This window comes from Curtobacterium sp. MCPF17_001, assembly GCF_003234615.1.
Taxonomy (GTDB): Bacteria; Actinomycetota; Actinomycetes; order Actinomycetales; family Microbacteriaceae; genus Curtobacterium.
Map to the genome: position 1 here is coordinate 165,487 of NZ_QKSL01000001.1, position 55,869 is coordinate 221,355.

At 72.1% G+C, this 55,869-nt stretch carries 53 protein-coding genes and 3 tRNA genes (2 of these 56 cut by a window edge); 20 read left to right on the plus strand and 36 right to left on the minus strand.

Features of this window, described 5'->3' with window-relative positions:
- The 20 genes from DEJ24_RS00865 to tilS form a co-directional block, all read right to left on the minus strand.
- Positions 1-797: the 5' portion of an ABC transporter permease gene (locus DEJ24_RS00865; protein WP_111076879.1), read on the minus strand. Its footprint begins 58 nt before the window's first position; the window shows 797 of its 855 coding nt (coding positions 1-797); its start codon is at positions 795-797; the stop codon falls past the left edge of the window.
- Positions 794-2,632, minus strand: coding sequence for an ABC transporter ATP-binding protein (locus tag DEJ24_RS00870; RefSeq protein WP_111076880.1), 1,839 nt, complete (start codon positions 2,630-2,632; stop codon positions 794-796). Before DEJ24_RS00870 ends, DEJ24_RS00865 begins: the two co-directional genes overlap by 4 nt.
- Complete coding sequence (locus tag DEJ24_RS00875) at positions 2,629-3,570, minus strand: polysaccharide deacetylase family protein (protein ID WP_111076881.1); 942 nt, start codon at positions 3,568-3,570, stop codon at positions 2,629-2,631. The genes DEJ24_RS00870 and DEJ24_RS00875 overlap by 4 nt, the downstream gene beginning before the upstream one ends.
- Positions 3,567-5,156, minus strand: coding sequence for an amidohydrolase family protein (locus tag DEJ24_RS00880; RefSeq protein WP_111076882.1), 1,590 nt, complete (start codon positions 5,154-5,156; stop codon positions 3,567-3,569). Before DEJ24_RS00880 ends, DEJ24_RS00875 begins: the two co-directional genes overlap by 4 nt.
- Positions 5,153-5,875, minus strand: coding sequence for an aspartate/glutamate racemase family protein (locus tag DEJ24_RS00885; RefSeq protein WP_220034015.1), 723 nt, complete (start codon positions 5,873-5,875; stop codon positions 5,153-5,155). Before DEJ24_RS00885 ends, DEJ24_RS00880 begins: the two co-directional genes overlap by 4 nt.
- Complete coding sequence (locus DEJ24_RS00890; protein ID WP_111076883.1) at positions 5,872-6,813, minus strand: carbohydrate kinase family protein; 942 nt, start codon at positions 6,811-6,813, stop codon at positions 5,872-5,874. The genes DEJ24_RS00885 and DEJ24_RS00890 overlap by 4 nt, the downstream gene beginning before the upstream one ends.
- On the minus strand, positions 6,806-7,984 hold the full coding sequence (locus tag DEJ24_RS00895; protein ID WP_111076884.1) for an SIS domain-containing protein: 1,179 nt from the start codon (positions 7,982-7,984) through the stop codon (positions 6,806-6,808). Before DEJ24_RS00895 ends, DEJ24_RS00890 begins: the two co-directional genes overlap by 8 nt.
- A complete protein-coding gene (locus tag DEJ24_RS00900) occupies positions 7,981-8,766 on the minus strand; it encodes a BtpA/SgcQ family protein (RefSeq protein WP_181432848.1) in 786 nt (261 codons plus the stop codon). The genes DEJ24_RS00895 and DEJ24_RS00900 overlap by 4 nt, the downstream gene beginning before the upstream one ends.
- A gap of 177 nt (positions 8,767-8,943) precedes the next feature.
- Positions 8,944-9,147, minus strand: coding sequence for a hypothetical protein (locus DEJ24_RS00905; protein WP_111075251.1), 204 nt, complete (start codon positions 9,145-9,147; stop codon positions 8,944-8,946).
- Positions 9,148-9,256: 109 nt separating this feature from the next.
- Complete coding sequence (lysS, locus tag DEJ24_RS00910) at positions 9,257-10,789, minus strand: lysine--tRNA ligase (RefSeq protein WP_111076886.1); 1,533 nt, start codon at positions 10,787-10,789, stop codon at positions 9,257-9,259.
- A gap of 113 nt (positions 10,790-10,902) precedes the next feature.
- The gene (locus DEJ24_RS00915) at positions 10,903-11,595 is read right to left on the minus strand and encodes a Rossmann-like and DUF2520 domain-containing protein (protein WP_258374557.1); all 693 of its coding nucleotides are present in this window, start codon (positions 11,593-11,595) and stop codon (positions 10,903-10,905) included.
- Complete coding sequence (locus DEJ24_RS00920) at positions 11,592-13,376, minus strand: PH domain-containing protein (protein WP_111076887.1); 1,785 nt, start codon at positions 13,374-13,376, stop codon at positions 11,592-11,594. Before DEJ24_RS00920 ends, DEJ24_RS00915 begins: the two co-directional genes overlap by 4 nt.
- A gap of 7 nt (positions 13,377-13,383) precedes the next feature.
- Positions 13,384-13,908, minus strand: a complete 525-nt coding sequence (locus DEJ24_RS00925) for a PH domain-containing protein (RefSeq protein WP_181432849.1) — start codon at positions 13,906-13,908, stop codon at positions 13,384-13,386.
- A gap of 80 nt (positions 13,909-13,988) precedes the next feature.
- Positions 13,989-14,468, minus strand: a complete 480-nt coding sequence (locus tag DEJ24_RS00930; protein WP_111076888.1) for a DUF3180 domain-containing protein — start codon at positions 14,466-14,468, stop codon at positions 13,989-13,991.
- Entirely contained in the window at positions 14,465-14,995 is a 531-nt protein-coding gene (folK, locus tag DEJ24_RS00935) for a 2-amino-4-hydroxy-6-hydroxymethyldihydropteridine diphosphokinase (protein WP_111076889.1), read from the minus strand. Before folK ends, DEJ24_RS00930 begins: the two co-directional genes overlap by 4 nt.
- Positions 14,992-15,408, minus strand: a complete 417-nt coding sequence (gene folB, locus DEJ24_RS00940) for a dihydroneopterin aldolase (protein WP_111076890.1) — start codon at positions 15,406-15,408, stop codon at positions 14,992-14,994. Before folB ends, folK begins: the two co-directional genes overlap by 4 nt.
- Positions 15,405-16,367 carry a dihydropteroate synthase gene (folP, locus tag DEJ24_RS00945; protein WP_111076891.1) on the minus strand — a complete coding sequence of 321 codons (963 nt, stop codon included), beginning with the start codon at positions 16,365-16,367 and terminating at the stop codon, positions 15,405-15,407. Before folP ends, folB begins: the two co-directional genes overlap by 4 nt.
- Before the next feature lie 6 nt (positions 16,368-16,373).
- Complete coding sequence (gene ftsH, locus DEJ24_RS00950) at positions 16,374-18,362, minus strand: ATP-dependent zinc metalloprotease FtsH (protein ID WP_110904451.1); 1,989 nt, start codon at positions 18,360-18,362, stop codon at positions 16,374-16,376.
- Positions 18,363-18,591: 229 nt separating this feature from the next.
- Entirely contained in the window at positions 18,592-19,143 is a 552-nt protein-coding gene (gene hpt, locus DEJ24_RS00955; protein ID WP_110904452.1) for a hypoxanthine phosphoribosyltransferase, read from the minus strand.
- A 9-nt stretch (positions 19,144-19,152) separates the two neighbouring features.
- Positions 19,153-20,193, minus strand: coding sequence for a tRNA lysidine(34) synthetase TilS (gene tilS / locus DEJ24_RS00960; protein WP_111076892.1), 1,041 nt, complete (start codon positions 20,191-20,193; stop codon positions 19,153-19,155).
- A gap of 66 nt (positions 20,194-20,259) precedes the next feature.
- On the opposite strand from tilS, the gene DEJ24_RS00965 reads away from it, so the two are divergent.
- Positions 20,260-20,751 carry an inorganic diphosphatase gene (locus tag DEJ24_RS00965; RefSeq protein ID WP_111076893.1) on the plus strand — a complete coding sequence of 164 codons (492 nt, stop codon included), beginning with the start codon at positions 20,260-20,262 and terminating at the stop codon, positions 20,749-20,751.
- A gap of 68 nt (positions 20,752-20,819) precedes the next feature.
- Here the strand turns inward: DEJ24_RS00965 and DEJ24_RS00970 are convergent, their stop codons facing one another.
- Both DEJ24_RS00970 and DEJ24_RS00975 read right to left on the minus strand, forming a co-directional pair.
- Positions 20,820-22,313: an NlpC/P60 family protein gene (locus DEJ24_RS00970; RefSeq protein WP_111076894.1), complete on the minus strand. Its 1,494-nt coding sequence runs from the start codon at positions 22,311-22,313 to the stop codon at positions 20,820-20,822.
- A gap of 31 nt (positions 22,314-22,344) precedes the next feature.
- The gene (locus tag DEJ24_RS00975; RefSeq protein WP_111076895.1) at positions 22,345-23,658 is read right to left on the minus strand and encodes a M23 family metallopeptidase; all 1,314 of its coding nucleotides are present in this window, start codon (positions 23,656-23,658) and stop codon (positions 22,345-22,347) included.
- Between the two features lie 281 nt (positions 23,659-23,939).
- Between DEJ24_RS00975 and DEJ24_RS00980 the strand changes: the two genes are divergently transcribed.
- The 3 genes from DEJ24_RS00980 (at position 23,940) to DEJ24_RS00990 (ending at position 24,235) form a co-directional block, all read left to right on the plus strand.
- Positions 23,940-24,012 (plus strand) — tRNA-Glu (locus DEJ24_RS00980).
- A gap of 72 nt (positions 24,013-24,084) precedes the next feature.
- Positions 24,085-24,161 (plus strand) — tRNA-Asp (locus tag DEJ24_RS00985).
- A 1-nt stretch (position 24,162) separates the two neighbouring features.
- A tRNA-Phe gene (locus tag DEJ24_RS00990) sits at positions 24,163-24,235 on the plus strand.
- A gap of 218 nt (positions 24,236-24,453) precedes the next feature.
- Here the strand turns inward: DEJ24_RS00990 and DEJ24_RS00995 are convergent.
- A complete protein-coding gene (locus tag DEJ24_RS00995) occupies positions 24,454-25,464 on the minus strand; it encodes an aldo/keto reductase family protein (protein WP_111076896.1) in 1,011 nt (336 codons plus the stop codon).
- A 239-nt stretch (positions 25,465-25,703) separates the two neighbouring features.
- Between DEJ24_RS00995 and DEJ24_RS01000 the strand changes: the two genes are divergently transcribed.
- A complete protein-coding gene (locus tag DEJ24_RS01000; RefSeq protein ID WP_111076897.1) occupies positions 25,704-26,354 on the plus strand; it encodes a hypothetical protein in 651 nt (216 codons plus the stop codon).
- A 59-nt stretch (positions 26,355-26,413) separates the two neighbouring features.
- Complete coding sequence (locus tag DEJ24_RS01005; RefSeq protein WP_111077087.1) at positions 26,414-27,415, plus strand: SDR family oxidoreductase; 1,002 nt, start codon at positions 26,414-26,416, stop codon at positions 27,413-27,415.
- Between the two features lie 247 nt (positions 27,416-27,662).
- On the opposite strand, the gene rocD is transcribed toward DEJ24_RS01005, so the two are convergent.
- Complete coding sequence (gene rocD, locus DEJ24_RS01010) at positions 27,663-28,898, minus strand: ornithine--oxo-acid transaminase (RefSeq protein WP_111076898.1); 1,236 nt, start codon at positions 28,896-28,898, stop codon at positions 27,663-27,665.
- Positions 28,898-29,791: a dimethylargininase gene (gene ddaH, locus DEJ24_RS01015; protein ID WP_220036685.1), complete on the minus strand. Its 894-nt coding sequence runs from the start codon at positions 29,789-29,791 to the stop codon at positions 28,898-28,900. Before ddaH ends, rocD begins: the two co-directional genes overlap by 1 nt.
- 207 nt (positions 29,792-29,998) lie before the next feature.
- Between ddaH and DEJ24_RS01020 the strand changes: the two genes are divergently transcribed.
- From DEJ24_RS01020 to DEJ24_RS01045, 6 genes are all read left to right on the plus strand, one after another.
- The gene (locus tag DEJ24_RS01020) at positions 29,999-30,436 is read left to right on the plus strand and encodes an Lrp/AsnC family transcriptional regulator (RefSeq protein ID WP_111076413.1); all 438 of its coding nucleotides are present in this window, start codon (positions 29,999-30,001) and stop codon (positions 30,434-30,436) included.
- Between the two features lie 100 nt (positions 30,437-30,536).
- Entirely contained in the window at positions 30,537-30,905 is a 369-nt protein-coding gene (locus tag DEJ24_RS01025) for a hypothetical protein (RefSeq protein WP_258374597.1), read from the plus strand.
- A 28-nt stretch (positions 30,906-30,933) separates the two neighbouring features.
- A complete protein-coding gene (locus DEJ24_RS01030) occupies positions 30,934-31,857 on the plus strand; it encodes a nitroreductase family protein (protein WP_111076900.1) in 924 nt (307 codons plus the stop codon).
- A complete protein-coding gene (locus tag DEJ24_RS01035; protein WP_111076901.1) occupies positions 31,857-32,630 on the plus strand; it encodes a YqjF family protein in 774 nt (257 codons plus the stop codon). The genes DEJ24_RS01030 and DEJ24_RS01035 overlap by 1 nt, the downstream gene beginning before the upstream one ends.
- 157 nt (positions 32,631-32,787) lie before the next feature.
- Positions 32,788-33,786, plus strand: a complete 999-nt coding sequence (locus DEJ24_RS01040) for an SDR family oxidoreductase (RefSeq protein ID WP_111076902.1) — start codon at positions 32,788-32,790, stop codon at positions 33,784-33,786.
- Entirely contained in the window at positions 33,783-34,145 is a 363-nt protein-coding gene (locus DEJ24_RS01045) for a hypothetical protein (protein ID WP_111076903.1), read from the plus strand. The genes DEJ24_RS01040 and DEJ24_RS01045 overlap by 4 nt, the downstream gene beginning before the upstream one ends.
- A gap of 70 nt (positions 34,146-34,215) precedes the next feature.
- Here DEJ24_RS01045 and DEJ24_RS01050 read toward each other — a convergent pair whose 3' ends face one another.
- Together DEJ24_RS01050 and DEJ24_RS01055 are read right to left on the minus strand one after the other, a co-directional pair.
- Entirely contained in the window at positions 34,216-34,428 is a 213-nt protein-coding gene (locus tag DEJ24_RS01050) for a hypothetical protein (RefSeq protein WP_111076904.1), read from the minus strand.
- Positions 34,429-34,566: 138 nt separating this feature from the next.
- Positions 34,567-38,124: a proline dehydrogenase family protein gene (locus DEJ24_RS01055; protein ID WP_111076905.1), complete on the minus strand. Its 3,558-nt coding sequence runs from the start codon at positions 38,122-38,124 to the stop codon at positions 34,567-34,569.
- Between the two features lie 118 nt (positions 38,125-38,242).
- Between DEJ24_RS01055 and DEJ24_RS01060 the strand changes: the two genes are divergently transcribed.
- A complete protein-coding gene (locus tag DEJ24_RS01060) occupies positions 38,243-38,728 on the plus strand; it encodes a MarR family winged helix-turn-helix transcriptional regulator (protein ID WP_181427330.1) in 486 nt (161 codons plus the stop codon).
- Between the two features lie 62 nt (positions 38,729-38,790).
- Positions 38,791-39,954 (plus strand): PP2C family protein-serine/threonine phosphatase, encoded by a 1,164-nt coding sequence (locus DEJ24_RS01065; RefSeq protein ID WP_111076907.1) that lies wholly within the window; start codon positions 38,791-38,793, stop codon positions 39,952-39,954.
- Between the two features lie 268 nt (positions 39,955-40,222).
- On the opposite strand, the gene DEJ24_RS01070 is transcribed toward DEJ24_RS01065, so the two are convergent.
- The 7 genes from DEJ24_RS01070 to DEJ24_RS01100 form a co-directional block, all read right to left on the minus strand.
- Positions 40,223-45,709, minus strand: a complete 5,487-nt coding sequence (locus DEJ24_RS01070) for a discoidin domain-containing protein (protein WP_146245918.1) — start codon at positions 45,707-45,709, stop codon at positions 40,223-40,225.
- Positions 45,710-45,804: 95 nt separating this feature from the next.
- A complete protein-coding gene (locus DEJ24_RS01075) occupies positions 45,805-46,125 on the minus strand; it encodes a transcriptional regulator (RefSeq protein ID WP_111076909.1) in 321 nt (106 codons plus the stop codon).
- Positions 46,122-46,622: a hypothetical protein gene (locus DEJ24_RS01080; protein ID WP_111076910.1), complete on the minus strand. Its 501-nt coding sequence runs from the start codon at positions 46,620-46,622 to the stop codon at positions 46,122-46,124. The genes DEJ24_RS01075 and DEJ24_RS01080 overlap by 4 nt, the downstream gene beginning before the upstream one ends.
- Before the next feature lie 129 nt (positions 46,623-46,751).
- Positions 46,752-47,630 (minus strand): serine hydrolase, encoded by an 879-nt coding sequence (locus DEJ24_RS01085; RefSeq protein WP_111076911.1) that lies wholly within the window; start codon positions 47,628-47,630, stop codon positions 46,752-46,754.
- A gap of 49 nt (positions 47,631-47,679) precedes the next feature.
- Complete coding sequence (locus tag DEJ24_RS01090; RefSeq protein ID WP_111076912.1) at positions 47,680-48,399, minus strand: anti-sigma factor; 720 nt, start codon at positions 48,397-48,399, stop codon at positions 47,680-47,682.
- A complete protein-coding gene (locus tag DEJ24_RS01095) occupies positions 48,396-48,905 on the minus strand; it encodes a sigma-70 family RNA polymerase sigma factor (protein ID WP_111076913.1) in 510 nt (169 codons plus the stop codon). Before DEJ24_RS01095 ends, DEJ24_RS01090 begins: the two co-directional genes overlap by 4 nt.
- A 2-nt stretch (positions 48,906-48,907) precedes the next feature.
- Positions 48,908-49,591, minus strand: a complete 684-nt coding sequence (locus tag DEJ24_RS01100) for a YceI family protein (protein WP_111076914.1) — start codon at positions 49,589-49,591, stop codon at positions 48,908-48,910.
- A 130-nt stretch (positions 49,592-49,721) separates the two neighbouring features.
- Here DEJ24_RS01100 and DEJ24_RS01105 point away from each other — a divergent pair, with 130 nt between their 5' ends.
- Together DEJ24_RS01105 and DEJ24_RS01110 are read left to right on the plus strand one after the other, a co-directional pair.
- Positions 49,722-50,597, plus strand: a complete 876-nt coding sequence (locus tag DEJ24_RS01105; protein ID WP_111076915.1) for a DUF808 domain-containing protein — start codon at positions 49,722-49,724, stop codon at positions 50,595-50,597.
- 86 nt (positions 50,598-50,683) lie between these two features.
- Positions 50,684-51,184 (plus strand): ATP-binding protein, encoded by a 501-nt coding sequence (locus DEJ24_RS01110; protein ID WP_111076916.1) that lies wholly within the window; start codon positions 50,684-50,686, stop codon positions 51,182-51,184.
- A gap of 68 nt (positions 51,185-51,252) precedes the next feature.
- Here the strand turns inward: DEJ24_RS01110 and DEJ24_RS01115 are convergent, their stop codons facing one another.
- Positions 51,253-52,146 (minus strand): helix-turn-helix domain-containing protein, encoded by an 894-nt coding sequence (locus DEJ24_RS01115; RefSeq protein ID WP_111076917.1) that lies wholly within the window; start codon positions 52,144-52,146, stop codon positions 51,253-51,255.
- Between the two features lie 123 nt (positions 52,147-52,269).
- Here DEJ24_RS01115 and DEJ24_RS01120 point away from each other — a divergent pair, with 123 nt between their 5' ends.
- Both DEJ24_RS01120 and DEJ24_RS17345 read left to right on the plus strand, forming a co-directional pair.
- Positions 52,270-53,112, plus strand: coding sequence for an SDR family NAD(P)-dependent oxidoreductase (locus DEJ24_RS01120; protein WP_111076918.1), 843 nt, complete (start codon positions 52,270-52,272; stop codon positions 53,110-53,112).
- 41 nt (positions 53,113-53,153) lie between these two features.
- Positions 53,154-53,441, plus strand: a complete 288-nt coding sequence (locus tag DEJ24_RS17345; RefSeq protein ID WP_111076919.1) for a MarR family transcriptional regulator — start codon at positions 53,154-53,156, stop codon at positions 53,439-53,441.
- Positions 53,442-53,529: 88 nt separating this feature from the next.
- On the opposite strand, the gene DEJ24_RS01130 is transcribed toward DEJ24_RS17345, so the two are convergent.
- Complete coding sequence (locus tag DEJ24_RS01130; RefSeq protein ID WP_111076920.1) at positions 53,530-53,823, minus strand: hypothetical protein; 294 nt, start codon at positions 53,821-53,823, stop codon at positions 53,530-53,532.
- Between the two features lie 339 nt (positions 53,824-54,162).
- On the opposite strand from DEJ24_RS01130, the gene DEJ24_RS01135 reads away from it, so the two are divergent.
- Positions 54,163-55,158, plus strand: a complete 996-nt coding sequence (locus tag DEJ24_RS01135; protein ID WP_111076921.1) for a helix-turn-helix domain-containing protein — start codon at positions 54,163-54,165, stop codon at positions 55,156-55,158.
- 139 nt (positions 55,159-55,297) lie between these two features.
- Positions 55,298-55,869: the 5' portion of an alpha/beta hydrolase gene (locus DEJ24_RS01140; protein WP_111076922.1), read on the plus strand. It continues 376 nt past the right edge of the window; the window shows 572 of its 948 coding nt (coding positions 1-572); its start codon is at positions 55,298-55,300; its stop codon lies beyond the right edge, outside the window.

The window sequence follows — 55,869 nt, forward strand, 5'->3', positions numbered from 1 at the left end:
AGGAGGAGCACGGCGGCGCCCGGCACGACCGGGACCCACCAGGCGCTGAGCAGCAGCTGCGTGTTGGCGGCCGTGTCCGCACCGAGCTCCGCGGCCGGTGCGGGCTGCCCGAGGCCCAGGAAGGACAGCCCGGCGAGCAGCAGCACGACGTTGCCGATGTCGAGGCTCGCCGTCACGATCGCGGTCGGGACCGCGCCGGGCAGCACGTGCCGGAGGACGAGCCGGGCACGACCGACACCGGCGAGCCGGGCTGCCTCGACGTGCGGGCGGGTGACGGTGGCGCGGACCTCGGACCGGATGATCCGGGCGTAGTACGGCCACCAGACGACCGAGATGCCGACGAGGGTGTTCGTCAGGCCCGGTCCGAGGGCTGCGACGATCGCGATCACCACGAGGGTCGAGGGCAGTGCGAGGAACAGGTCGGTGACCCGCATGAGCACGCTGTCCACCCAGCCGCCGGCCACGCCCGCGGTGGCGCCGACGACCCCGCCGACGACGAGTCCGACGGCCACCACGGCGAGCGCCGACAGCCACGACGTCTGCAGGCCGAAGAGCGTGCGGGAGAGCACGTCCCGCCCGATCGAGTCGGTGCCGAACAGGTGCCCCGGGGTGCCGATCGGCAGCTGGGCCACGGCGACGGGCTGGATCGGGTCGTCGGGTGCGATGAGCCGGGCGACGAGGGCCAGGACGGTGAGCGCGACGAGGAGCCCGACGAGCACCTGGGCCGTGCGGCGTCCGGCGTGCACCCCGGAGGTCGGCCGGAGCGTCCAGCGTGGTGCGACGACGGCGGCGCTCATGCGGGCACCGCGATCTCCGGCACGGACGCCACGAGCGTGCGGGTGTACTGCTCCTGTGGGTCGTGGATCACCGCGTCGGCGGGTCCGGTCTCGATGACCCGGCCGCGTTCGACGACGGCGATGTGGTCGCCCATCAGCCGGGCGACGGCCAGGTCGTGGGTCACGAACAGCACGGTCATGGCGAGCTCCCGACGCATGTCGCGGATGGTGTTGAGGGTCACGGCGGCCAGCGAGGCGTCGAGGGCGCTCGTCGGTTCGTCGCAGAGCAGGACCGCGGGCCGGACGATGGTGGCGCGGGCGAGGGCCACACGCTGCCGCTGGCCGCCGGACAGGTCGGCGGGCCGGAGGCGGGCGACGCTGGTGGGCAGACCGATCGCGTCGAGCGCCTCGGCGACGCGGCGGTCGGTCTCGGTGCGGCCCAGACGCGCGGGGACGAGTCGTTCGCGGAGGGTCTCGCCGACCGTCATCCACGGGGTGAGCGAGGACCCGGCGTCCTGGAACACCATCTGGGCGCCGCCCTCGGCGACGGTGATGCGTCCGGACCGGGCGGGGACGAGTCCGGCGACGGCGCGGAGGACGGTGGACTTGCCCGATCCGCTCTCGCCGACGATCGCGAGGGACCGTCCGGCCGGCACCCGGAAGCTGACGCCGCGGACGGCCTCCACGGTCCGGGCGCGGCGTCCGCGGCCGGACGTGTAGGTGCAGACCAGGTCCTCGACGACGACCGCGTCCGCCGGGGTGGTGGCGCCGGTGGTGGGCAGGTCTGGCTGTGCAGGCCGGGCCTCCCGTGTGTGCGCGTCCGCTGTCGGTCGGGAGGCACGTCCCGCGTCGCCCGCGTCGGTCACCGCGGTCGGGTCGGTCGCGGTCCGGCCGCCGGTCGCGCGGACCGTGTCAGCGTCCCGCCAGCACGCGGCGGCGTGGCCAGCGGCCGGGACGGAGGCGTCGAGGCCGGGCATCTCGGTGGCGCACGGGGCGACAGCGAGCGGACAGCGGGCGCGGTAGGGGCAGCCGACGAGCCGCTCGGCGGCGTCGAGCGTGTCTGCCGGCAGCGCGGGGAGCCGGGCCTCGCGGTCGAGCGCGAGCGACAGGCGTGAGCGGAGGAGTCCCGCCGTGTACGGGTGTGCCGGGGTGCTGAGGACCGCGGCAGTGGGTCCGACCTCGGCGAGCCGTCCGGCGTACATGACGGCGATCCGGTCGGCGATGCGGGACGCGACGCCGAGGTCGTGGGTGATGAGCAGGACGCTGCAGCCGTGGTCGTCGCGGAGTTCCTGCAGGAGGTCGAGCAGCTGCGCCTGCACGGTGACGTCGAGCGCGGTGGTGGGCTCGTCGGCGACGATCAGGGCGGGGCGACCGGCCATCGCGATGGCGGCCATCACGCGCTGCCGGAGTCCGCCGGAGAGTTCGTGCGGGTAGACGCTGAACCGCAGGTCGGGGTCGGGGACGCCCATGCTGTCGAGGAGCGCCACGGCTCCGGCCCGGTCGGGTCCGGCCTCGGTGATCTGCCGGCCGATCCGCATCGTCGGGTTGAGGGACGTCATCGGGTCCTGGAAGACGGCACCGAGCGAGGACCGTCGCGCTGCGCGGCGTTCGGCGTCGGTGCCGTGCACCATGTCGGTGCCCTGCACGGTGACCGTGCCGGTGACCTCGGGTCGCGCGTTGTCCGGCAGCAGGCCGAGCAGGCTCATCGCGAGCATGCTCTTGCCGGAGCCGGACTCCCCCACGAGCCCGACGATCTCGCCCGGCGCGATGTCGAGGTCGATGCCGCGGAGCACCTCGGACCGTGCCCCGTCCCGCTCGAGGGAGACGTGCAGGTCGCGGATCGTCGCGGTCGTCATGCGCTCGGCTCCCTGGTCTGTGCGGCAGTGGTCCCGGCTGCCGTCCCGGCTGCGGCGAGGTGGGCGGCGATCGCCCGCGGCTGGGTGAACCAGACGCGGTCGCGGTGCGCCGTCATGTGCCGGAGTGCCCGGTCGAGGGCGCGCAGGCGGAACGGGGCGCCGGAGATGAAGGAGTGCACGACGACGCTCATCACGAGCGGCTGGTCGGCGGAGCGGTCGAGCAGCTCGTCGAACTCGTCGACCACCATGTCGGCGAACTCGGCGGCCGACGCGCCACGGCCGATGACGGTCGTGCTGTCGTTCACCTCGAGGGCGTAGGGCAGCACGAGCAGGTCCCCGTTGCCCGTCGGGACGGTGACGGGTCGGTCGTCGAGCCGGAGGTCGAGCAGGTACCGGTACCCGCTGCCGACCAGGCTGTCGAGCGTGGACGTGGTGTGGCTGAGCCAGGGGCTCGACCACCCGCCCGGGGCGGTGCCCTCCTCCGCGGTGATGCGGGCGGCGACCCCGGCGACGTACGCGGCCTCGCCGGCGGCGGACATGCCGACCAGGGAGTCCGAGTTCGACGTGCCGTGGCCGACGAACTCGGCGCCGACCTCCCGCGCGGCCCGGATGAGTTCGGGCGCGGTGTCGTAGACGGCCGTGTTGAGGAGCACGGTCGGCGGGATGCCCGCGCGGTCGAGTCGCTCGAGCAGCCGGAACGCCCCGACGCGGTTGCCGTAGTCCCGCCATGAGGTGTTGACGAGGTCCGGGGCGGCGACGTCGGGCACGATGTCCTCGGTCCGGCCGACGCCGAAGCGGTACTCCTCGAGCCCGACGGCGACGTAGACGGCCAGGCGCTTGCCGTCCGGCCAGGCGGGGCCACCGGGAGCGGTGATCGGCCGGTAGGGCCAGAGGTCGTGCCCCGGTGCGGTGGCCCGGAGGGTGTCGTCGGCGGTCATGCGGTGATCCCGTTCGTGGTGGTCCGGTGTGCGGGTGCGATGCCGCGGTCGGGCAGGCCGAGGTCGGTCGCGGCGGCGCGGCGGACGACGGCGGCGTAGGCGGGCCGGAGCCGGTCGGCGTCGGCCCAGGTGCGCTCGAGGGCGGGGCGACGGGCGGCGTGCAGTTCGCGGGCCTCGGCGAGCAGGGCGTCCTCGTCGACCGAGGTGACCCGGCCGGCCTCGGCGACGACCGTCCCGGCGACGACCGTCATCCGCACGCTGGTGCCGGACTCGCAGTAGACGAGCTGGCCCCGCAGGTCGTTGAACGGGGTGAAGGCGGACGCGTGCAGGTCGAGGAGCGCGAGGTCGGCCTCCGCCCCGACCGCGATGCGTCCGACCGTGCCGAGCGTTGTCCGGCCGTCACGACGCATGGCCGCGGCCCCGCCCGCCCAGAGCGCGTCGAGCACCTCCGCCGGTCGCGGCCAGCGGTCCGGGTCGTCGCCGGTGACCGTGTGGATGAGGCCGGCCTGCTTGACGACGCCCCAGGTGTTCACGGTGTCGTCGCAGATCGCCTCGTCGACGCCGAGCGCCACCCGGATGCCGCGGTCCCGCATCGCGCGGAACGGCATCACGCCGCTGCCGAGCCGCAGGTTCGACACCGGGTTGTGCGCGACGACCGCGTCCGCCGCGGCGATCAGGTCGAGGTCGTCGTCGTCGACCCACACCGCGTGGATGACGTTCACCCGGTCGCTGAGCAGCCCGAGGTCGGCCGTGTAGCGGACCAGGCTCCGTCCGGCGAACCGCGGCTGGCCGCTCGACGGGTGCGAGAGGGCACGCTGCGTCCGCGTCTCGAGCATGTGGGCGAAGAGCGGCACGTCGTGGGTGCGGCTGAGGTCGTCGAGCGCGCCGAAGTACTCCGGCGAGACCCGCTGGGGTGCGGAGATCGACACGGCCGCGGTGAGCCGACCGTCGGCCGCCCCGTGCCAGTTCCGGAACAGGTGGTCGTAGGCGTCGAGCAGTTCCGCGGCGGTTGCGGGAGCGGGGGCGTGCAGTGCTCGGGTCGTCGCCTCGTCGAGCCCGTCGATGCTGATGTCACCGAGGAACGGCAGCTTCTCGACGTCGGGCAGCTCCGGCTGGTCGAGCGCGACCGAGGCCCGGATCCCGCTGTCCGCGTACGCCTGCATGACGGCGTCGATGACCTCGGGGTCGGGTGCTGGCATGAGGAACGCGTCGTCCTGCACGCTCGTCGTCCCGGTACGGAGCATCTCGAGGGCGCCCAGCATCGTCCGGAGGTACGCCTCACGCGGGGTCGGCGTGAGCGCGGGGTCCGACGGGGACTCGTAGAGCATGAAGGTCTCGAGCGGTCGGCTCGGGAACGCGCCCTTGAGGTGGTTCGCCGGCGAGTGGAAGTGCGCGTTGACGAGCCCCGGCAGCACGATGTGGTGCCCGCGGCCGTCGACGACCCGGACGTCGGCGGGCGCTGCGGCCCGCGCGCTCGGCCCGATGACGGCGATCGTCGTGCCGGTCACGAGCAGGTCGGTGGGACCGGTCATGCCCGAGGGTTCGTCGGGCGCCCACAGCAGGACGTCGGTGAACAGGACGCTCATCCCCACATCTCCCGGGTGGTGGCCGAGCCGACGGGCTCGGCGAAGGTGGAGGCGCGGGAGGTCGTGATGCCCTGCGCCAGGAGTCCCTCGACGGCGACGGTCGCCGCGGCCACGCCGTCGATCACCGGCACCCCGAGCGAGGTGCGGAGGGCGCCGACGAGTCCGGTGAGGCCGGCGCACCCGAGCACCACGGCCTCCGCGCCGTCCGTCGCCAGGGCGGTGCGGGCCTCCTCGGCGAACGCGGCGTAGGCCGGACCGGCACCGGACTCGATGTCGGCGACCGCGACGTCGACCGCCCGGACGGTGCACCGGTGGCCGAGCCCGAGGGCGCGGACGACACGGTCGGTCATCGCGATCGTCCGCGGCGGCATCGTGATCACGGTGAAGCGGTGGGCGACGAGCGCGGCGGCCTGCAGTGCGGCCTCCGTCATGCCGACGACGGGTCCGGCGGCGCGTTCGCGGGCCGCGTCGATGCCGGTGTCGCCGAAGCAGGCGATGACGTAACCGTCGACGCCGTCCGCCTCGCCACGCTCGACCTGGGCGAGGACGCCGGCGGCACCGAAGACCTCGTCGACGGCGGTCTCCACGGACACCGGGGCGGTGGACGAGCAGCTGGCCGTGACTGTGGTGCCCGGTCGGGCGACCGCGCGGGCCGCCGACGCGACGGCGTCCGTCATCAGCTGACTCGTGTTCGGGTTGAGGACGCGCACCTCGGTCACCGGACCGCTCCCGTCGTCGTCGTGGCTGTCGCTGTCGCTGTCGCTGTGGCTGTCGCTGGCGTCGTCTGTGCGTCCGCTCGCGCCGGTTCGGTGTCGGCGAGCAGCCCCGCCACCCCGTGTGCGCCGATCGCGACGCGCGCTGCGGCGGCACCCGCCCGCGCGGCCTCGACCGGGTCGCCCCCGCGGACGGTGGCGGCGGCGAAGGCCCCGCAGAACGCGTCCCCGGCTCCGGTGGAGTCGACGGGCTCGACGGCGACGGTCGGGACTGTGGTCACGCCTCCCGCGGTCGCGACCAGGCAGCCGCGCTCGGCGGTCTTCACGACGACGACGTCGGGGCCGGCGGCGAGGAACCGCCGAGCCGCGGCCTCCAGGTCGGTCGTCCCGGCGAGCCGGACGGCCTCCAGCTCGCTCGGCAGGAACACGTCACAGGTGGCGAGCAGCGCGAGCAGTTGGTCCTCGTGCCCGAGCACGTAGTCCTCCTGCAGGTCGAGCAGGACGGTGGCGTCGGTCCGCTCACGGAGCCACGGCCCCAGGGCCAGCTGCGCACCGAGCGACATCGCGGACACCAGGACCGCGCTCGCGGTCAGGGCGTCGGGACCGACGTCCGCCGGGTACACCGACATGGCGTCGAACGCGGCCTCGCCGTCCAGCAGGTCCCACGTCCGGCTGCCGTCGGGTGCGTAGGTCACGCGGTTGCGGATGGTGCGACCGGTTCGCGGACGCGTCGGCTCGACGCGGATGCCGCGGTCCACGACGGCCTGGAGGAGCGTGGCCGGCAGGTCGGTCCCCACCGGGGCGAGCATGCGGACGTCCGCCAGCTCGCGACGGGCGGCGAGGGCGGCGAAGAGCGCGTCGCCACCGAGCGCCGTGGTCGTCGCCTCGTCGACCACGAGGTCGTCGATCGTCAGGTTCCCGATGCACAGGAGCGAGTCAGCCATGCCGGGCCTCCGCGGTGGTGAACTGCGCCATCGCCAGCAGGTACCCGGTGAGCTGCGCGGGCAGGACGGTGAGCAGCGGGCTGAGGGGCTCGGCGATCGCCGGCACGACGACGACCTCGTCCGCGATCGCGTCGAAGGCGTCGACGCCCTCGGTCGTGACGACGTACACCGCGCCGCCGAACCGCTTCGCCTCGCTGGCGGTGTGCACGGCCCGCGGCACGGACGGCCCGGCCGGCGCGATGACCCAGATCGGTTCGCCGCGCTTCAGCGAGTTGTAGTGGTGGAACTCCTCGACCTGGATCGCCTCGGCGTGGTCGGGCGTGCACTCCTTGACCTTCGCGGCGCCGATGATCGCGCTGCCCCAGCTCGGACCGGCACCGGAGAACAGGAACGTACCCGCTCCCTGCTCCCGCTCGGCGATCGCGCGGAGGCGGGGCTCCGTGGTCGCGATGACGTGCTCCATCAGCTCCGGGACCGCCGCGAGCTCCCGGCGGAGCCCCTCGGCCGCCGGCACCCCGGTGCGGACACCGACCCGGGTTGCGAGGTCGAGCAGCAGCGCGAGTGCGGTCGTCGAGGACTGGGTGGGCCAGCCGACCCGCGTGGCCCTGAGCCGCAGGGTGCGTGCGGACTCGACGTCGAGGGTGGAGCCCGCCGTGTTCGTGATGGCGACGACCAGGGCTCCGGCGTGCTGGGCCATCAGCGCGGCCTCGACGGTGCGGGTGGTCTCCCCCGAGCTCGACAGCGCGATCACGACGCTGCGCTCGGTGACGAGCGGGGCGCCGTAGTAGGCCAGCTCCAGGCTCTGCACCGGCTCGACGGGGACGCGGAGCATCTGCTCGAGCACCTGGCGGGCGGCGATCGCGACGGCGAGTGAGTCCCCGGCGCCGGTCACGAACACGCGGTCGACCTCGGACCGGGCGATCAGGGCGGCGAGTTCGTCCAGGTCCTCGTCGTTCGCGGCGAGGGTCTCGCGGATCCGGTCGGGCTGGGCGATCAGTTCCGGGAGGGTCGCCTCGTCCCGGGCACGGCGTTTCGGGTCGAGGGGGTGGTCGGTCGGCAGCGCGACGATCGAGGCGTGCTCGGCGGCGGAGACGCGTTCGACGACCTGCTGCTGACGGGCGTCGAGCGGGCTGTCGACACCGATGAACGGGCTCGGCGGGGTGCTGGTCATGCGCGGTGTCCTGTCGTGTCGAGGGTCCGGCCGAAGCGGGCGGCGGTCTCCGGGTCGATGCGGGCGTCCGGGGCGCTCGAGCGCTTGATCGCGCTGCCGAGGACCACGCCGTCGGACCGGCGGACGGCGTCGGCGATCGTGTCGAGCGACACCCGGCCCCCGACCACGAACGGCACGTCGGCGACGGCGCGCAGCCGTTCGATGTCGTCGAGGGCGTCGGCGACTCCGCTGTCACGGGTGACGACGAGCACGTCCGCGAGGCCGAAGTCGTGCGCCTCCTTGGCCGCCCACGCGGGGCTCCCGGCCAGCGCCAGGCTCGTGGCCTCGTGCACGTCCGCCCAGACCTCGACGTCGGCACCGAGTCGGCGGCGCATCGTCGCGACGTCGTGGGCGCACCCCTCGATCCAGCCGGTCGGGCCGACGGAGACGCCGGTGAGGACCTTGACCCGCACGAACCTCGCCCCGATGGCGTGGGCGATGGCGACCGCACTCGGGCCGTCGTTGTGACCGACGACCACGCCGACCGGGACGTCCACGGCCCGGGTGACGGCAGCGCCGACGACGGCGAGCGCGGCGACGGTGGGGGCGTCGACGCGGACGGCCTGGGGCATGTCACTGGCGTCCTGCACCATCACGTGCGTGAAGCCCGCGGCGACCAGCGCGGCGGCGTCCTCAGCGGCCCGTTCGGCGATCGTCGAGACGGGCACGCCGGCGTAGTTCACGGCGCCGGGCAGGGGCGGGAGGTGGAGGACTCCGACGAGGCGGAACGGGGCGAGAGGCACGAGCGAAACGGTATACAGTTCCGCGTTTCGGTCGCATGAACGCGTGTTTCAGCCAGATGAAGCGCGTCGCTCGACATCACATTCTGACCGAGAACCCCAGATCAGGAGCTGTGCGCCCGGTTTCGACCCGCGGGCAGTCCGGATCGGATCAGCCCGGGCAGACGAATCTGTATACGGTCAGTCGGCGGTCGGGGGCGCGGTCGTCGTGACGCCGCGCTCACGCTCGAACCGCGCGCGCTCCTCGGCCTCGATCTTCGTGTACGCGGCACGCTCGGTCCGGTCGGCACGGATGATCGCGCGCATGATGAACCAGAAGATGACACCGAGCAGGATCGTCGGGGTCAGGGCGAAGACGACTCCGGAGACGATTCCATGCGGCATGGTCCCATCGTACGTCGTGCTGCCCGAGGGACCGAGCTCGCAGGCTCTCGCAGGCTCCCTCGGGGCTGGCGTCGCGCGCCGCTGGCGCGTCGCCCTGAGCTCCAGCGCCCTACTTGACCAGGGGGAAGAGGATCGTCTCGCGGATGCCCAGGCCGGTGATCGCCATCAGCAGCCGGTCGACGCCCATGCCCATGCCACCCGACGGGGGCATCGCGTGCTCGAGTGCCCGCAGGAACTCCTCGTCGACGCGCATCGCCTCCGGGTCACCGCCGGCGGCCAGACGGGCCTGCTCGACGAACCGCTCCCGCTGGACGACCGGGTCGACGAGCTCCGAGTACGCGGTGGCGAGCTCGAAGCCACGGACGTAGAGGTCCCACTTCTCGACGACGCCCGGGCGGGTGCGGTGCTGCCGGGTCAGGGGCGAGGTGTCGACCGGGAAGTTCATGACGAACGTCGGGGCGTACAGCTTGTCGCCGTTGAAGTGCTCCCAGAGCTCTTCGACGTACTTGCCGTGTGTGGCGTGTGCGACCTCGACACCCTCGGCGTCGGCGAGCGCCTGCAGCTCGGACAGCGGCGTCTCCGGGGTGATCTCGTGGCCGGACGCCTCGGACAGCGACTCGTACATGTCGAGTCGTGCCCACTCGCCGCCGAGGTCGTAGTCGCTGCCGTCCGGCAGGGTGACGACGAGCGGACCGCCGGTGACCGCACGGGCGGCGTTCTGCACCAGCTCCTGCGTCAGGTCGGCCATCTGCTCGTAGTTGCCGTACGCCTGGTACGCCTCGACCATCGCGAACTCGGGCGAGTGCGACGAGTCGGCGCCCTCGTTCCGGAAGTTCCGGTTGATCTCGAACACCCGGTCGATGCCACCGACGACGGCGCGCTTGAGGAACAGCTCGGGTGCGATGCGGAGGAACAGCTCGGTGTCGAAGGCGTTCGAGTGCGTGACGAAGGGCCGCGCGGAGGCGCCACCGTGCTGGGTCTGCAGCATCGGGGTCTCGACCTCGAGGTACTCGTGCGACGTGAAGGTCTGGCGGAGCGAGGACATCACGGCAGCGCGGGCCCGGACGGTCTTGCGGGCGTCCTCGCGCACGATGAGGTCGAGGTACCGCTGCCGGACCCGGGTCTCCTCGTTGAGCTCGTTGTGCAGGTTCGGCAGCGGCAGGATCGCCTTCGCCGCGATCGCCCAGTCGTCGACCATGATGCTCAGCTCGCCGCGGCGGGAGGAGATCACGCGGCCGTGCACGAACACGTGGTCGCCGAGGTCGACGAACTCCTTCCAGCGGGCCAGCGACTCGTCGCCGACCTCGGCCAGGGAGACCATCGCCTGGATGCGCGAGCCGTCGCCGGACTGCAGCGACGCGAAGCAGAGCTTGCCGGTGTTGCGGGAGAACACGATGCGGCCGGCCACGCCGACGACGTCCTGCGTCTCCTCGCCGGTCTCGAGGTGCGCGTACTGCTCGCGGACCGCGGGGATCGTCGTGGTGATCGGGAGTTCGGCCGGGTAGGCCTCGATCCCGGACTCCAGCAGGCGCGCGCGCTTGTCCAGCCGGACCTGACGCTGCTCGCTGGTCTCCTGCTCGGCCAGTGCGGCGGCGTCGGCGACCGCGGTCTCAGTGGTGGCGGGGGCGGTCTCGTCGGTCATGCTGGTGCGGCTCCGGAGGTCGTGGGGGATCGCGTCGATGCTACCCGCCCGGCCGCGCTCGGCCGGGACACCGGATGGACGGCGGACACGGCGGTCCGGGCTCGCGGCCGGGTTCAGATCGCGGACTGCCCGTCGGCCGCCGTCAGCGCGTTGTCGACCGCCGAGCGGACGAGTGCCCCGAGGACGCGCCCCGGGTGCTCGACACCGATGCCGGACAGGGTGCCGGCGGACTGGTCGACGATCGCCGTCGAGAAGCTCACGGCCGCCCGGACCGCGTCGGCGTAGGCGGGGCGGTCCCGCTCGGCCACGACGAACGGCTCGGCACCCATCTCGACCACCAGGGCCTGCGCGATCGGCAGCACCGGCGCGGGAGCGGTGACGGCGCAGTACGCGTCCCGCAGGCGGCTCAGGTCGACGCTCGTGCCGGTGAAGGCCATCGCGGGGTGGATCGCGAGCGGGATCGCCCCGGCGCGCATCGCCGGCGCGAGGACGTCGACCCCGTGGTCGGGGCTGGTGTGCACGACCAGCTGCCCGGGCTGCCAGATCCCCGCGTCCGACAGACCCTGCACGAGCGACGGCAGCTGGTCGTCCGGCACGGCCAGGAGCACGAGTTCGCTCCGCTCGACGAGCTCCGGCGTGCCGAGCACGGGTGCGCCGGGCAGCATCGCCTCGGCCCGGTCGCGACCGGCGTCGGAGACGGCGGTGATCCCGACGACGGCGTGCTCGGCGTTCGCGAGCGCGGCACCCAGCACGGGGCCGACGCGTCCGGCGCCGATGATCCCGATGCCGAGTCGTCCGGCCCTCACCGCACGGCTCCGGGTGCGGGGACGGCGGTCCAGACGGGAGGCCCGTCCTGCGTCAGCCACGCCGGTGCGGCGGGCGCGGCACCGGTCCACTGCCCGGGCCACTGCCCTGATGCGTGCGCGGGCTCCTGCGCGTGGCGACCCGGCGCACCGGAGGTGGGTCGAGCCTCCCGGCCGTCACGCCACCGGTGCGACGTGTCGGTCGCGGCGGCCTCGACGGCACGCTCGGTCGTGCCGGACCAGAGCCGCTGCGCGTCCCCGGCGTCGAGCGCGCCGACGCGGGCGGAGACCGGACCGCTGACGGTGTGCACGTGCACCGAGGCCAGGCGGAGTGCGCGCTCCAGCGGCCCCTGCGTGACCTTGACGCTCTGGACACGCGGCAGCGGCACGACCACGAGCGAGCGCCAGACCGCGCCGAGCCGGAGCAGCACCGCACCGGGCACGAAGCGGTAGCCGTTGCGGGACGCCGACAGCGGGCGCAGCCAGCGACCCCGTCGGGGCGAGTGCACGAAACCCCCGCGGTCGCCGCTCGTGGTGAGGCTGTCGTCGACGACACCCACGGCCTCGGCGGATCCCTCGCGCAGGCGTTCCATCGACGCTTCCGGACCGACGACGGCCGAGCCGACGAGCTCGGGCAGGATGATCTCGAGGACCTGCCGGACCTCGGCCGCGGTACCGACCGGCAGCACGATCGACGAGACCTGCTGGTTCGTGGACGCCCCGTTGCCGGCGTTCGTCGCCCGGTTGATGCGGATGTCCCACCAGCCGAACGGCCGCCACAGCAGCGGCTGCGCGACGCTCACGGCGTGGATGCGCCCGGGCGGCAGCGTCTCGTTCGAGGTCGAGAACAGGCCGAAGCCGATCCGGATGCCGTCCCTGGTGTCCGCGATCGTGTAGCGCAGCGACTTCGAGAACTTGCGGACGTAGTAGCCGCCGGCGCCGATGACGGCCGGGAACAGCGACACGAGGAGGAAGTACTGGCCGGTCAGGCTGATGCTCACGATGATCGCGACGACGAGCAGCAGGATCACCACGGTCGTGCCGGAGAGCAGCATCGACGCGATCAACCGACCCGGGTGGACGCGGACCACCCGGGTGGCGTGCACGGCCTCGGGGTCGAGCTCGGGTGCCAGGAACTCGTCCACCCGGCCCTGCAGGACGCCGCCGCCCGGACCGGCGGACCGGGGCTGGTCGGTGTCCTTCGCGCCCGAGGCGAGCACCAGGATGCGCTGCCGCAGGTCGTCAGCGGCCTTCGCACCGAGGTAGGCGAGCTGCACGTTCGCGTCGTTTCCGGCCTGCGCGACCTCGAGCTTGGCCGTGCCGAAGACCCGTGGGATCAGCGGCCGCGAGATGTTGATCCCCTGGATCCGGTCGAGCCGGGCCTTGCGGTGGGTCCGGAAGACCACGCCGGAGCGGACCTCGACGATCTCACCCGTGACCCGGAACTCGTGCATCCGCCAGGACAGGTAGAACAGGCCGATCAGCACCAGGAGCAGCACCGCCACCCCGAGCAGCACCCAGCCGACGACACCGTGCTCGTACACGTAGCGGACCGGGTCGCCGTCCTCCTGCGGCCCGCCTGCGCCGGGGATGAAGACCTCGACGATCTGGTCGCGGAGGTTGTTGAGCACGTAGCCCAGGATCACGACGAGGAAGATGCCGCCCTTGAGCAGCGGTGTGAGCGGGTGCAGCCGGTGCCACTCGCCGTCGGTCAGGGGCGCGGCCGCGGCAGGGTCGCCCTTGCGCGGTGGTGCGGGGATCGAGGCGTCCGGTCGGAACGACACGTGCGACCTACAGCCCGGCGCGACGGGACTCGGCGAGCTCGACGAGTCGGTCGCGGAGGTCGTCCGCCTGACCGGCCGGGATGCCGGGGATGCGGATGTTCGACGACGCGGCCGCGGTCACGAACTTCAGCTCGCTCATGCCGAGCACCCGGTCGAGCGGGCCCCGGTTGACGTCCACGAGCTGCAGTCGGCCGTACGGCACCGCGGTGAAGCGCTGCCACATCAGTCCGCGGCGCAGCACCAGGTCGTCGTCGCGCAGGGCGTACCCGATCGACCGGATGCGCCGCGGGGTGAGCGCTGCCGTGACGATCGCGATGGCCGCGACGACCGCACCGATGACGAACCAGACGAGTCCGGCCGTCCCGCCGGTCCCGCCGCTGGCGACGCCGATGAGCACCAGGCCCGCCGTGACGACGCCGCCGATGACGATCGTCGCGATGAGGTCGGTCCAGACGAGCTTCGCCGAGACCCGCGTCCAGGTGATGCCGTCGAGGCCCATGCCGGCGTCGTCGAGTCGGCGTGGTTCGTCCATCCGATGAGGTTCGTCGAGTTCGGGCGGCATCGGGGTCTCCTGGTCTGCGGTGGTCGGTCCGCGTCGACCGACCGGGCCGGTCACGCCGTGGTGCTGCCCCGCCCGTCGTGGTCGTCCTCGTCCGTCGGCGGCGCGATGCACATCCGCTCGGCGACGAGGGCGCACACGGTCAGCACGATCCCGCCGCCGAACGCCACCGCGTTCGGCAGGGTCGAGCCTAGCGAAGGCAGGACGGACCGGGACAGGAGGTACACGAGCAGCCCGAGGGCGAACGCGCCGAACAGCGCCCCGCAGATGCTCGACGCCTTCGCCAGGAACACCACCCGGGTCGCGTACATCGGGTCCACCCGGCGTCCGTCGTTCCGGCCCCGGGTCTGTCGACGGATCGGCGCGGCCATGAACAGCAGGGCGATGCCGATGAACAGCAGCGTCAGGCCGAGGGGGACCGACATCAGGAGCGTCGGCGACTGCCGGGCGGTCAGGGCGGTGTCGACCGCGAAGCCGGCGACGGCCGCGACGACGGCGACGCCGATCAGGGTGGAGGCCCGGGTCGGCTTCACGGGGTGACCTCCGGCGCGGCGCGGTCGAACAGGCGGGGTTCGTCGACCCGGTCAGTGTCGTCGCCCAGCGCCGCGAGCAGGGTCGTGACGGACCCGTGGCCCGGCAGCACCGCCTCCGGGTCGGCGTCCGCCCAGGGCGCGAGCACGAACGCCCGCTCGTGGGCGCGCGGGTGGGGCACGGTGAGCGTGTCGGTGTCGATCCGCAGGTCGTCGAGGGCGATCACGTCGAGGTCGAGCGTCCGGTCACCCCAGCGGACGTCGCGGGTGCGGCCGTGCGCGTCCTCGATGCCGTGCAGGGCGTCGAGCAGCTCCTGCGGCGCCAGGTCGGTCTCGACGACCACGACACCGTTCCGGTACCGCGGCTTCGTCGTGTCGAGGCCGTCCAGGGTGAGGGCGACGGACTCGACCTCACGACTCGAGGCCACCGGACGGACACCGGGCAGCGCGGCGACGGCGGCCGCAGCGGCACGGAGGGTGCTCCCTCGGTCGCCGAGGTTCGCACCGAGGGCGATGACGGCGCGCGTCACGCTCCTTCCTCGAGCGGGTCGCTCTCGGCGGCGGCCGCGTCGTCAGGGCGCACCGCGGACTCGCGCCGGATGGTGATCGACACGTCGGTGAACGGCACGGTGATCGGGGCCTGCGGCTTGTGCACCGTGACCTCGGTCGCCAGGGCGGCACGGTGCGTCAGGACGGCCGCGGCGATCCGCTCCGCCAGCGTCTCGATGAGGTCGACCGGGTCGCGTTCGATCTCGGCGACGACCTGCTCGGCGAGCACGCCGTAGTGCACGGTCTCGGCCAGGTCGTCCGAGTCGGAGGCGGCGGTCGCGTCGACCTCGACCGCGACGTCGACGACGAAGTCCTGTCCGTCGGCGCGTTCGTGGTCGAAGACCCCGTGGTGCCCGCGTGCGCGGACTCCGACGAGGCGGATGGTGTCCCTCATGATCGAGCTGCCCTCCAGGCGTCCCAGACGTCGAGTACGGCGCGGGTCGGCGCCGGGTCGTGCACACGGACGCCCCAGGCGCCGCGTTCGGCCGCCAGCAGGCTGATCGCCGCCGTGGCCAGGTCTCGTTCGACCGGGGGTGCCCCGGCCGCACTGCCGACGCCGTCCAGGAACCGCTTGCGGGACGCTGCGACCAGGACCGGCAGACCGATCGAGGCGAAGCGTTCGTAGCCCGCCAGGATCTCCCAGTTCTGCTGCCCGCGCTTGGCGAAGCCCAGGCCCGGGTCGATGACCACCTGCTCCTGGCGCACGCCGAGGACGATGAGTTCGGCGACCCGGAGTTCGACCTCGCGCCGCACTTCCTCCACGGCGTGGGTGTACTCGGCGTTCCGGTACATCCGGTCACTGTGGCCGCGCCAGTGCATGACGACGAAGCCCACGCCGGTCTCGGCGACGACCCGGGACATGTCCGGGTCGACGAGCCCACCGGAGACGTCGTTGACGATCACGGCACCGAGCTCGACCGCGCGTTCGGCGGTGCTGGCGTTCATCGTGTCGACACTCACCGCGATCCCCTCGGAGACCAGCTGCTGCACGACCGGCAGGACGCGCTCCTGCTCGACGTCCACCGGCACCCGTTCCGCCCCGGGCCGGGTGGACTCCCCGCCGACGTCGACCAGGTCGGCCCCGGTCGCGACCAGGTGTCGGGCGTGCGCGAGTGCCGCGTCGACGGCCAGGTGCAGGCCGCCGTCGCTGAACGAGTCGGGGGTGACGTTGAGGATCCCCATCACGCGGGTGCCCTCCGGGGTGGAGCGACCGCGGCGACGGCCGGTCACGATCTCCGGCACCGGTGCGGGTGCTCGGAGGTCGATCGCGACCGTCGCCGGCGCTGCTGCTGCTTCGCGGGCCCGGCTCACCTCGGCGAGCCGACGCGACCGTCTCGTCGGCAGGTCGGTCATGCCGGCCTACGCGGGGGCGATACCGGGGTTGCCGAACGGGCGGTGACGACGCGGCTTCGAGGCGTCGATCCCGACGGGCTCCTCGGCCATCGCGGCGGCCTTGCCCGGGACCTCGATCGCGGGCAGGTCGCTCACCGGACGCTTGTCGCTCGAGAGCCACTGCGGGCGCTCGGGCAGCTTGCGGACGTCCTTGAAGATCTCCACGAGCTCCGGAGCGTCGAGCGTCTCCTTCTCGAGGAGCTCACCGGCCAGGCGGTCGAGGATGTCGCGGTTGGCGTTGAGCACCTGGTAGGCCTCGTCGTGCGCGGCCTCGAGCAGGGCGCGGGTCTCGGCGTCGACGGTCTCGGCGATGTTCTCCGAGTAGTCGCGACCGGTGCCGCCGCTCATGTCACGGCCGACGAACGGCTCGCTGGACCCGGAGCCGAGCTTGACGGAACCGACCGCCTGGCTCATGCCGTACTCGGTCACCATCTTGCGGGCGGTGCCGGTGGCCTTCTCGATGTCGTTCGACGCACCCGTGGTCGGGTCGTGGAACACGATCTCCTCGGCGACACGGCCGCCCATGGCGTACGTCAGCTGGTCGAGCAGTTCGTTGCGCGTGACGGAGTACTTGTCCTCGAGCGGCAGGACCATCGTGTAGCCGAGGGCCCGACCACGCGGCAGGATCGTGATCTTCGTCACCGGGTCGGTGTGGCGCATCGCTGCGGCCGCCAGGGCGTGACCACCCTCGTGGTACGCGGTGATGAGGCGCTCCTGGTCGGACATGATCCGGGTGCGGCGCTGCGGGCCGGCCATCACGCGGTCGACGGCCTCGTCCAGGGCGCGGTTGTCGATGAGCTGCGCGTTCGACCGGGCGGTCAGCAGCGCGGCCTCGTTGAGGACGTTCGCCAGGTCGGCACCGGTGAAGCCCGGCGTCTTCCGGGCGAGCAGCTCGAGGTCGACGCTCGCGGCGAGCGGCTTGCCCTTCGCGTGCACCTCGAGGATCTGCTTGCGACCCTGCAGTCCGGGCGCGTCGACGCCGATCTGCCGGTCGAAGCGGCCCGGGCGGAGCAGCGCGGGGTCGAGCACGTCGGGACGGTTCGTCGCGGCGATGAGGATGACGTTCGTCTTGCCGTCGAAGCCGTCCATCTCGACGAGGAGCTGGTTCAGCGTCTGCTCGCGCTCGTCGTTGCCGCCGCCGATGCCGGCGCCACGGTGACGTCCCACGGCGTCGATCTCGTCGATGAAGACGATGGCGGGCGAGTTCTGCTTGGCCTGGTCGAAGAGGTCACGGACGCGGCTCGCGCCGACACCCACGAACATCTCGACGAAGTCCGAACCGGAGATCGAGTAGAACGGCACCCCGGCCTCGCCGGCGACGGCGCGGGCGAGCAGGGTCTTGCCGGTTCCGGGAGGGCCGTAGAGGAGCACGCCCTTCGGGATCCGGGCACCGACGGCCTGGAACTTCGCGGGCTCCTTGAGGAACTCCTTGATCTCGTGCAGTTCCTCGATGGCCTCGTCCGCACCGGCCACGTCGGCGAAGGAGACCTGCGGGTTCTCCTTGTTGTTCATCTTGGCCTTGGACTTGCCGAACTGCATGACCTTCGAGCCGCCGCCCTGGGCGCTCGAGAGCAGGAACCAGAACAGGGCGCCGATGAGCAGGAACGGCAGCAGCGTCAGCAGGAGCGACACCAGGACGTTCGACTGCTGGACGTGGTCGTTGTAGCCCTTGGGCAGGTCGGCCTGCGAGACCGCCTCGACGACCTCGGTGCCACGGGGGGTCGAGTAGTAGAACTGCTCGGTGCCGCCGTCGTTGCGGAGCGTGAGGTCGACCCGCTGCTCGGTGGAGTTCACGACGGCCGACGAGACCTTGCCGTCCGAGAGCTGCTCGAGGCCCTTCTGGGTGGAGATCTCCTGGGTGCCGGACTGGGCGATGAACGTCCATCCGACGAAGATCCCCACGACTGCGAGCAGTATCCAGATGTACGGCCCGCGGAGGATGCGCTTGAAGTCCATGTGATCCGGGCCCGACGGCCCGACACCTTTCTGCTGCCTGAAGTGCGTGCCGCTCAGCATACGGCCGTCACTCTGTGGCGAGAATGGGTGTCCTCTGCGGGCGAACTCCACGGATCAGGAGCATCGCCCTGCGGACGACGCCCTGCCACCCGCTTGCACCTGACGTCCCGGTCGCGCCTGACGTCCCGGTCGCGCCTGGCGCCCGGTCGCACCTGACGCCCGGGGCGGATCAGGAGTAGACGTGCGGCGCGAGGATGCCGATGCCGCGCAGGTTGCGGTAGCGCTCGTCGTAGTCCAGGCCGAACCCGACCACGAACGCGTCCGGGATCTCGAAGCCGGCGTACTTGACGTCCACCTCGACCTTGGCGGCCTCGGGCTTGCGGAGCAGGGCGACGATCTCGACGCTGGCGGCCCCGCGGGACTGCAGGTTCTGCTTGAGCCAGGACAGCGTCAGACCGGAGTCGATGATGTCCTCGACGATGATGACGTCGCGGTCGTGCAGGTCGGTGTCGAGGTCCTTGAGGATCCGCACCACGCCGGACGACTTCGTGCCGGAGCCGTAGGACGACACCGCCATCCAGTCCATCCGCGCCTGCATCTTGAGGTGGCGGGAGAAGTCGGCCATGACCATGACCGCGCCCTTCAGCACGCCGACGAGGAGCGGGTCGCGCCCGGCGTAGTCCCGGTCCACCGCAGCGGCGAGTTCGGCGATCTTGTCGTCGATCTGCTCGGGGGTGAAGAGCACTTCGGAGAGGTCGGCCTGCACGTCGGAGAGTTCCACCGGACCAGCCTAACCGCCTGCGCGCGGGTCCCTGGCGGCGAACGACACCCGTTCGCCCGTCCGCGTGGCACGGACACCGGGCAGGTCGATCGGTCCCTGGCCGTGCCAGTCGGTCACGAGCCGGCAGACCTCGAGCGTCTGCAGTCGGGACAGGGTCACGCCGAACTCGCTCTCGACCGCCAGTCGGACGAGTCGCTGCCGGAGTGCCGGTGGATTCGCGGCGAGCTGCGGCACGGACAGCGAGATGCCGGCCTCGGAGTGCTCGGCGAGGTCCTCCGCCATCTCCTCGGCGAAGTGGTCGAGGGCCGCGGAGTCCTCGCGCAGCTGGTCGGCGGTGCGGGCCAGGGCCTCCGGCACACCGGGTCCGAGCTCCCGCTCGAGGACCGGCATCAGCGCATTCCGCACCCGCACCCGCGCGTACGCCGGGTCATCGTTCTGGGGGTCGTCCCAGGGGTCGAGTCCGGAGGCGGCACAGGCCTGACGCGTGGTCGCCCGACGCAGCGCGAGCATCGGCCGCGCGAGCGAGGGCCCCGGCCGGTCCGGCCGCACCAGCGGCGCCATGCCGGTCAGGCTGTCCGGTCCGCTCCCCCGCAGCAGGCCGAGCAGGACCGTCTCGGCCTGGTCGTCGAGCGTGTGGCCGAGGAGCACGAGGGGTGACCACTCGGCGGCCGCGACCGACGTGATCGAGGCGTAGCGGGCCTCCCGGGCGGCGGCTTCCGGACCACCCGCGGTCCCGACGTCGACACGGTCCATGACGACCGGCGCCAGCCCGAGCGAGGCGGCCTGCCGGGAGGCCCGTGCCGCGACCGCCTCCGAACCCGCCTGCAGCGCGTGGTCGACCACGACCGCGCCGGCGCGCAGGCCCTGCTTCGGTGCCTCGAACGCGGTGGCCGCCGCGAGGGCGAGCGAGTCGGCTCCGCCGCTCAGCGCCACCAGGACGAGGTCGCCCGGTGCGACGACCTGTTCGTCGAGCGCCCGGGCCAGCGCGGTGCGGACCGCCAGACGGACGGCGGCGACGGCGGGATCCAGCCGGGGACGCTCGGTGTTCACCCGGTAACGTTAGCCGGGCCGTCCCGACGGCCGACAGACCACCACCGGAAGAACCAAGGAGTGCACATGGCCGCGTACGACGTCGTCGTCGAGATCCCCAAGGGCAGCCGCAACAAGTACGAGGTCGACCACGAGACCGGTCGCGTGTACCTGGACCGCGTGCTCTTCACCTCGTTCGTCTACCCGACGGACTACGGCTTCTTCGAGCAGACCCTGGCCGACGACGGCGACCCCGTCGACGCGCTGCTGCTCCTGGAGTACCCGACCTTCCCGGGCGTGGGCGTCAAGGTCCGCCCGGTCGGCGTCTTCAAGATGAGCGACGAGGCCGGCATCGACGCGAAGGTCCTCGTCGTCCCCGCGAAGGACCCGCGCTGGGCACACATCCAGGACATCTCGGACGTGGACGACCAGACGAAGGCCGAGATCGCGCACTTCTTCGAGCGCTACAAGGACCTCGAGCCGAACAAGTGGGTCAAGGCCGAGGGCTGGGGCGACGCCGCCGAGGCCGAGGCCATCGTGCAGGCCGGCCAGGCCGCGTACGTGCCCGCGGGTCACTGACCCTCGTCTGCTGACGCGCGAACGGCCCGGTCCCCTCGTGGGGCCGGGCCGTTCTGCGGTGTTCGGGGCTACAGGGCGCCGCTCGGACGGGCGACGTACGGCAGGAGCTGGCTCGGGGTCCACACCGCCCGCTCGACGACGCCGACACCCGGGCGGGCGGCCTCGACCATCCGCCCGTTGCCGGTGTAGATCGAGTCGTGGTAGCCGCCGGATGCCGCACCGTTGGTCGAGTAGAACAGGATGTCGCCCGGCTGGCGCTGCGACAGCGGCACCAGGCGGCCGATCGAGCCGAAGTAGTTGTACTGCCAGACGACGTTGTGCCCACCGGTCGTGATGCCCTGCGAGTTGTAGGCCATCATCACCAGGCCGGAGCAGTCCCAGACGTTCGGGCCGGCACCGCCCAGGACGTAGGCCTTGCCGAGCTGTCCGCGGGCGTACGCGATCGCGCCGGCGGCCTTGGACGGGCTGCTGACGACCGGGGCCGGCGCGGGTGCCGGGGCGGGGGCCGCCGGCTTCGGAGCCGCGGGCTTCGGGGCTGCGGGCTTCGGCGCGGGTGCGGCCGGCTGCGGCGCTGGCTGTGGGGCCGCCGGCTTCGGGGCGGCGGGCTTCGGGGCGGCCGGCTTCGGCGCTACCGCGGTACCACCCGAGGGCGCGGACGACGCGGGGTTCGACGTCGACGGGTTCGAGGTGACGGGCTTCGACGCGGGCGGGACGCCGGTCGACGATCCGCTGGGACCGTCTGCACCGCCGTTCGCCGCCGCGGGACGCGCCGCGTCGCGCTTCGCCTGGGCGGCGAGCTGGATCTCGGCCTGCTTCGCCTGCTGCGCCGACCAGTACGCCTGCTCGGTGGCCACCGAGGTGCCCTTGATGAACGCGAGCTGCTCGAGGACCTCGTCCTGCTTCGCCTGCCCGGACGCCAGCGCGGACTGTGCGTTCGCGGCGACGTCGTTCGCGCTGTCGAGCGCGTCCTTCGTCTTCTCGGTCGCGGCGGTCAGGGCCTTCGTCGCCTGCCGCTGTTGCGCGGCGAGGGCATCCACGGTGCGCTGGTCCGACTGCGCCTTGTCGAGCACGGTCGCGGACCGCTCGGACAGGTGCGTCATCGTGCCGACCTGGTACAGCAGGTCCTTCGCGTCACGGGAGTCGACGAGCATCGACGTGGACAGGTCACCGCCACCCGAGCGCGAGAGTTCGACGACGAGGGCCGCGACCTGGCCGGCGGACCGCTTCGCCGCCGCCTTGGCACGCTTCGCCTGACCGGTGAGACCGTCCAGCGTGTCCTTGGCCTCCTGCTGCTGCGACGCTGCGAGGGAGTACCGCTGCCCCGCCTCCTGCACGGTGGCACCGGTGCGGTCCACGGTGGCCTGGAGGCTCGACATGCGTGCCGTCAGGGCGTCGACCGTCCGCTGCTTCGCGGCCTGGTCGTCCTTCGCCGCCTGCACGTCCTTCCACGACGGAGCGGACGGGGCCGCCTGCGCCGGGACGGCCACCACGAGCGAGAGCCCGAAGCTGAGCATCGAGACGGTGGCGAGGCCGCAGACGAGGGAACGTGCAGGCTTCTTCATGCGGGTCAGTGCCTCCTGGCAGTGCTCGTGCTCATACCGAGATCCCCCGCGCTGCCATGAAGGGGACGGGATCGACGGCTGCGCCGTTCACCCGGGTCTCGAAGTGCAGGTGGCAGCCGGTCGACCAGCCGGTCGAACCGACCTGCGCGATCTGCTGTCCTGCGGTGACGTGCTGGCCGGCGGCGACCATGATGCCGCCGTTCACGATGTGCCCGTAGGCCGTCGAGATGCCGCCACCGTTGTCGAGGATGACCTCGTTGCCGTAGCCGCCGCCGTTGCCCGCGAAGGTCACGGTGCCGGACGCTGCAGCGTAGATCGGCGAGTAGCAGGCCGGGGCGAGGTCGACGCCCGCGTGCAGTGTGTAGACGTGCGTGTACGGGTCGACGCGGAGGCCGTAGGGGCTCGACTGGAAGCCGGCGGCCGGGCGTACCCATCCGGACGAGTTCGCGGCGCCGCCGCCGGTCGCGCCGCCACCGGACGCCGGGACACCCGCGGTCGCTGCGGCCGGGAGTGCCCGGGCGGCTGCGGCAGCCGCGGCGGCACGCTCCCGGGCGAGACGCGCCTGGCGCTCCTTCTCGATCTTCACGCCCTTCTCGTACCCGGCCTGCGTCGTCTTCGTCTTCGACGTCAGGAGGGCGAGTTGGGCCTCCAGGCGGTCCTGGTTGGCGGCCTGGGCGGCCACGGCGGCCTGCGCCTGGTCCGCGGCGCTCTGCGCGGCGCGCATCTTCACCTGGGCCTGGGCGGCGAGCTCGCCGAGCGCGTCCTCGGCGACCTTCGACTTGTCGGCGAGGGCCTGGGCCGTCCCGCGGTCCTGGCTCGCCTCGGAGTAGATCCCGTCCGCCTGCTCGGTGAGCTTCGACATGGCGCCGAGCTCGTAGAGCAGGTCACCCGAGGCGGAGGGCTTGGTGAGGAGGTCCGTGGTGACGTCCTGTGAACTGGAGCGGCCGAGCTGGGCGGCGAGCTGGCCGGCCTGCGCCTCGGAGGCTGCCGCGGTCTTCTCGGCGTCGTCCGCCTGCGACTGGAGCTTCCGCTGCTCGAGCGCCTTGCGGTCGTAGTCCGTCTGCGCGTCCTGGTACGCCGTACCGGCTGCGGCGGCGGCCTTCTCCTTCGCGGCGGACTGCGACTGCAGTTGCGCGATGAGGCCCCTGATCTCGGTGACCTTGGCGGCCTGGTCCGACTGCGACTGCTTGGCGGCCTGCACGTCGTCCCAGCTCGGGTACGTCGCGGCCGAGGCAGCACCCGACGGCACGAGGGCGACGAGGGCCCCGGCGGCGAGCACGACTGCGACCCCGGCGGCCATCAGACGGCGGCGGGGGCGAGCGGGGAGGAGGGAGGGAGTCGACATGGGTCTCGTTTTCGTCACAGTCCGGCGTGGCGCACGTCACACTGTCAACAGACGCAACAGTAACAACATGGGTCAGCCCAGGAACACCCCGTTCGAGGGTGAGAGGTCAGCATCGATGCTCGCACCGGGTCGGCCCGCTCCTCGGGAGCCCGCTCCGGCGACTCCCTGAGGGTCCGTCGAGGTGGCGCGACACGCCCAAGCGGACCGTTCGCCGGGCTCGATTTGGCAAGAGGGCCGACCGTCCGTATGCTTGTCCATCGGTAGCGCGATGCACTGCTTGCGGCCCCATCGTTTAGTGGCCTAGGACACCGCCCTTTCACGGCGGCAGCACGGGTTCGAATCCCGTTGGGGTCACTCCTCACCGGGGGACAGCAAGCAGAACAGAACGACACCGAAGCAAGAACAGCAACACAAGCAATTCCACATGGCCCTGTAGCGCAGTTGGTTAGCGTGCCGCCCTGTCACGGCGGAGGTCGCGGGTTCAAGTCCCGTCAGGGTCGCCACGGCTGGGTAGCTCAGTTGGTAGAGCGTTCGACTGAAAATCGAAAGGTCCGCGGATCGACGCCGCGTCCAGCCACAGTGAAGAGCCCCCTACTTCGGTAGGGGGCTCTTTTGCGTTGCGCGGGCGTGCGTTGCGCGGGCGGTCGAACTGCCTCGACGGTCGCATCCGACAGGAAGTGGTTCGGATCGTCCACGCACAACAGAAGGCGGCTCGAACCGCGGATTGCCGTGGTTCGAGCCGCCTTCTGTTGTGCGCAGCCGGCCGGGAGGCTCGTACCGGCCGGGCAGCGCGGCCTACGCCTCGCGGGTCTTCGGGCTGCTGTCGTTCGTCCTCGACGGGTCGCGCTCGACGACGGCACCGAGGGCGTCGTCGATGCGGGACATCAGCTCGGCCGGGATCTGCACACCGGCAGCGCCGGCGTTGTCGTGCACCTGCTCCGGACGCGAGGCTCCGATGATCGCCGACGCCACGTTCTCGTTCTGCAGCACCCACGCCACGGCGAGCTGCGCCATCGACAGGCTGAGCTCGTTCGCGACCGGCTTGAGCTCCTGCACGGCGGTGAGCACCTGGTCGTTCATGAAGCGCTCGATCATCTTCGCGCCGCCCTTGTCGTCGGTCGCGCGGGAGCCCTCGGGCAGCGGCTGACCCGGCTGGTACTTCCCCGTCAGGACGCCCTGGGCGATCGGGGACCAGACGATCTGCGAGATGCCGAGTTCCTTCGAGGTGGGGACGACCTCCTCCTCGATGACCCGCCAGAGCGCGGAGTACTGCGGCTGGTTCGAGATGAGCTGGAAGCCCAGGTCCTTCGCCAGTGCGGCACCGGCACGGAGCTGGTCGGCGGTCCACTCGGAGACGCCGACGTACAGGACCTTGCCCTGGCGGACGATGTCGGCGAACGCCTGCATGGTCTCTTCGAGCGGGGTCTCGTGGTCGAAGCGGTGCGCCTGGTACAGGTCGACGTAGTCGGTTTGCAGGCGGCCGAGCGAGCCGTCGATCGACTCGAGGATGTGCTTCCGCGAGAGCCCGGTGTCGTTGTGGCCCTTGGGACCGGTCGGGCCGAAGACCTTCGTGGCGATCTCGAGGGACTGGCGACGCTCGCCCTTCAGCGCTTCACCGAGGACCGTCTCGGCGCCGGTGTTGGCGTACACGTCGGCGGTGTCGAACGTCGAGATGCCGACCTCGAGGGCGGCCTTCACGCAGGCGATCGCCGCGTCGTTCTCGACCTGGGAGGCGTGGGTGAGCCAGTTGCCGTAGGTGATCTCGGAGACCTTGAGGCCCGAGTTGCCGAGGTAGCGGTACTCCATGTGTCTGTCACTCCTGTCGTGGCCGCGTCGATGCGGCACGCCCGTGACGGTAGTCCCCCGGCCGCCCCGGCCGGTCCATCGGGACCCGCCCCGGCCGCCCTGCCACCTGTAGGGTGATGTATCACTGCCCGTCGGGAGGGGAAAGACGAAACCCCGGCGATGTGGCCGTGGCCAGTGATCGTTCCGGGGTCTTCGGCATTGATGTTACACGACTGTCCGACGCGACGGAAGGAAGCGGGATGCACGGCAAGGAAGACGACGTCGTGGTCTTGCTGACGCCGGAGCGGCTGTCCTCCTACGACCGAGTGACCGGGAGCCGGAGCCGAGCGCTGCGCCTCTACGAATGGAACATGCGAGCGAGTTCCAGCGTCTTGGAGCTCACCGGCATCGTCGAGGTCGTGGCACGCAATGCAATGGACAGGGAGTTGTGCCGCTGGTCGGAACGCCGCCACTCGTCGCGCTCGTGGTTTGACCACGTCCCGCTCGACCGTCAGGGCAGCGCTGACCTGGCGAAGGCCCGCTCGAGGGCGGCGCGACATGGTGGAGCAGAGGTCCACGGGCGCGTGCTGGCCGAGCTGAGTTTCGGCTTCTGGCGGTACCTCGTGGAGAGCCGGTACCTCACCGCCTTCTGGACGCCGGCCCTCCATCGGGCGTTCCCGGCAGGGCCCGCCGACATCCTGACCCGTCAGCGCAAGGTTCGAGCACGGATGCAGCAGCTGCACTTCGTGCGCAACCGCGCCGCCCACCACGAGCCGATCCACCAGCGCGACCTGCACCGCGACCACTCCGACGCGATCGAACTGCTCGGCTGGATCAACCCCGTTGCCGCGGAGTGGGCGACGGAGGTGGCGAGCCTCCCGGCGGTCCTGGACGCCCGCCCCAGTCCGTGAGGTGCAGGATCGCAAGAGGCGCGGTGCGCGGACGCACCGCCGGGAGCAAGGGAGCATCCATGACCGGATCCAGCGTGCTGTTCATCGGCGGGAGCGGCATCATCAGTGCCGCCTGCGTGCGCGAGGCGGTGGACCAGGGCTTCGACGTCTCGGTGCTCAACCGGGGCACCACGGAGAAGCGGACCCTGCCGGATTCGGTGACGCGCCTCCAGGCCGACGTGGCGGACCGGGACGCGCTGGCGGCGGCGATCGGCGACCGCACCTTCGACGTCGTCATCGACTTCGTCGCGTTCACCCCTGACCAGGTGCAGGCCGACATCGACTTCTTCACGGGCAAGACCCGGCAGTACGTGTTCATCAGCTCGGCTTCGGCGTACCAGACCCCGCCGACGCACCTGCCGGTGACCGAGTCGACGCCGCTGAAGAACCCGTACTGGCAGTACTCGCGGGACAAGATCGCGTGCGAGGACCTGCTGGTCGCTGCGTACCGGCAGGACGACTTCCCGATGACGATCATCCGGCCGTCGCACACCTACGACGAGACCCTGCTGCCGTTCGACGGCGGCTGGACGGTCGTCGCGCGGATGCGTGCGGGCAAGCCGGTCGTCGTGCCGGGCGACGGGACCTCGCTGTGGACGATCACGCACGCGCGGGACTTCGCGGTCGCGTTCGTCGGGGTGCTCGACCGGGCCGAGGCGATCGGCGGGGCGTTCCACATCACCGGCCAGGAGTCGCCGACGTGGGACCGCATCCACCAGGAGGTCGCCGCCGCCGCGGGAGCACCCGAGCCGCACATCGTGCACGTGCCGGCGGACGCGATCATGGCCGCGGACCCGGAGTGGGGCGCCGGCGCGGTCGGCGACAAGGCGAACAGCATGGTGTTCGACAACAGCAAGGTGCGGACGCTCGTGCCGGGATGGGCTGCCCGGACGTCGTTCCGCGAGGGTGCCCGCGAGCTGGTCGCCTGGTACGACGCGCACCCGGAGGCGCAGGTCGTCGACGAGGAGAAGGACGCCCTCATGGACCGGCTGGCCGAGGCGTACGCGCCGGGTCGCGTCTAGCGCCGTCTTCCGGACGGGAGGCGCGTGGCGTCCCCGCCCCGCGCCTCCCGTCCGTCTCGCCCCGCGCCGCCCGGTGCCGCGCCCGCGCGGTGCGGCGCCCGCGCGGTGCGGCGCGGGCGCCGACAGGAGGGGCACAACAGGAACCGGCCCGAACCACGGGAGTTCGTGGTTCGGGCCGGTTCCTGTTGTGCGTGGGCGGCTCGCGCTCGCGGCCGCGCGGTCGCGCGGCCGCGCGGCCGCCGGGCTGCTACGCCAGGTCGCGGAGGACCGCGCCGAGGGCCTGCATCGCGGTGGCGATCTCCTCGTCGGTGACGACGAGCGGCGGGGCGAAGCGGATCGTGGACCCGTGCGTGTCCTTCACGAGGACGCCTCGGGCGGCGAGCGCCTTCGCGACCTGCTTGCCGGTGCCGAGTGCCGGTTCGATGTCGATCCCGGCCCAGAGCCCGGCGACGCGGTGTGCGACGACGCCCTGGCCGATGAGCTCGTCGAGGAACCCGCGCAACACCGGTTCGCCGTCGAGCGCCCGCTGCTGGAACGTGCCCTCGGCGAGCATCGCGACGACCTCTGTGCCGACGGCGGCGGCGAGCGGGTTGCCGCCGAAGGTCGAGCCGTGCTCCCCCGGCCGCAGCACTCCGAGCACGTCGGCGCGGCCGACCACGGCGGACACGGGGACGATCCCGCCGCCCAGGGCCTTGCCGAGCGTGATCAGGTCCGGCGTCACGCCCACGCGCTGGACCGCGAGGGTGTGGCCGGTGCGCCCGAGGCCCGACTGGATCTCGTCGGCGATGAACAGCGCGCCGAACTCGTCGCAGACCTCGCGGACCGCGGGCAGGTACGACGCCGGCGGTATGACGACGCCGCCCTCGCCCTGGATCGGCTCGAGCAGGACGGCCACGACGGTCTCGTCCATCGCCTCCCGGAGTGCCGCCACGTCGCCGCACGGCACGGTGCGGAACCCGGGCGTGTACGGCCCGAAGTCGTTGCGGGCGTCGGGGTCGTCCGAGAACGAGATGATCGTCGTCGTCCGGCCGTGGAAGTTCCCGCTCGCGACGATGACGGTCGCCTGCCCCTGCGGCACGCCCTTGACGCGGTAGCCCCAGGCTCGGGCGACCTTGATCGCGGACTCGACCGCCTCGGCGCCGGTGTTCATCGGCAGCATCATCTCGGTGCCGGTGAGCGCGGTGAGCCCCTCGGCGAACGGGCCGAGCCGGTCGGTGACGAACGCCCGACTGGTCAGCGTCACCCGGTCGAGCTGGTCGCGGGCCGCGGTCAGGAGGCGCGGGTTGCCGTGCCCGAAGTTGACCGCCGAGTAGGCGGCGAGCCCGTCCAGGTAGGTGCGGCCGTCGACGTCCGTGACCGTCGCACCGTGGCCGGACGCGATGACGACCGGCAGCGGGCTGTAGTTGTGCGCGAGGGCACGGTCCTCGACGGCGAGCGCCGCCACGGTGGCCGGCCCGGGGGTGCGTCCGGTGTCCGTGGACATCAGGACCGTGCCACGGAGGTACCGGTGCCGATCGGGTGCAGGTCCAGCGTGCAGCACTTCACACCGCCACCGCCGAGGAGCAGCTCGGACAGGTCGACGCCGATCGGGTTGTAGCCCTTCTCGCGGAGCTGCGATGCGAACGTGGTGGCACGCGCGGCGATCACGACGTTGTACCCGTCGGAGTAGGAGTTCAGGCCGAGGACGGCGGCGTCCTCCTCGGTCGCGATGATCGCGTCCGGGAAGCGCTCGCGCAGGATCGCCAGGGACGGCTCGTCGAAGGCGCTCTCGAGGTACGCGATGTTGGAGCGGCCGGACGCGTCCGGCACCGGGTCGAGCGCCGCGATGGCCGTGTCCAGGTGGTAGAAGCTCGGGTTGATGAGCTTGAGCGTGACGACCTCGCGGCCGTACACGCGGGCGAGCTCCTCGTGCGAGGTGCTGTCCGAACGGAAGCCGGTGCCGGCGTAGATCGTGTCGCCGATGAGCAGGAAGTCGCCCTCGCCCTCGTTCGTCTCCTGGGGCTCGGCGACGGTCAGGCCGGCCTGACGGAACCAGTCCATGTAGGCCGGGCCCTCGGGCTGCCGCTCGGGGTACTGGAACTTCGCACCGTAGGCGACACCGTCGAGCACGAAGCCGCCGTTGGCCGCGTAGACCATGTCCGGCAGGCCCTCGATCGGTGCGATCTGGTGGATCTCGAAGCCGAGCTGCTCGTAGACGTCGACCAGGCTCTGCCACTGGGCGACGGCCTTCGAGGTGTCGGTCGGCTCCTCCGGGTGCATCCAGGGGTTGATCCGGTAGCTGACCGTGTAGTGGGTCGGCTTGCACATCAGGACGGTGCGGTGCGTGGCCGTGCGCTGCGGGGCGGCGGCAGTGGGCTGGGGTGCGGTGTTCGACACGAGGTCCTCCAGGACCGGGGCCCGAGCCTGCCAGGAACCACCACGGTGAGAGCTCCGACGAGATGCAGGCTCACTCGCCGGAGGCGGACCAGGTCGACGCCTGCCCTGATCCTTGCACAGGAGGGCCGTTCGGTGGCGCGGCTCGACACGCACGTTTCCTGCGTCCCGCCGCATCCGCTCGCAAGGACCCCGCGTAGGATGAGGACAATGGATTCGCTCGACCACCGCATCCTCGACCAGCTCCGGGAGAACGCCCGCGCCGGCTACGGCGACATCGGCTCGGTCGTCGGGCTCTCCGCCTCCGCCGTGAAGCGCCGCGTCGACCGGCTCGTCGCCGACGGCGTGATCCAGGGCTTCACGATCAAGGTCGACCCCGCCGTGGACGACCGTGGCACCGAGGCCTGGGTCGAGCTGTACTGCCGCGGCACCGTCTCCCCCGACGAACTGCGCACCCTGCTCGACGCCGTGCCCGAGGTCGTCGACGCCGGCACCGTCACGGGCAGTGCCGACGCCGTGGTGCACATGCGCTCGCGGGACCTGCCGGCGCTCGAAGAGGCCCTGGACCGCGTCCGCCTCGCCCCGCAGGTCGACCACACCCGCTCCGCGATCGTGCTGTCGAAGCTCGTCAGCCGCGGTTCCGACTGACCCCTCTCCCGCGAAACGCAACGTGGGTGTCATCTCGCAGCGGTATCCCCGTGCGCGCAGCCGCCCGGGTTGCGTTTCGCGGGAGGGTAGGGTCGCGCCCATGGGACTTGGGACGGCAGCCGGGAGGCGCGGCGGGCCTCCCGGGTCGGTGGCCGCCCGGCGGATGGTCACCGCTGCGACCGTCGCCTACGTCGTCAACTGCTTGTGGGGCACCGCGGTCGCGCTGCGCCTGATCCGCACCCGACGGCTGCGGGTGGTCCACCACGGGCTGTTCGTGGCGACCGCCGTGCTCACCGGGGCGGCCGCGACGACACCGCTGTGGACACGGTCCCGCGCGGCGCTGTTCCTGCTGCCGGCGCTCGTCCCGCTGGCGCTGGCTCCACGGACGAACCCCCGCAGCGGAGCACACTGGAAGACCGCGGTCGCCGCCGCACCGTCCTACCTGGGGGCGGTCCTCGCGCGGCGCTGACCGCTGCCGTCGTACCGAGAGGACACCAGTGGAACTCATCGAGGCCATCCGGCGCCGACGGACCACGAACGGGGCGTTCCTGCCGGACCCGGTGTCCGAGGAGCACCAGCGCCTGCTGGTGGAACTGGCCGGACGGGCGCCGTCGCAGTTGAACAGCCAGCCGTGGCGGTTCGTCCTCGTCGAGGAGCGCGACACGATCGACCGGATCGCGGACATCAGCGGCAGCGCGATGACGACGACCATGTCCCGGGGCACGTTCTTCGAGCGGTACCGGCCGTACTTCCGGTTCTCGCAGGCCGAGATGGACGAGCGTCGCGACGGCATGCTGTTCGACAAGCTGCCGAAGCCGCTCCGTCCGTTCACGAACCAGGTGTTCACGAAGCGGGGGCAGTTCCTGATGAACGCCCTCCGGGTCCCGCAGACCCTGGGCGAGGAGAACCGGAAGCTCGTCGCCGGGTCGCCGCTGCTGCTCGGGGTGATGCTCGACCGGGCCGAGTACCGGAAGGAGGCCCGCAACGCCTTCTACTCCGTGTTCAGCATGGGAGCGGCGATGGAGAACATCTGGCTGGCGACCACCGAGCTCGGCCTCGGGATCCAGTTCGTGTCGTTCCCGATGGAGATCGAGGAGTCCTGGAACCAGGTCGAGCAGTTGCTCGAGGTCCCGCCGGAGCTCGAACTCATGGCCGTGTACCGGATCGGGTACACCCCGCCGGAGCGCCGACGACCCGCGATCGACTGGGTGTCGAACGAGCGGAAGCGGCCCTCGCAGTACGTGTTCCGCGGCACGTGCGCGACGCCGCAGCAGGGCTGGGACGACCAGCCGGTGGTCGGGTCGGGCCCGACGGGGCAGGGCGCAGCGGGGCAGGGCACAACGGGGCAGGGCACAACGGGGCAGAGCACAGCGGGGCCGAGCACGATGGACCGGACCACGACGACGGACGGGACCACCTGATGACCGCGACGCTGCCCGGAGGGGTCCAGGCCGTGACGCCGACCGCGCCGGCCCTGCCAGGACGACCCTGGATCGAACAGGCCTGGCGCGACGTCGTCTTCGTGCACTGGCGCGTGGACGTCTCCGCGGTGGCGCCGCTGCTGCCGTCGGGCACCCGACCCGACACGATCGCGCCGGACGGCAGCGACGACGGGGTGACGACGTGGGTGGGCCTCATCGCGTTCAGCTTCGAGGACACCCGGTTCCCGCCGTTCGGGCCGCTCGGACGGACCGGCCGTGTCGGCGACTTCCTCGAGGTCAACGTCCGCGTCTACACGCGCGACGACGCGGGGCGCCGCGGGGTCGTGTTCCTGTCGCTCGACGCGGGGAAGTTCCTGCCCGCCGCGGCAGCCCGCGTCGTCACCGGCACGCCGTACCACTGGGCGCGGGTCGCCCGTCGGCAGCACGGGGACCGGACGGCGTACGCCGTGCACCGGCACGGGTCGCGTCTGCGGTCCCTCCTGGAGGTGGAGGTCGGCGAGCCCATCTCCGAGCCGACCGCGCTCGAGTCGTTCCTCACGGCGCGGTGGGGCATGCACGTGGGGCGTGCCGGGCGGACGTCGTGGTGGCCGAACGAGCACGACCCGTGGGTGGTGCACCGGGCGTCGCTCACCCGGCTGCGCGACGACCTGATCGGGGCGGCGGGGCTCCCGATGTCGCTGACCGAACTCGAACCGGACTCGGTGCTGTACTCCCCCGGGGTCGTGACGCGGTTCGCCGGTCCGCGCGCCTGAGCGACGCCGGGCCCGGGCCTCGGGCACGGACCTCGGGCACGGACTTCGGGCCGGCCCGCGCCTAGGTCCCGGCCTGCCCGCCCCGGGCCCCGACACCCCGCGCCGGGGGACAGCGGCTGACCGCAGTGCCGCAGGGGCCCCGCGTACAAAGGGCTGCATGACTCGAGTGGCTGTGGTGACCGGTGGATCGGCTGGACTGGGACGGGCGACGGTCCGGGAGCTCGCGGCACGCGGCTGGGACGTCGCCGTCCTGGCACGCGGTGCGGACGGGGTGGACGCGGCAGTCGCCGAGGTCGAAGCGGCCGGCCGACGCGGTCTGGCCCTCGTCGCGGACGTGTCCGACCGCCAGGCCGTCGAGGACGCCGCCGACCGCGTCGAAGCCGAACTCGGCCCGATCGACCTGTGGGTGAACGGCGTCATGGTCGGGGTGTTCGGCAAGTTCCTCGACACCGCACCCGAGGACTTCGAACGGGCACTCGACGTCACCTACCTCGGCTTCGTGAACGGCACCCGTGCTGCCCTCAGCCGCATGGTGCCCCGCAACTCGGGACACGTGATCCAGGTCGGTTCGGCCCTGGGTTCGCGTGGCATCCCGTTGCAGGCGGCGTACTGCGGGGCGAAGCACGCGATCGTCGGGTTCACCGAGTCCGTCGTGTCCGAACTCATCGAGCAGGGCAGCGACGTGCAGGTCAGCCGGGTCGACATGCCCGCCCTCAACACCATCCAGTTCAACTGGGTGAAGTCGACGCTCCCGCACCACGCGCAGCCCGTCGCCCCGATCTACCAGCCCGAGGTCGGTGCCCGCGCCATCGCCGCCACCGCCGAACGCCCCCGCCGCCGCACCTGGGTCGGCGAGTCGACCGTGTACACGATCCTCGCCAACCGCATCAGCGGTCGGTTCGCCGACTGGTACGCCGCGAAGACCCTGGTCAGCGGTCAGCAGACGGAGGAGAAGGACGGCGAGGAACTCCCGTCGAACCTGTACGAGCCGGTCCCCGGGGACCACGGCGCGCACGGGGTGTTCGACGAGCAGGCGCACGAGTGGTCGCCACAGACGTGGTGGGTGGAACACCGCCGACTCGGCAACGGGATCGTCGGCGCAGCCCTCGGCGTCGCGGGACTCGCGGTCGCCACGGCAGCCGGACGCCGTCGATGAGCCGCGCGGGCCTCGGCGGCCGCCTCGGTACCCGTGGGCAGCGGGCGCTCGCGGTCGAGCTCCTGCGTGCCGGCATCGGCATCGCCCACCTGCTCGGCGCCCGCCGTGCCCTCGGGCGCCCGGCCGTGCTGGGTCGGGTCCTCGGTGTCCGTCAGCTCGGCCAGGCCGCACTCGTCCTGCGTGCGGGGACGGCCGACGCCCACACCGTCAGCGCGTTGGTCGACGCCACCCACGGCGTGACGATGGTCCCGCTCGCCCTGATCGATCGGCAGTCGCGGCGGTTCGCCGTCCGACAGCTCTGGATCGCGACGCTCCTCACCGTGCTCGAGGTCGCCCTCGTCGGTCGCGGGCGGCGCTGACCGGCAGCACCCCCGGACGCAGGACGCCCCCCGCGGACCTGATGGTCGGCGGGGGCGTCCCTGCGTGCTGCTACTCGACTTCGGAGGCCGGGTCCTCGGCCTCGACGCCGGTCTCGTCGAGACGGTCGCGCAGGTGGTCGGCCATCACGCCGGCACCTTCGTCGCCGTGGTCGTGCTGGACCTGCTGCACGAGACCGTGCAGCTTCTCTTCGTTCGTCGCGTCGGTCGCACCGTCCATGATCGGCTCGGACTGGACGCCGTTGTCACGCTCTTCTGCACTCATGGCACGAACGCTACGCCGCGCCGGGCAGCGGCTCACGGGCGCGCCCCAGGTCGTGCGGGGGACGGACGGGAGGCCCGGATCACGTGGGCTGCGCACCGGACGTGGGCAGGGCCTCCCGTCCGGTGCGCGGGACCGACGTCAGAGGCGGAGGCGGGCGAACTCGGGGTCGACGTCGCCGTGCCGGTGCGCGGTGACGACCACCGTCTGTTCACGGAGGTAGTGCGCCATCTCGACGACGCCGGCCTCGACGACGGGTGCGTCGTGGATGGCGGTGTCGATGCCCGCGCCGAGCGCCTCCTCGAGCGCGAGGGGGTCACCGCCGAGCAGGCGGATCCGCGACCCCGGCCCACCGAAGGCCGTGTGCTGCCGGGGTTCGAAGCCCTGCGACAACACGATGTCGATGGCGTCCTGCGGTTCAGCGGCCCCTCCCGACCACTGCTCGTGGAGGAGCGCCCCGGACGCCGCGCGCGCGAGGAACTCGTCGTCGGTCTCCACCAGGTGGTCGACGACGTCGAGCGGGGACCGACCGCTCGCGAGCAGCTGCGTGAGCGGCCCGGGGAGCGCGCGAGCGGTGCTCAGCAGGACGTGCGCCCGGGCAGCGGTGGCGGCGGCGAGGGTCCGGATGAGGTCCCCCGTGCTGACGCCCTCGGACTGCCGGACGACCACGGACTGCGGGCGGTGGCGCAGCACGTTCCGTTCGACGCCGAGGTCCGCGGTGTCCCGGGACCGACCGAAGCGCTCCTCGCGCGCCTGGGCGTCGCTGGTGGCACCGGCGCGGACCTGGTCGAACTCCTCGAAGGACAGACCGCTGCGGGACGACTCGATGAGGGCCGTGACCCGCGGCGGCAGCCCGTGCAGCTGGATGCTCTTGTGCACGGTGCGGGGGACGGGCTCCCAGTGGCCGAGCATCGCGACCGAGTCGGGGCCGCCGCGCTTCGCGACCGCACCGACCGAGGAGCTCCCCCAACCGCCGGCGGGCTGCCGGACGACCGTGGTGTCGGTCGTGGCACGGTTCACCACGAGCGTGCCGGCGTCGACCCGGTCGGTCCAGAGGGCGACCTCGTCGACGTCGAGCGTGTGCAGGGCCTCGACCAGGCCGTGGTCGCTGCCGTTCTGGATCGCGATGGCCTGCTCGAGTGTCTCGACCTGCACCACCCCGAGCACCGGGACACCGACCTCGGGGTGGGTGGCGGCACTGCCGGGACGCACGCCGACGCGGACGCCCGGGGACCAGAGCCGACCGGACTCGTCGAGCAGCCGGGGTTCGACGAGCCAGGACTCCCCCGGACCGAGGTCGGTCAGGGCGGCCCGCGCTGCCCCGGTCGGCTCGACGACGAGCGGCCCGACCTGCGCGGCCGGGTCGGTGGGCCAGGCGACGCGGAGCGCACGGGTGGCGTCAGCCAGCTGGCGGAGGAACCGGCTGTCGACGCCGTCCTCGCCGACCGACCCGACGAGCACCACGAGGGAGATCGCCGCACTGGCCTGCCCGGACTGGGTGAACGCCGAGGCGACGACGTCGCGGACGGCCTGGTCGACGTCGGCCGCGGGGGTGACGACGGCCGCCGAGACCGCTCCGGTGTCGGCGAGGAGCGGCAGGCCGGCACGCCACCACCGGAACGAGCGGGCGGTGTCGGGCGAGCCGGTGAGCAGCACCCGGTCGACGGCGGGGTGGGCGACGAGGTCGCGGCCGAGCTCGCTGACGTCGAGGTCGACGAGCTGGAGCATCGAGTGCGGGACTCCGGCGTTCCAGAAGACGTCGGCGAGCACCGCACCCGACCGCTTGGCGAGCGGGGACGGCTTGAGGACGACACCGCTGCCGGCGGCGAGCGCCGAGAGCACGCCGTCCGCCGGGGTGGTCAGCGGCGAGTTCCACGGGGCCACGACGACCGTCAGCCGGGGCGGGACGAAGGTCGCTCCCGTGACGTCGACCAGGTGTCGGGCGCGGTCGGCGGCGTGGTGGGCGGCGTCGACGGCACCGCTGACCTGCCGGTCGGCCTCGGTCAGGGTCATCGCGGTCTCGGCGACGACGACCTCGACCAGGGCGGCACGGCGGGCCTCCAGCTCGTGGGCGACGAGGTCCAGGAGTTCGGCCCGGTCCTGCGGGTCCTGCCGACCCCAGTTGACGCCTGCCTGCGCGGTGCGGGCGATGGTCCGTTCGAGTCGGGGGCGGTCGGTGACGCGGGCACCGCGGATGGTGGCGGTGCCGAGCTGCGAGCGGGGGACGCGGCGGAGCAGGTCGGCCGCCCACTGCCGGTTCGCGTCGACCCCGGCGTCGGTGTCGACCGCGGGCGGGTGCACGGCGCGGATCTCGGGGGCACCGAGGGGGACGCGGCGGTCCTGCGTGCGGAGGCTGGCCGGGGCGGGGTGCCCGAGTGCGGCGACAGCGTCGGTCAGGCGGGCACGTGCGCGCTCGGTCTCGGCGGCGCGCTCGTCGTCGGTGCCACCACCGGACGTCAGGGGGCCGGCAGCGCCCTCGCGCAACCGGCGGGCGAGGTACGGGATCGCCGCGTCGAACTCGTCGGGGTGCACCACGGGGGTGACGAGGGTGACCGTGCCGACGTCGGCGCGGACGGCGTCGAGGACGGTGCCCGTCATGCCGAGGAGCATCTCGACCTCGAGCGCGTCGGCGACCCCGCGACGGTCGGCGAGCACGCGGGCGGCGGCGACCAGCACGGGATCCCACCCGGTGAGCGCGATCCGCACGGCGTCGGTGTGCTCCGGTGTGAGTGCGGCGTCGAGCAGGCGCAGGAGCGCGGTGTCGATGTGCTGCCGGTCGGTCCAGACGGCCGGTGGACGTCCGTGCACGAGGGCGTCGGCCCGTTCCTCGGCCAGGTGGGCACCGTCGACGAGCCGGACCCGGACGGGTGCTCCTCCGCGGAACCGGCGGGCGGCCGCCCAGTCGGTGAGCGCCGCCAGGACGCCGAGGCTGTCGGGCAGCGACGCCGGCAGCGTGATGCCCGCGGTCGCGTGGGCGAACTCGTCCTGGTCGAGCAGGGTGCGGAACACGGCCACGGAGAGGTCGAGGTCGTGCGGGCCGTTGACGAGCAGCGTGACGGTGCTGCCGGCGGCGTCCGCCGCGCGGAACACCGGGACGAGCCGCTCGACCGCCTGCTGGGTGGCATCGTCGAGGGCCCACGGCGAGGTCGGCGGGACGACGTCCGCGACCGCGAAGGACACCGCCGGGACGTCGTCGCGACCGAGCAGGTCGGTGATCCAGGCCAGGCGGCGGTCGCTCTCGGCGGGACCGAACACGGTCGGGCCGAGGGGCACCACGTCGAGGCGGGTGCCCGGTCCGGCGAGCTTGCCGAGCGCTGCGCCGAGTCGGGCCGGCGGGGCGTCGACGACCAGGTGTCCGGCCAGTCGGCGGAGCACCCGGCGCGCGGACGGGATGACCGCCCACGGCGCCATCGTCGCGAAGCCACCACCGACGGTCACGGCGCCGCGGAGGTACCAGGCGAGGAAGTCCGGGACGTCCCGGCTGGCCTTCTCGAGGTTCCGGGCGGCGACCTTCGGGTCGTCCGGCCGGATCACCTTGTCGACGAACCCGCGGGCGAAGTCGAGACCGCGCTCGTCGCGCAGGACCTCGGCGAGCCGGGCCGCTCGGGCTTCGGGCTTCGCGCCGCGGGAGGCGTCCAGCCAGCGCCCGACGAGGGCGGACGCGTCGTCGGTGCAGTCCTGGAGGCGTGCGGGCGGCATGGTCTCGATCGTAGGCCGCTCCCCCGACCTCTCCTCGGAGGCGCCCGTGTGCCGTCCCGGAGTCCGCCGAACGGATGATCCCGGCCCGACGAGCTGCCCTCGCGGATACGCTGGCGGGATGGTGGAGCACGGCGCTGACGGCCACGACTGGGCCACGTGGGACGTGTTCCACGACGTCTGGCGCGGGCTGGACCGGGCGCTCGACGTCGCCGTGCAGCGGGACGCCGGCATCTCCATCCCCGAGTTCGAGATCCTCATCGGCTTGCACCGCGACCCCGAGCACCGGCTGCGGGTCCGCGACATGGCCGCCGGGATCGGCTGGGAGAAGTCGCGCGTCAGCCACCAGGTCACGCGCATGGTGGCCAGGGGGCTGGTCGCGCGAGCCGACTGCCCCTCGGACGGCCGCGGCAGTTGGATCGTGATGACCGCGGACGGCCGACGCGCGGTCCTCGCCGGCATCCGGGCGCACACGGCGGCGCTGGAGCAGCTGTTCTGGAGGCCCGTGGCCGGTGACGCGGACACGCTGCGGGCCGTCTCGCACCGTGTCCTCGAGGCGCTCGGTCCGGTGGACACCGGCACCGACCTCGTCCCGGGGGACGCCTGACCTGACAGCCGCCGTCCCCGTCGTGGGAGGATGCCCTGGACCGACTGTGCGGGGGAGGGCAGATGGACAACGACGGCTCACGATCCGCACGCGCGGCACTCGTCGCCGCGCTCGACATCGTCGGGCTCGCACCGTCCGAGCGCTTCGACCGCATCGTCCGGATCGCCCGCGAGGTCTTCGACGTCCCGTTCTCGTACGTCAACCTGCTCGACGACACGCTCCTGCACACCTTGACGCCGAACACGGCGGGCGAGCCGACGTCGGGACCGCTCGAGTGGTCCTTCTGCCAGTTGACCGTCCAGCGCCCCGGGCCGACGGTCGTCCCCGACACGCTCGCCGACCCGCGCACCGTCGACCTGCCGGGTGTGACGAGCCGCGGCATCCGCTTCTACGCCGGCGTCCCGCTGACCATGCCGGGCGACCTGACGATCGGCAGCCTGTGCCTGATGGACGTCCGGCCGCGGGAGTTCAGCCCGCAGGACGAGGCCGCGCTTATCGACCTCGGACGCTGGACCGAACAGGCCCTGACGAAGGGGATGCAGCACGACCGGCTGCTCGAGGTCGTCGAGGCCCTGACCCCGCCGCCCGTCCACGTCCCCGGTTACGCACTGGCCGGGCTCAGCGTGCCGTACGGCGACCTCAGCGGTGACGTCCACGACTGGACGGTCGCCGACGACGCCGTGACGTTCACGCTCGCCGACATCATGGGCAAGGAGCAGCCCGCCGCACTGCTGGCCGCCGGACTGCGGGCAGCGCTCCGGCAGCACGAGGACCTGCCGCCGGTCGACGCCGTCGGCGCGGTCGAGCCGCGGATCAGCGAGGACCTCAGCAGGGCCTCGGCGTTCGCCACGCTGTTCCACTCCCGCCTGACACCGAGCACCGGACGGGTCGACTTCGTGGACGCCGGGCACGGGCTCGTCGTGCACCTGCACGCGGACGGCACCTCGGACATCCGCCGCTCACGGGACCTGCCGCTCGGACTGCACCCGCAGGGGGTCCCGTTCCGCCTCGGGTCCCTGGTGCTCGAGCCGGGCGACGCGCTGCTCGTGGCGAGTGACGGGGCGCTGGACCTGGGCGACGGGACGATCGACACCCTGACGGACATCGGGCGGACGTACCGCCGGGCGCCGAGCACGGCCGCGTTCCTCGAGACGGTGCGCCTGCGGGCCGCGGAGCACGCCGAGGACGACGTCACCGTGACGGTCCTGGCGCGGGACGCGGACTGACCCTCCGGCGGGTCCTGGGCGCCGACGCCACGACGCCACGACGCCACGACGCCACGGTGCTGGCACCTGCGGACAGGTGCCAGCACCGGGGCTCGTGCGCCTGACCCGAACAGGAACACGAACTCCCGCCAGCCTCTCCGGCACCACCGACGCCCGCGGCCCCCGGGAACGGCCGGCAGCGCCCCGGTCGTCCGATCCGGCGTGATGCGGACAGCGCCGGGCTGCGTCACGCCCGGACCCCGGCCGAGCGCCCTCTTCGTGGCCCGGTTCAGCGCACTTCGAACCCGTACAGCGAGTACCCGTACGGCGTGGCCCGGTGCACGCCCTGGAACCGCACGTGACGCCAGGTGCCGGACAGGTCGACCGTGTCCGTGCCTCCGTCGCCGTCACCGACGGTCGCGATCGTGGTCCAGGCGTCGCCGGCCCCGTTCCGCGCCTCGATCCGGTAGGCGGAACCGTACGCGTCCTCCCACCGCAGGGACGCCCGGTGCAGGGGCTGCGCCGATCCGAGGTCGACGTCGAGCCACTGGTCGTCGGTGTGACCGCTCGCCCAGCGGGAGCCCGGGTCACCGTCGGTGGCGTTCCGCGCGGCGACACCGGCGGCCTCGTCCGCCGACGAAGTCGTCGGGGCGTTCCGCGCCAGGTCGGGCGTCGGTGCACCCTCGGTCGAGTCCACCCGGAACGCGAAGAGCGAGTACCCGAACGCCGTGTGGCGCTGCACGCCGAGCATCCGCACGTACCGCGCCCGGACCCCGTCGAGCTCGTGGACCGCGCTGCCACCGGCCCCGTGGTCCTCGGTGGTGACGGTCCGCCAGTCGTCGTCCGTCGTGGTCCGCACCTGGACCAGGTACCGGTCCGCGTACGCCGCCTCCCAGTCGAGACGCACGCTGTCGACGGGGACCACGGCGCCCAGGTCGACCGCGATCCACTGGTCGTCCGACGCGCGGCTCGCCCACCGGGTGGAGCCGCTGCCGTCGACCGCCTGCTCGCCGCCCAGGTCCGCGCGCTCGTCGGAGGACGTCGTCACCGGCTTCCCGACCGCGATGTCCCGCGAGGTGCCGGTGCCGGGGTCCGGGTCACTGCCGTCACCGGGATCGGCGACGTCGCCGTTCGTCACCGTCGTGATCGTCGCCTGCCCGGAGGCCCCGCCGAGGGTGGCGCTCACGGTCGAGGTGACACCACCCGCGGCAGCCGCGGTGACCGCGCCGTCGCCGGTGACCGAGCCTCCGCCGTCGATCGTCCACACCGGTGCACCGTCGGAGCCGGCAGCTGCCGTCACCGGTCCGCCGTCGCCGTCCGCGTCGAACCCGTACGCGGTGAGCGTGGTGCCGCCGCCGGCCGGGAGGCGCGTGGTGCGCGGTCCGACCAGCACCGTCGACGGGGTGATCGCCGAGACCGACGGGGTGCCGTGGACCTCGAACGACCAGATCGAGTAGCCGTACTGGGTGAGGCGGTCGACGCCGTGCATCCGCACGAACCGCGCGGTGGTGTCGACCGTGACGTGGTCCGCAGCCGCCGTCGTCTTCGCCACGTTCCGGACGGTGCGCCAGGGGCCGTCGGCGTCGTCGGCGACCTGCAGGTCGTACTCCTTCGCGGCGGCGTTCTCCCACGTGACGTCCACGTCGGTGATGTCGGTCGCACGGCCGAGGTCGACGGTGTAGTCGACGGCGTCCTGCCCGTGCTCGCTCTCCCACCGCGTCGTCGGGTCGCCGTCGAGCGCCTTGCCCGGACTGTTCCCCCCGTCGCTCGAGGTCGCCACGGCGGTGGCGTGGAGCGCCTGGTCCGGGACGGTGGCGACCGCCGAGACGACGGCACTGCCCTCCACCCCGCCGCTCGTGGCGGTGACGTACCCGGCCCCGGGGGCGGCCGGACGGACGCTGCCGTCGTCGGCCGAGCCTCCAGGCAGGGTCGTGGCCCAGGTGACCGGGCCGCTCAGGGTGAGCGGGTCGCCGTACTGGTCGCTGCCTGCCGCCGCGAACGTCGTCGGGGTGCCGACGACGAGCTGCTCGAAGCCCGGGGTGACCCGGATCGACGTGAGCTCGGGAGCCGGGGCGACCCGGAACCGGTACGTGTCGCTGACCGACCCCACCGAGGCGGTGACCGTGACACTGTCGGCGCGCTTCGTGGCGTCGTACGTCCCGTCGGCGGCGATGCTGCCGGTGCTGGCGTCCCAGGTCAGCCCGTCGAGCGGCATGGTCGCGCCGTACTGGTCGTACCCGGTCGCCGTGAACAGCGTGGTGGAACCGGGCGCGAGGGTCTTCGGGCTGCCCGTCGTGTCGACCACGATCTCGGCCAGGTGGGCGTCGAGGTGCGAGGTGATCTGGGTGTGCGCGGGGACCGCGATCTGCCCGATCACCCGCTGGCCGTCGTAGACGTCGTAGGAGTGCTGGACGTCGTCGACGTTGTCGAGCACGTACGAGTACGTGCCGTCGGCGGCGCGGAACACCTGGCTGAGCGGGTCGGAGGTGTGCCGGTCCGTGACCTCGGTGCCGACCATCCGGTTCGACGCCGCCTGGTGGTAGACCAGGCCGGCCATCGACTGCCCGGTGACGGCCGGGTCCCCCGCTGCCCACAGTGCCCGGTGGATGTCGAGGTACGTGTCCGGGTCGTACTGCGCGAGGAAGCCGAGCACGACGTTGCCGAGCGCGTCGCCCATGTCGCTGAACACCGCCGCCGCGTGGGCGGTGTCGGTACCGGGCCGGTGGTCCGTCAGGTCCACCGAGTACAGCCGGTCGATCGTCGCCGTGTCGGCGGTGTACCGGGTCGACAGGTACGGCAGCAGCGGTGACTGCACGGGCCAGTCCTTCGGCTGCCTGTCCGCCGTCGGTCCGTCGGTCTTCGTGGGCACGAGTGCCGCGGGCAGTGTCGTCGGGGTCCAGTACTGCGCCGGGAACACCACCTCGCCGTTCGCACCGGTGCTGACGAAGAGCGTGCCGGTCGCCTGGTCGTACAGCGGGTTCGCGGCCGTCCTCGCCGTGACGTACCCGGGGTGGTTCGCCTCGGCGGCACGGACCGCGTCCTCGAGTTCACCGATCGCGGCGTTCCGGTCCTGCGCGATCGCGTCGTTGCCGTAGGTCCCCACGCCCCACCACTTCTTGGTGAGCATCTGGATGTGGGCGGCGTTGCCGTTCACGACGCCGTCCTGCCCGACGACCCGTGGGCGCGCCTCCATCATCTGCCGCATGATCGCCTTCGAGAAGCCCGGGTCCCAGCCGAAGAAGTCGAACCAGGGTGCGGTCGGCATCCACTGGATGCCGTAGATCCACGCGGGGTCGCCGGAGAAGTACGTGGCTTCGGCCTGGCCCGAGTCGAACAGGATGCCCGCCTGGCCGTACTGGTACGCGTCGGGGAACGCGCCGTTGCCGTCGTACGACTTCGACGCGGTGTTGCCGTGGGCGTTCTGGTAGTAGTCCCGGACGGCGGCGCGTTCGGTGACGTACTCCATCGCGCCGGTGGCCTGCATCTGCTCGTTCCCGAGGACCGTGCCGAGGAGGAACAGGCCCGCCTCGGACTGGATCGCCTCGGACGACGACTCCTGGTTGTTGCCACCCGGGGACGAGACACCGCCCGCGTTCGAGTGGCCCTCCCACACGCCGAAGGTCCGCAGGTGCGGGAACCGGTCGTCGTCCCGGTCCCAGTTGGCGTACTGCTTGGTCACCAGGGTGGCCATGCCCTCGTACCGCTCCGCCCAGCCGGGATCGACCGCCCCGAGGAGCGCGGTGGCGACGGCGAAGTAGCCGTAGTGGAAGTGGTTGTCGTTGAACTGCGCGGACCCGTACGAGTCACCGAAGCCGATCAGCGCCTTCCACGTCGGGTACATGGCGAAGAAGTGCTCGCTCTCCCCCGTCGAGTACGTGTACCAGTCGGTCAGGGCCTTCGTGAGCGTGGCCTGGAGCTTCCGCTCGTCGTCGGTGTCACCGATCTGCCGCGCCACCGTCATGTACTCGGCGAGCTGCTGCAGGTCCTTGCCGCCCCAGTAGGTGTCGCCGCCGTACGTGGTCTTGGTGGCGTAGTCGGAGAGGTACCGCCGGAGCACGTCCCGCTCGTCCTGCCCCTCCGGTGAGGCGCCGGTGGGCGTGATGCCGGTGAAGGCGTAGTCGAGGGTCCACCCGTCGTGGCCGATCGTGGTCTTCATCGTGCCGCGCGGGGTCGCGTACGTGGCACCGGTGAAGTGCAGGTCGTTCGTCGTCTCGGCGTACTGGTGCTGCAACCAGCCCTGCACGGTGTCGTGGTTCGAGCCCTGCAACGCGTCGGTCTGCACGGACCACTGCTGCTCGACCTGACCCGCCGCCGGGTCGTACGAGTAGTCCATCGTGGTGTTCCGCGGCACGGCGAACGCGTACTGCTGCAACCGGTCCAGGCTGAGGCCACTCGCCGGGACGGCGCTGAGCACCAGGTACGCCGTGCCCGCGGACGCGTCGATGGCGTTGCCGCTCCGGGTGAAGGTCGTCCCGGCTGGCGCGTGCACGCCGAACACGTGGTCGCCCTGCCGGATCTCGAACCGGTCGCCCGTGAACGGGAAGCTGATCGGCTCGCCGGCACCGTCGGTGATCGTCGCACCTGATTGCACCGACAGGCGCGGGGTCATGCCGTGGTACTCGAACCACTCGTACGGGTTGCCCTGCACGCTCGTGACGTCCATGTACTGGCCGCCCGCACCCGCCTGCGGCATCCGCCAGCTGACGTTCCAGTCGCCCCAGCGGAGGGCGTCCGCCTCGGTCGCGGAGAACGCCGTCGAGAACCGCTGCGCGACCCCGTCCGGCTCGTCCGTCAGGAGCACCTGGTCGACCATCACGTGGGCCCAACCGGCGTTCAGCGAGTCGACGACACGGAGCTGGGCCTGCTGACCCGCCCACGCGCTGACGTCCCAGTCGACCCAGCGGAACCGCTCGCTGTCGTCGCCGGTGGCGGAGGCGACGACCTGCCCGCCGACGACGAGCTGCACGGCCTCCTGGTCGGCGTGCTTGCCGCCCGCGACCATGAACGCGAGCGTCGAGTGGTCGACGGTGAACGGCTTCGACGTCATCGTGCCCGTGGCGCCGTCCCCGCCCGTGGCGCCCCACGACGTCAGGTACCCGTTGCCCACCCACCCGGACACCTGGCTCTGCCCCGCGGCGGTGTCCGTCGCCCCGCTGAACGCCGTGCCGGTGCTCGTCCACCCGTCGGGGACGCCGTGCTCGAAGTCGGCGAGCAGCTCGTCCGAGGGGTCGACGGCGGGGGTCACCGTGCCGCTCACCGTCACCGGGGACTCCAGCTGCATCGCGGTGCCGTCGCTGTTCCACTTCGTCGGGTACGTCAGCTTCGTACCGTCCCGGCTGTTGGAGGACACGAACGGGTACGCCCACATGTCGCCGGAGTACTTGCTGACCAGCAGGTCGGTCCACCACTGGTTGGTCGGCACCGGCTTCCCCGCCTGCGACGGGTCGATGTACAGGTGCTGGTCCACCGTCTTCTGCACGTCGGCGCTGTCGCTGATCGAAGTCGGCGGTGTGGGCGCGAACGACCCCGAACCGACCCGGGTGCCGTCGGTGGGCGGAGCCGGCACCGTGGCGGGGGTCGGCAGCGCGGTGCGGGTGGACGGCGCGGTGCGGGTCGCTGCCGATCGTGTCGAATCGGTCGCCCGGTCGGCTGCGCTGGCACCGGTCGCGGGTCCGACGACTGCGGCGATCACCGTCATCACCACGAATCCGGAGGTGACGATGGTGCGGGGCGTGGAGCGGCTTCTGCGCGGTCGTTCCGCGTGGCGTCGGGGCACGGTCCGACGGTATCGGCGCGTCCGCACGACGTCAGTCGGTAGAAGTACGGACCCGGGCCGGATCACCGACCCCACTTCGGGGGCGGGGACGATCGTCAGGCGCCACGCGGGTTCACGGGCTCTGGCGGCGCGATGCTCTGCAGGAACGCAAAGTGCCCGCGGAGCGCCTTCGACCCCACCGGGGTGAGCGAGACCCAGGTGCGCGCCTGCCCCTTGGCGCGTTGCACACGGCGGAGGTCGACGTAGCCCGCGTCGGTGAGGATGCGGAGGTGTTTGCTGAGGGTGGCGTCCGAGACGTCGAGCGCTTCGCGCAGGACGCCGAACTCGACCTCCCCGCCGCGCGCCAGCATGGCGCAGATCTGCAGCCGCTGCGGCGCGTGGACGACGGCGTCGAAGACGGGCTCCGGAGCACTCACCGTGCGTCGCCACCCGGCGCGCCACCGATGTGGTCACCCGCCAAGCGACGCCTGGCTGCGGCATCGGCGAGCGGCCCGAGGACGGCGGTGACGATCCCGGCGAGGGTGACGGCGCTGCCCACCTGCCACGGGGACTCGTCGCGGACGATCACCAGGAAGACCATGGCGGCGACGACCACGAGCAGAGCGGTGACCGACCACGGAGCACCGAGCGTCACGAAACGCCAGCGATCGGGGTTCGAGCGTGCGATGCCGACCTCGCTCACACGACGGCGGGACAGGGCGATGAGGCCGACGACACCGAGCAACAGCCACGGGGAGTTCTCGGTCCCGCTGACCCCGAAGACCACCGCCGCGACGAGTCCGCCGCGCAGCAGGTGCACCCACCACGGCGAGCGCACACGGGCGGCGAGACGGGTCTGGGCGTCACTCGCGACCCGGAGCGCGGTGACCGCGTCGGTCGGCTGGGATGCGTCGTCGTTCGAAGGTGTTTCCATGTCGGCAACACTAAGTGTTACCAACATGGAAAGTCAATACTCGCGCAATCGACGGCGGGATCGTCGAGGACGTGTGGCCGGTTCGGGTTCGGCGCATGGCACGACCAGGACCGACTGAGCCGGTACCCGTCAGTCCGAGACGTCCGCCAAGGCCGACGCCACGAAGGACGCGAGCGCGTCCGCCCCGGAGTGGTCGTCGGCCGTGACGGTCACCACGGCGTCCGCCGCCGGATCGAAGAGGAGCATCTGCCCGCCCGCCCCGTGCAGCCGCCAGAGCTGCGCCGGCCCGTCCCACCCGGCGAGCGCGTACCGCTGGTACGCCGGGTCCCGACCGGCCACGACCCAGTCGGCGTGCAGGGCGTCGACCCACTGCGCCGCGACGAGCTGCTGCGCACCGACCCGGCCTCGGTCCCGGACGAGTCGACCGATCCGTGCGACCTCAGCGGTCCGGAGGAACAGCCCGCCGCCGGCCGCGACGAAGCCGTTCGGGCACCGCTCCCACTCGGCCCCGTCGATGCCGAGCGGGGTGAGCAGCCGGTCCTGCACGAAGCGGCCGACGTCACCGACCCGGGTCGCCAGGACACGCATCGCCGTGTAGGTACTGGCGTTCGCGTACTGGAACACCCGGCCCCGGCTCGGACGCCCGAGGAACTCGACGGCCAGGTCCGGCCAGTCGGTCAGCAGCGTCGGCGACCACGGCAGGTCGATGCCGCTCGTCATGCTGAGCAGGCGACGGAGCGTGACGCGCTGCGTGCCGTCGCCGAACCGGACCTCGGGCAGGTACTCCGACACCGGCACGTCGAGGTCGACCACACCGTCGTCGGCGGCGATCCCGACCGCCAGGACGCAGACGCCCTTCGCGATCGACTGCACGTCCTCCGGTTCGTCGGGCGTCCAGCGGTGGTCGGCGACGTCGTCGCGGACGAGCACGTGCAGCCCGTGGGCGCCGAAACCGGTCCGGGTGACCTCGGCCACGACGGCGTCCCGGACGGTCTGCGCGCGAGTCATCCCGCCATCCTCTCGTGCGCGAGCGGCCCCCGGAGTGGGAGTCCTGTGCTCAGAGGTCCGTCCGCGCCAGCATTCCCGTCTCCCCGCGCAGTCGCACCTCGACGCTCGCGATGTCGGCGCGGGGCACGTCCGTCGTGGCGGACAGGCCACGGGCCTCCCGTCCGGCCGCCGTCCACGACGCGATCCGCTCGTCGGACCCGTCGGTGCGCACGACGACCAGGTCGTACATGACGGACCCGTCCGAGGCCCAGTCGCGCCCGCCGTAGGAGCAGCCCCAGTCGAACCGGGTGCCCCAGGACTCGGTGCGCACGGCCAGGTCGACGTCGAACCCGGACTTGCCGGTCAGGGTGTACCGGTCCGACGAGGCACCGGCGGACGCCGGCGGCCGGGCCGCGTCCGTGCTGCCCGGGGTCGGACCGTCGGCGCGCAGACCGAGGCCCAGCCCGGCCACCACCGCGACGGCGACCACGACGCCGGCCCCGGCGGCGGCCAGCACGCGGCGACGCCGCCGACGACGCCGGACGCGGTGCGCGACCGAGGCGAGCGTTCCGTCGCCACTGGTGACGGGCCTCCCGTCCGGTTCCGCGATCTCCACCGCGGCGTCGGCCGGGAGGCGCCCCAGCAGCCCCGGCAGACCGGCCAACTCGGCGACGGCCGAGCGACACGCGTCGCAGTGCTCCAGGTGCCGCTCGTACTCCAGACGTTCCGCGGGCGGGAGCGACCCGAGGACGTAGGCCGCGTCCCACTCCGCGTACCGGTCGTCGCTCATCGGGTGACGCCTCTCTCCTGCAGGGCGAGGCGCAGTGCTCGCAGCCCGTAGTGCAACCGCGACTTCACGGTGCCCTCGGGGATGTCGTGTCGCCGGGCGATCTCGGGCACGGTGTGTCCGAGCCAGTACGCGTCGACGACCACCCGGCGGTGTTCCGACGACAACGATGCCAGGGCGTCGGCGACGACGATGCGGTCGAGGACCGCGTCGGTCCGGTCCGCCTCGACCTGGTCCACCGGACGGTCCGTGCCGTGCTCGCGGCGGTTCCGGGCGGACCGGGCATCGTCGACGACCAGGTTCCGGGCCACCGTGAACAGCCAAGCCCGGGCCGCGTCCGGCTCCCGTTCCAGGACGGTCGGGCGCTGCCAGGCTCGGACCATCGTCTCCTGGACGACGTCCTCGACGTGACCAGCGTCGCGGGTGAGGTGCCGCACGTACCGGAGCAGGGCGTCGCCGTGCTCGCGGTACAGCGCGCCGAGCAGCTCGTCCGGTCCCGATGCGGCCATCGTCACTTCGCGAGGTCGAGTGAGAACTCGACCGAGCCCTTCGGGTCCACCGTGACGAAGCCGAGCGACGGAGCCGTCACCCCGTAGTCCTGGAACGTGACCGGGACCGTGCCGGCGACCTGGACGTCCCCGTCTGCGCCGACCGCGACCTGCGCGTCGGCCTGCACGGTCTTCGTGACGCCGTGCATGGTGAGGTCACCGCTGAGGGTGACGCTCTGGGTCGAGCCACCGAGGGCGCTCGAGACGTCCACCGGCTTCGTGACGCGGAACGTCGCGGTCGGGAACTGGTCCGTCTGCAGGGCCTTGTCACGGAAGTACGCGTCGCGCGCGGCTTCCGGCGTGCTGATCTCGCCGACCTGCACCGTGACGGTGGCGTCGGAGAGCTTCCCGCCGTCGACGGTCGCCGTCCCCTCGACCTGCTTCGTCCGTCCGACCACGGTGACATCCTGCCCCTGCAGGACCTCGTGCACGCGGTACCCGGCGTAGGAACCGGTGCCCGACCTCCACGTGCCGTCGGCGTGGGTGGTGTCGAGCTCGCCCGCGGCGCTCGGGGAGAGCGACGGCGCGGCGGCCGCCGAGCCGTTGACGGCGTCCGCGTAGAGGCGCGGACCGACGACGACGCCGGCCCCTGCGACCACGACGACGCCCGCCGCGATGCCGATGATGACCTTGGTACGAGTTCGCATTCCCATACCCAGGACACGAGGCGGCCTGCTGGATCGTTCACGGATCGATCGGCTCATCGGGAACGCCCACCTCCGGGCCACTAGTCTGTGCGGTCGGACAGCTTGCCCGGACCGTCGAGGAGACCACCACATGTCAGTCGGACTGCTCGCCGTCGTGGACGACATCCTCAGCGCGGCGCTCAAGGCCAGCGCGAAGACCGCGGGCGTCGTCATCGACGACGCCGCCGTCACCCCGCAGTACGTGCAGGGCCTGGCGCCCGCGCGGGAGCTCCCCGTGGTCGGTCGGATCGCCCTCGGCAGCCTGTTCAACAAGTTCGTCATCATCATCCCGCTGGCGCTGCTGCTGTCGGCCTTCGCGCCCTGGGTCCTGCCGTGGCTGCTCGTCATCGGCGGCACCTACCTGTGCTTCGAGGGTGCCGAGAAGGTCACCGAGTGGTTCGGCGTGCACCACGAGGCCGCCTCGGACGAGGCCGCGAGCGAGCCGAAGCTCGTGTTCGGGGCGATCCGCACCGACCTCATCCTCAGCACCGAGATCATGCTCATCGGGCTCGCCAGCCTGGACACCGACCTGGGCTTCTGGCAGACCCTCGGTGCGCTCGCCGTGATCGGCCTCGGCATGACCCTGCTGGTCTACGGCGCCGTCGCACTGCTGGTGAAGATCGACGACATCGGCCTGCAGATGATGAAGAACCCGGTCCGACGCACCCGTCGCGCCGGCGCCCGGATCGTCCGCGCGATGCCGGCCGTGTTCCGGGTGATCAGCATCGTCGGCACCGTCGCGATGCTCTGGGTCGGTGGCCACCTGGTCATCCAGAACCTGGCGGAGACGTTCTGGGCTGGGCCGTACGAGCTGCTGCACCACGTCGAGCACGCCGTCGAGGGCGGCGGGCCCGTCGTCACGTGGGTCGTCGACACGGCGATCTCGGCCGTCGCGGGACTCGTCCTCGGCATGGTCGTCGTCGGGATCGTGCTGGGGATCGGGCGACTGCGGGGCCGAGCGCACTGACGGCCTCGGCCCGCGACCTGCGGTCGGTCGACGCTGTCGGAGCGGATGAGGCCCGCGTCGGCCCGCAGAGGTGTGAGTATGTGCCCATGGTGAGTGACGAGACGGCCGACGTGTCGGAGATCCACGGGCCGGCGTGGGAGCGCACCGTGCTGCTCGTGATCCCGCCGAACGACGTCGACGAGGTGCACGAGTCGGTCGACGACCTCTGGCAACTGAACGCCGACCTCGGCAGTGGGGAGCGAGCCCGGTTCGAGACCGCACTGCTCGAACTCGCCGGGAACGTCATCGAGCACACCGAGGGCAGCGAGCGGCTGCTGTGCGAGCTGACACTCCGTCGGACATCGACGGCGCTGGAGGCGCTGCTCAGCGACAGCGGCGCCGAGGTGCACGTGCCGTTCCGCACCGCGATGCCGGACCCCGAGGAGATGGCGGAGTCCGGGCGCGGCATCGCGATGATCGAACTGCTGATGGACGACTTCTCCTACGAGCGCGACTCGGAGGGGAACCGGTGGCGACTCGTGATGCGCCTCCCCGCGCCACTGCAGCGCGAGCACCACGTCGCCGCCGACGGACCGGGCTCACCGTGAGCAGGTCGGCAGGCGACGGCCGGGGCCGGCGGAGTCCGTCACGATGGACGGTGACGATCGCCCCGGGGTCAGCGCTCCGTCGTGCGGGGCTGGCGGACCGGTCCCGTGTCGTTGGTGACAGCCCAGTGCGCGAGCAGTTGCAGGCTGTCGTGTGAGGCTGATCCGGGTGATGCGAGGTAGGTGACCAGCGCGAGTCCGCGACGGGAGCCGATGTCGAGCGACTCGAACGTCAGGTCGAGGTCACCGACGATGGGGTGGTGCACCAGCTTCTGGCCGGAACGGTGTTCCCGCACCGTGTGGCTGGCCCAGAGGGTGCGGAACGCCTCGCTCGCCACCGACAGCTCCCCGACGAGCGTGGTGAGTGCGCGGTCGCCGGGAGTGCGGGCCGCCTCGGTCCGGAGCACCGCGACACTCTGTACGGCAACGCTGTCCCAGTCGCGGTAGAAGTCGTGCGACCGGGGGTCGAGGAAGATGTACCGGCCGAAGTCCACCGACCGGCCCGGAGTACCGAAGAGGTCGCTGTAGAACGCACGACCGAGCCGGTTCGACGCGACCACGTCGAGCGTGGTGTTCTGCACGATCACCGGCATGTCCGTCATGCCGTCCACGATCTGCTGCACGCTCGCACTGACGTGCTGTGGTCGTTGTGCGGAGCGCCGCGTCCGGAGGCTCGTGGGTGCGTTGGCAGCACGGACGAGGTCGACCAGGTGCGTGGCTTCGACATCGTCGAGGAGCAGGGCGCGGGTGACGCCGTCGAGGACACTGTCGGAGACGCCGGTCGCGTTGCCCCGTTCGAGGCGGGTGTAGTACTCGACGCTGATCCCGGCGACGAGAGCCACCTCCTCCCGTCGGAGTCCCGCGACTCGGCGGCGTCCACCGAAGTCGGGCAGGCCGATCTGCTCCGGGGTGAGCCGTGCCCGCCGCGATGTCAGGAAGTCGCGGATCTCCGCCTGGGTGTCCACCCCTCGACGGTACGTCACGCCGGTACCCCGAGAGGGTCCCTGTCAGTGACCGTGTCGGCGGAGTCTGGCTCCGTCCGAGGCGGCGACGTTGACTTGCAGCGTTCCCGACAGGAAGGCACTCCCATGACCGACTCCACGGTTTGGTTCATCACCGGCGCAGCACGCGGGATGGGCATCGACCTGACCAGGGCCGCCCTCGCCGCCGGCCACCGCGTCGTCGCGACCGCGCGTGACGCTGCGAAGGTCACCGACGTGTTCGGTGACCAGGAGAACCTGCTGGCGGTGTCGCTCGACATCACCGACGAGCACGCCGCCCGAGCAGCCACCGACGCTGCCGTCGCCCACTTCGGTCGCATCGACGTGCTCGTCAACAACGCCGGCCTGTTCTACGCCGGGTTCTTCGAGGAGATCAGCCCGGCGCAGATGCGGCAGCAGATGGAGACGAACTTCTTCGGCCCGCTCACCGTCACCCGCGCGGTCCTGCCCGTCATGCGTCACCAGCGCAGCGGTCAGGTCATCACGATCAGCTCGACCGCGGGCATCGTCGGCCAGGAGTTCGTCGCGGCGTACTGCGCGTCGAAGTTCGCGCTCGAGGGATGGATGGAGTCGATCCGCTACGACCTCGCTCCGTACGGCATCACGACGATGGTCGTCGAGCCCGGCTTCTTCCGCACCGAACTGCTCGTCGAAGGCACGTCGACGATCTGGCCCGAGCTGTCGATCGAGGACTACGCCGAGCGCACCGCGACGACGATCGAGGCGTGGAAGGGCATGAACGGAAAGCAAGGCGGGGACCCCGCCAAGCTCGCGGCCGCCCTGGTCTCCTTGACCGATTCCGGTGAACCCCCACTGCGCTGGGTCGCGGGTGCCGATGCCGTGCAGACCGCCCTCGACAAGGCGAACCTGCTCCTCGAGCAGGTCGCGGCACACGAGCAGCTGTCCTCCTCGCTCGCCCACGACGCCTGATCCACGACCGCCGCAGGCAGCTCGGGTACGACTGAAGGCCGTTGCTCAGAACGAGGAACGGCCTTCATCCCGGCCACCAACTCGGGTTCCGCACGTCATGTGCCATCCGGCCGACCGATGCGGTCGCACTGCTGCACCTGGTCGAGGCGAGCCGCGGAGACCGGTTTCTGAGTCCCACCGAACTCGCGGCGAAACTGCACCTCACATCCGCCGGTGTGACCAAGCTCGTCGACCGTCTCAGCAGCGCTGCACGGGTGGAACGCCGACCGAACCCCCGCGAGCGACGCAGTGTCGCTTTGGTCCCCACCGCGACCGCGACCGCGACCTGACCCGGGCGTACGGCCACATCTCCAGACGTCCGCGGCGCGCTTCGCCGAAGGGCTCCGCTACGACGAAGAGGCGGACGAGCCGCCTCCGTCAGGCGCGGGGACGCGCGCTGATGAGGACCGCACGGGTGCGGTCGGTGATGTCGTCGACGAACTCCTGATGCGCTGGCTCGAGGACGTCGTCGGAAGCGTCCTCTGTGAGCACGGGGATCCCCGGGCCGAGCACCAGGCTGACGGACGTGTTCGCGCCGCTCAGATCGACCGCCGGCATCGTCACGACGTCCGCGAGCGAGCTCTGACTCAGAGCTGCTGTGTACTGCAACACGGCGGCTGCGGCCGCGCTGCTGGTGAGGATCGAGGACAGTCCGTAGACGAGGTACATCATGATGATCCGGTTCCGACCTGCTCCTGCCGGCTGACGCCGAGGAAGGCGCACCTGGTGACGGTGCGGCTGGTCATGTGGGCGGGGCACCCGCGACCAGCTCAAAGGGGGCGAATCGTGTGCAGAACGGTGCACGCGATCAACGAGGTCTCGTGCTCCTTGCACGCTACGACTCACTCGTGATTTCCCCGAGGAGGCCCGCGTGAAAGGGATGAACGGGCGAACGAGAGCCGAGGAGGAAGTCCTCAGCGGCAACGCGTCGGGTCGCTAGACTCTCTAACGAAGTCGGAGTGCGCTGACCTGGTGCAAGGGCGGGCGCCGCTGGGAAACGCGGAGATGCGGATGACGACGACCAACGAAGACCCGTCGGACGTCGAACGCACCGAGGACGGCCGCAGTGACGTCCGGATCGAAGCGGCCGGGAGCAGCCCCGAGGCTGCCGTTCTCAACCTCAGCGGGTTCTACGCCGGCCGGCACTGGGCCGCCCGGGCCACCGCACGTCCCTTCACCTACCGCCACACCGCGGTCGGCGACGCCGACGTGACCCTTCGCAGGTCCCGGATCAACGGTTTCATCCGCGGCGTCATGGCGCCCTCGGACGAGTACATCGTCCAGTGGCTCACCTCCGGTACCGGTGTGCCGGACATCGTGCACGACCGGGTGCCGATGACGGGGGACGTCCCGATGCTGTTCCCGAGCGCGCGAGAGTTCGTGTTCGAGTACCGGGACTACGACCAACGCGTCGTGCACATGTCCCGCCGACTCGTGCACGAGGTCGCCGACGAACTGTTCCACACCGGCGAGGTCCCCGACCTCGGCCTCGACCACCTCCGCACCCTCGACCCCGCCGCGGTCACGCAGTGGCGCGAGAGCCTCGGGTTGCTCTCCCGCGAGCTGAAGGTCGGCGGCATCGAAACGCTGCTGTGGCACACCCTCACCCGAGGCACCGCTGCCGCGTTCCTGCGGATGTACCCACCGCGGGTGCGCGCGCTGCCTCGTGCGGTGCTCTTGCCGAGACGAGACCGGATCCGCGCAGCGGTCGAGTACATCCACGAGCACGCCGCCGACCCGATGAGCGTCTCCGACGTTGCCGAGGCTGCTGGTCTGAGCGTCCGAGCGACGCAGGAGGCTTTCCAACGGCACCTCGGTCAAACACCCATGCGGTACTTGCAGACCGTTCGTCTCCACGGAGCCCACCGAGAACTCCGGCAGCTGGACGCAGCGACTGCTTCCGTGCGAGACATCGCCCGAAGGTGGGGCTTCGCACACCTGGGCCGGTTCTCCGGCGCCTACCAAGCCGCGTTCGGTGAGTACCCGCGAACGACCCTACGGAACTGACCCGCCTCCGGATCCATGATCCTCCGCCGTCGCCCGGTTTCCGCTTGCCGCTCCCTGACCGTCCGCACCCGTCCGGAGCGGAGACTGCTGAGAGCCACCAGGACGGCGGCTGTGCCAGGACGGCGACGGAGGAGGAACCGTGACGGAACTCGATCGACGGACCAAGGTCCTGGGACGGCTGATCGGGCTGGCGTCCGTGACCCGCCGCTCCGAGGCCCAGATCACCGCCGACCAGCAGCGGGTGGTCGGCCACAACGCCGTCACGGACCTGCTGCTCGGCGGACTCGCTCCCGGGGTCAGCGTCCGCGACACGACCGCCGCGGGGCAGGACGGACCGATCGGGGTGCGCGTGTACCGTCCGACGACGTTCACCGGGACCCCACCGCTCGTGGTCCTCGTGCACGGCGGCGGCTGGACCTCGGGCACCCTCGACACCTACGACTGGCTGGCGTCGAACATCGCGCGGGACGCCCGGGTGGTCGTCGCGTCCCTGGACTACCGCCTCGCGCCGGGTCACCGCTGGCCCGCGGCCGCCGAGGACTCGTACGCCGCCACGGTGGACCTCGTCGGTCGCGCATCGGAACTCGGTGCCGACACGACCCGGGTCGCGGTCGTCGGCGACAGCGCCGGCGGGAACCTGGCCGCCGTCGTCGCCCTGATGGCACGCGACCGTTCCGGCCCGGCGATCGCGTTCCAGGCACTCCTCTACCC

What these genes read in the sequence shown, in the direction of transcription:
- rocD (WP_111076898.1), bottom strand. Translation starts at nt 28,898, where the DNA reads ATGTCCACGGACACCGGACGCACCCCCGGGCCGGCCACCGTGGCGGCG.
- DEJ24_RS01025 (WP_258374597.1), top strand. Translation starts at nt 30,537, where the DNA reads ATGGGACTTGGGACGGCAGCCGGGAGGCGCGGCGGGCCTCCCGGGTCG.
- DEJ24_RS00970 (WP_111076894.1), bottom strand. Translation starts at nt 22,313, where the DNA reads ATGAAGAAGCCTGCACGTTCCCTCGTCTGCGGCCTCGCCACCGTCTCG.
- DEJ24_RS00965 (WP_111076893.1), top strand. Translation starts at nt 20,260, where the DNA reads ATGGCCGCGTACGACGTCGTCGTCGAGATCCCCAAGGGCAGCCGCAAC.
- DEJ24_RS01090 (WP_111076912.1), bottom strand. Translation starts at nt 48,399, where the DNA reads ATGAGCGACGACCGGTACGCGGAGTGGGACGCGGCCTACGTCCTCGGG.
- DEJ24_RS01060 (WP_181427330.1), top strand. Translation starts at nt 38,243, where the DNA reads ATGGTGGAGCACGGCGCTGACGGCCACGACTGGGCCACGTGGGACGTG.
- DEJ24_RS01135 (WP_111076921.1), top strand. Translation starts at nt 54,163, where the DNA reads ATGACGACGACCAACGAAGACCCGTCGGACGTCGAACGCACCGAGGAC.
- folP (WP_111076891.1), bottom strand. Translation starts at nt 16,367, where the DNA reads ATGACCGACCTGCCGACGAGACGGTCGCGTCGGCTCGCCGAGGTGAGC.
- DEJ24_RS01040 (WP_111076902.1), top strand. Translation starts at nt 32,788, where the DNA reads ATGACTCGAGTGGCTGTGGTGACCGGTGGATCGGCTGGACTGGGACGG.
- DEJ24_RS00890 (WP_111076883.1), bottom strand. Translation starts at nt 6,813, where the DNA reads ATGGCTGACTCGCTCCTGTGCATCGGGAACCTGACGATCGACGACCTC.
- DEJ24_RS01045 (WP_111076903.1), top strand. Translation starts at nt 33,783, where the DNA reads ATGAGCCGCGCGGGCCTCGGCGGCCGCCTCGGTACCCGTGGGCAGCGG.
- DEJ24_RS00880 (WP_111076882.1), bottom strand. Translation starts at nt 5,156, where the DNA reads ATGAGCGTCCTGTTCACCGACGTCCTGCTGTGGGCGCCCGACGAACCC.
- DEJ24_RS01120 (WP_111076918.1), top strand. Translation starts at nt 52,270, where the DNA reads ATGACCGACTCCACGGTTTGGTTCATCACCGGCGCAGCACGCGGGATG.
- ftsH (WP_110904451.1), bottom strand. Translation starts at nt 18,362, where the DNA reads ATGGACTTCAAGCGCATCCTCCGCGGGCCGTACATCTGGATACTGCTC.
- DEJ24_RS01020 (WP_111076413.1), top strand. Translation starts at nt 29,999, where the DNA reads ATGGATTCGCTCGACCACCGCATCCTCGACCAGCTCCGGGAGAACGCC.
- DEJ24_RS01130 (WP_111076920.1), bottom strand. Translation starts at nt 53,823, where the DNA reads ATGATGTACCTCGTCTACGGACTGTCCTCGATCCTCACCAGCAGCGCG.
- lysS (WP_111076886.1), bottom strand. Translation starts at nt 10,789, where the DNA reads ATGACCGACGAGACCGCCCCCGCCACCACTGAGACCGCGGTCGCCGAC.
- DEJ24_RS00870 (WP_111076880.1), bottom strand. Translation starts at nt 2,632, where the DNA reads ATGACGACCGCGACGATCCGCGACCTGCACGTCTCCCTCGAGCGGGAC.
- DEJ24_RS00905 (WP_111075251.1), bottom strand. Translation starts at nt 9,147, where the DNA reads ATGCCGCATGGAATCGTCTCCGGAGTCGTCTTCGCCCTGACCCCGACG.
- DEJ24_RS01035 (WP_111076901.1), top strand. Translation starts at nt 31,857, where the DNA reads ATGACCGCGACGCTGCCCGGAGGGGTCCAGGCCGTGACGCCGACCGCG.
- DEJ24_RS00895 (WP_111076884.1), bottom strand. Translation starts at nt 7,984, where the DNA reads ATGACCAGCACCCCGCCGAGCCCGTTCATCGGTGTCGACAGCCCGCTC.
- DEJ24_RS01110 (WP_111076916.1), top strand. Translation starts at nt 50,684, where the DNA reads ATGGTGAGTGACGAGACGGCCGACGTGTCGGAGATCCACGGGCCGGCG.
- DEJ24_RS00875 (WP_111076881.1), bottom strand. Translation starts at nt 3,570, where the DNA reads ATGACCGCCGACGACACCCTCCGGGCCACCGCACCGGGGCACGACCTC.
- DEJ24_RS00925 (WP_181432849.1), bottom strand. Translation starts at nt 13,908, where the DNA reads ATGGACGAACCACGCCGACTCGACGACGCCGGCATGGGCCTCGACGGC.
- DEJ24_RS01000 (WP_111076897.1), top strand. Translation starts at nt 25,704, where the DNA reads ATGCACGGCAAGGAAGACGACGTCGTGGTCTTGCTGACGCCGGAGCGG.
- DEJ24_RS01005 (WP_111077087.1), top strand. Translation starts at nt 26,414, where the DNA reads ATGACCGGATCCAGCGTGCTGTTCATCGGCGGGAGCGGCATCATCAGT.
- DEJ24_RS00995 (WP_111076896.1), bottom strand. Translation starts at nt 25,464, where the DNA reads ATGGAGTACCGCTACCTCGGCAACTCGGGCCTCAAGGTCTCCGAGATC.
- DEJ24_RS01100 (WP_111076914.1), bottom strand. Translation starts at nt 49,591, where the DNA reads ATGCGAACTCGTACCAAGGTCATCATCGGCATCGCGGCGGGCGTCGTC.
- folB (WP_111076890.1), bottom strand. Translation starts at nt 15,408, where the DNA reads ATGAGGGACACCATCCGCCTCGTCGGAGTCCGCGCACGCGGGCACCAC.
- DEJ24_RS01050 (WP_111076904.1), bottom strand. Translation starts at nt 34,428, where the DNA reads ATGAGTGCAGAAGAGCGTGACAACGGCGTCCAGTCCGAGCCGATCATG.
- DEJ24_RS01080 (WP_111076910.1), bottom strand. Translation starts at nt 46,622, where the DNA reads ATGGAAACACCTTCGAACGACGACGCATCCCAGCCGACCGACGCGGTC.
- DEJ24_RS01095 (WP_111076913.1), bottom strand. Translation starts at nt 48,905, where the DNA reads ATGGCCGCATCGGGACCGGACGAGCTGCTCGGCGCGCTGTACCGCGAG.
- DEJ24_RS01065 (WP_111076907.1), top strand. Translation starts at nt 38,791, where the DNA reads ATGGACAACGACGGCTCACGATCCGCACGCGCGGCACTCGTCGCCGCG.
- DEJ24_RS01085 (WP_111076911.1), bottom strand. Translation starts at nt 47,630, where the DNA reads ATGACTCGCGCGCAGACCGTCCGGGACGCCGTCGTGGCCGAGGTCACC.
- DEJ24_RS01055 (WP_111076905.1), bottom strand. Translation starts at nt 38,124, where the DNA reads ATGCCGCCCGCACGCCTCCAGGACTGCACCGACGACGCGTCCGCCCTC.
- DEJ24_RS00975 (WP_111076895.1), bottom strand. Translation starts at nt 23,658, where the DNA reads ATGTCGACTCCCTCCCTCCTCCCCGCTCGCCCCCGCCGCCGTCTGATG.
- DEJ24_RS01105 (WP_111076915.1), top strand. Translation starts at nt 49,722, where the DNA reads ATGTCAGTCGGACTGCTCGCCGTCGTGGACGACATCCTCAGCGCGGCG.